The organism is Desulfosarcina cetonica JCM 12296, from assembly GCF_001311845.1.
Lineage (GTDB): Bacteria > Desulfobacterota > Desulfobacteria > Desulfobacterales > Desulfosarcinaceae > Desulfosarcina > Desulfosarcina cetonica.
Window position 1 is genome coordinate 1 of sequence record NZ_BBCC01000008.1, and the last position, 56,472, is coordinate 56,472.

Genomic DNA, 56,472 nt, shown 5'->3' on the forward strand with positions numbered 1-56,472 from the left:
CCACCATGAGATATTCTCATCTGGCGCCCGATATTAAGCGAAATGCGGTCAATAAACTGGTGGAGACCTTGGGTTCTGTCAATAATGCCAAAGTGGTCAATTTGAACGATAAGAAATGATCTGTTTTCGGGGATAGAGCGACGGCTCGAAAAGCCGGTTTCCTGGACCGGCCCTCCCCGGATCAAATACCAGGAGCGCATCAGGAACGCGATAATGCCCAAAAGATCCAAACCAAAGTGGGGGTGGAATGCAAGTGGTTCTTTAAATCCAGGATTAATCTTTGACGAAGATAAAGGGAAGATATGCGAAGTTCTTAAAATTGACGCTGTTTCAGACGAAATTTGTTATCGACTGACAGAAGCAATACACCATTTTCAAATCCACCAATCATGGGACCTTGATGCCCCTCGCGTCTCCCAAATCAAGACGGCATTGGAACAGCTGAAGCACCAACTTGAGTTGATATTGAAGGAGGCGCGCAGAAATCGCCGACGTGAATATTCAAGGCGGTTGGTAAAGACTTTGCAAAAGATAGATCGAAAGACCGCCAATCAAATTTCAATGGTTGAATTCCCATCCAATCTTAACTTGTTCGACCTTTCTGAAACCGCCATTTCCGAAATTGAGCAATGGGAAATTGACGGTTGTAGCCTCAAAAACATCCCAGCAACCCTGACGCAACTTAAATTTTGCATTGACAAAGCGAATCAAAAACTCATGCCTGATTCTGGCGGGCGCCCACAAGAGCGGGGTGCCTTGAGAGGGTTTATAAGATATCTATCTTCGATTTACACAGAAGCTACGGGGCGAAAAGCTGGAATATCCCGCAGCCCAATGTTTGGAGAGCCTTCCGGCCCGTTCTTCAGGTTTGTTAAACACATGATGACAATGTTAAATATCGAGCCTCTCACCCCCCAGACGCTTGCATCTCAAATCCAAAAAGCCCTCCATTCTTAATCCTTTTTCGAAATCAACATCACCTTGTTTTAAAACTTCAACCCCCTTTTCTGCCAAAAAAAGGGGGTGGTTTTTTACATTTTTTTCGGGCAACAAAAAAAATTGGTATCTACTATCCCAGTGGATAAACAGAGAACTATTGGGAGATATAGATGAACGAGACGCAAACTACCGAGGATCAATTACGAACTGCCTTCGAGCGAATGGCCGCTAATTGGCCGTCTGAAGTCGTTGCCCGTACCAGTATTGAGAAATTTTCAGGTGAGATGGTGTCGTCAAAGGCGATGGCGAATTATGACTCTCTGGGTGAAGGTCCTGAAGGCCGAATTAAAATCGGCCGCAAGACTGGATACCTCAAGGAGCCCCTCATCCAGTGGTTGATGGCCAGGTCAAAGCTGGTCAACCCCGAGATTGTCCGATGATCGCCCGCGCCTTATCAAGACTCGCGGCATGGTCCTCATGGTGGCCGATCGTGGCTTTATACCTTCCAGGTATGATCTTGTTGGCTGATGGGGGTTGGTGATGATGGCAACTGCCCGCGCCGACAACGGCGATATCCAAGATACAGCGACAGCCCTAAAGGCCGCCTTACCTGATCCACGGCAGTACATCCAGGTCGCGGAGACAAAGCACGGCGGTGAGGTGGCCGGCCCCTGTCCGAAGTGTGGTGGGACCGACCGTTTTTTTATCCGCCAGGACGATTCTTTTATGTGCCGCCATTGCGGGGCCAAGGGTGGTGACCGGATCGACTTTTTTCAATGGATTGAAGGCGCTGATTTTAACGAACTGGTCCAGAAATATCTCAGCGGTGACGGCCACCAAAAGCCCAAACAGGAACCAGCCCGAGCGATCCCCGCAAATCTTAAGGCTACATACCGCTACACCGACGAGTCGGGAGCCGAGTTGTTCCAGGTTTGGCGGTACGAAGAGCCAGGCCGCGAGAAGACCTTTCGCCAAGGGACCAGGACACCCAGCGGCGAATTCAGGTTTGGGATCAAGGGCATCCGCCGGGTCCTCTACCGCCTCACCGAAGTGAGCAAGGCCGGCACCATTATTCTCACAGAAGGCGAAAAGGACGCGGACCGCCTGGCAGAGATAGGACTCACTGCCACCACCTCCCCCATGGGGCCAGTAATTGGAAAAACGAATATGCCGCGACTCTACGCGGTAAGAACATCGCCATCTTCCCCGACAATGACTCGGCCGGCCAGAAATATCTGGACTCAGTACTGTCGTCATTAAAAGGTGTAGCGCGCTCTGTAACGGTCGTCCGGGTGCCAGTCGGGAAGGATGTTACAGACTGGATTCAATCCGGCGCCACAAAGGATGATATCCAGCACGCCATCGATGTGGCTGTTGAATATCGATGGGGCGAAGCAAACCATGCTGAGGTGGTCGCCGACTGGCCAGATCCTGAACCGCTGACATCTACCATTGATCCGCAAACATACCCGGTTGATGCGCTGCCAGGCTTGATCCGCGAAGCGGTGGAAGAGGTTCAATTATTTGTCCAAGCCCCCTTAACCCTGGTGGCATCTAGCGCACTGTCGGCGGTATCGCTCGCCTGCCAAGGCCTGGCTGACGTCGAACGTGCTGCGGGCTTGTCTGGCCCATCATCGCTATTTCTCCTTTCGATTGCCGAATCCGGCGAGAGAAAAAGCCAAATCGACAAGCACTTTTTCTCGGGCATCGCCGAATACGTTGAACACCAGATTGAATTGGCCAGTCCACTACAGGCCGAACACGCTGCAAAAATGGCAGTATGGGAAGCAAAGCGGTCGGCTATTCTTGATCAGATCAAGAAAGATACCAAGGCAGGAAAGAGCACGGGCGAGTTTGAGGCTAAACTTGAAAAACACCAGAAAAATGAACCAAATCCGCCACGAGTGCCGCGCCTGATCATAAAGGACGATACACCAGAACGTCTCGCACAATCATTATCGGAGGTGTGGCCGTCGGCCGGCGTCATATCGTCAGAAGGCGGCGTATCCCTTGGCGGTTCCGGTATGGGCCAGGATTCTTTGATAAGGAACCTATCCCAGCTCAACGTTCTATGGGATGGCGGCACAATCGACATGGGACGCAAGACAAGCGGTTCTGTTCGAGTATCGGGAGCGCGCTTGTCGATGGGCATCCAGATCCAGGAGGCGACGTTACGGGCGTTTTTTGACTCCACCAGGGGACTTGCCCGGGGAACCGGTTTTCTCGCCCGGTTCTTGATGGCATGGCCAACTTCGACCATGGGGACACGCATGTTTCGTGAACCACCCGCCTCATGGCCAGCACTAAACAGGTTCAACGGTCGCATCATCGGCCTGCTGGAGTCGCCCTTGCCGTGGGACACCGGCGGCGCCTTTGCCATCCGACCTACCATGTTAACATTGTCAATAGATGCAAAAGCCGCCTGGGTAGCATATCACGACGGCATTGAGCGCGAACTTAGAACAGGCGGAGAGCTGGCAGACATCCGAGATGTATCAGCCAAAAGCGCTGACAATGCGGCACGATTGGCGGCATTGTTCCACCTATTTAATAGAGATGGCGGTGAAATATCCGCTGATGACATGACCAGAGGTTCACGGATCGCGGGGTGGCACCTCTCCGAATCGATGAGGTTTTTTAACGAAATCTGCTTACCCGAGGGGATGGCAAACGCGGAAAAGCTGGACGCGTGGCTTCATGAGCATTGCAGGTCTAAAAAGATACAGGAGGTGTCAACACGAGACATCCAGCGGCTCGGACCGTATGCCCTGCGCGATACTGACAGGTTGGCGGGTGCCGTCAGGGAATTGGAAAATCTTGGACGGGCCAGGCTGGCCACGGTGGGCAAGAAAAAGGTGGTGCGGGTCAATCCAAAACTTATCACGGAGGCGTCCAAATGATTCTTGAATCCCTCATTAAGTACGGACCTGTCGCAGGTGTCGCAACTGTCGCAGTCGCAAACAATAAAACAGCTAAAAATAAATCTGTCGCAAGCGAAGCACAGTCGCTTAGGTTCAAAAATAGAGAAAAAGTTAATATATATAATAAAAACAATAATATATGTTTTTCTAGCGGCACTCTGAAAAATAAATTTAACGGCGCTGCGACTGCGACACCTGCGACACCTGCGACACTTCCCAGCGCCTGCCCCTTGGTAGACGGCGGCATTTGTCCCCCCGGCTGCCGGTTCGAAACCAAGCTTATGGTCCGTATGCTCGAAAACGGCACCCTGCCTGATCCGAAAATCGGCTGCCCGCTCCGGGGCGCATGCGGATTGTTCAGCGAATGGCCCCGAGCAGACCGCCAACCGTTACCACTGCAATGTCTCGGTCACGATTGTCAACACGTTGCCAGGGACCCCGAAACGGCGGCTCTGCGCTGCGAGAAAGCCGATGCCGAAGTCATCGGTATGGCCGAGTGCCCCATGGGTAGATGGTCACGAGGCCTTCCAAAATCAGCGAGACAGACAAGCACGCCATATGGTGATCCTGGCGATTGTGAGTGTTGCTCGGCCTGCGACAAGACCACGATGATGTGCCACCACACGGCCTTTTTCGAACATAAGGCCGGCCGTGGAGTGCCGTGTGCGCAGATCCGGGCGAACTGCCCACGGATGGGTGAGAGATGACTACCGATAGAATTCGAATCCAATACGGCAACGGTGAAAATCCCATCGATGCGCTTCACCGTGCCATACAGCGCTATGGCCGGGAAAACGCATTTATTCTGGTGCCGACAAGTTTATGGCGGCGACTGAGCAACAATCAACCCAAACGAGGTAAAGATGAAAGAAAGAGAATTTGACCAGGCATTCAGACAAGCAGCAGTGGACATGTTTCACACCGAACTCCAAAACGCAGAGCGGTCCGCCGATGGAATAGAAGTTATTGAGAATACCTTCCCGGGATTGGCCTTCCAGGTTTGGGCCAGCCACGTGGAGCGTATGACACTGGCTGTTGTCCCGGTTATCGACCACATCCCTTCTGACCTATTGCGGCGATATCACACCATGATGAAGCGGTATTTGGATGTTATCGAAGAGGCCGCTGTCATGGCGGAGAGTGCGGGTGTCAACTAAGAATGGTATTTTACTTCCAAAACGAGCATTTGAAACGCCCAAGTCAACCGCAAAATGACCTTACAAAACCTAATACTAAAGTTAACTTAATTGGTTGATTTTTGTGGTTGACATAAACCGCAACAGTTTGAACTAACTATAAATTAATGGAAGTTGACTCGAACTTAATTTTAGCAACACCATTTAATGAAGGAGAAGTAAATTGAATCTCACTGAATTTGATATGCAAATACTGCTCAAGGCATTGGAAAACCGTGCCGGGCATGGCCGCGATAACGTCTTGCCCAAATGGCGATGTATCGCAATTCAACGGTTTGACCAAACGCCGGCCGAGATTGAAACGGTTAACGCACCGGAAGTGGCGACACCGGCCTTCGGGTTGTCAACCATGATGACGATGGTCAGTGCGGCAGACATCCACAATCGGGCATCGAGCGCCCGTGCGAATTTGGCTACACGGTTGGAAGCGGCGAGAGCCAAAGACCCGGATTTCGGAAGTTCACGGCAGGTTGACCCGGAGATGTTTATCCGCCTGGGGTTCGTCTGGGTGGGCTCCCGTCCCAAGCTTTCCAAGGCCGATTCTGAAGAAGTCGCAAAGGACTGGCGGAACAAAGGGTTTGAGGTTTTCGTTCATTGCCAAACTGGAGATGGTGCGGATCTGTATGAACTTCAGGCCGTCAACCTGATCCCAAAATTCGCCAAAAAAGCCCAGCTTGACCACCTGCCCAGCGATAGCAACCGGGGAATCGTTTTTGGCACCATCGAGGCCGCCATCCCCGACGAGAAGATTGCTGCAGAGGCCTGGAAGGAGGTCGACACGGCGTTCCAAACCTTGGAATCAGAAGGTCTCGTCGTGAGGGTGCAAGGCGTCAATATGGGCGCCAGGTGGCAAGGAATTTCCCTCTCGCACGAAGGACTGGCCGTGGCCAAAGACATGAAGTTTCGGCTGCGCCAGCAGTCCGCCGATGATGCGAAACCGAAAGGTGTGGGGCCGTTTCACGTATGTTGCCCGAACTGCAAGCAGGTGTTTATGAAAACCACGGATATGTATACTGAGGACTCCCCCGTACATGGGTATATGTTGGAGTTTTTGCCGCAGTACAAAAAGCTCAAATGGTCCCTGCCTTTCATGCCTTCGGCCATCGGCCAGAACATAACCTGCCCGGGCTGCTCCTGTGTATTGACCGGAACGAATAATCGTTTCCTGGACGGCATTCTGACCGATCCGAACGAGGAAGAGAAGGCCGATATTCAACCGGATGAGTCAACCGGTGGTAAAATCGATGATGAGGCGTTGTTGAAGATGGTTGACGAAGGCAAACCTCAAACCGAGATTGCCCGATTCTTTCAAGTCAGTAAGCAAGCGGTAAATAAAAAGCTCAAAGCCCTGCGAGAGGCGGTTTAAAGACGATTCAGGGGCAAGTGGCAGGCGATGTTTTGCCTGCCACATCACCCGCTGAAGGTTAACAATAGATAACGCGAGGAATCGAATATGACCGACTTCAAGAACGTCAAACACGCTTGGGCAATCGTCCAAAGCTTTGAGAAGCTACCGGATGACGACCCCACCCTGATGCTCGATGAGAACATTGGTACCAACCTATTATGAGCAGGCAGATGGCACATTTGTCAAACGGGGGCCTGGATGCCCGCCGGCGATGTGAACCATGCCACAACGCATGAAGAGACGGCCCTCCCCCGGGGGCCGTTTTCATTTCCGGGCCGGCCGGTGACCACCTCGCTGAAGGTGGCTGAATATTTTGGGAAGCGGCATGACAATGTGATTCAGTCTATCCAAACACTTGATTGTTCAGATGAATTTGGTGCCCTGAATTTTCAGGAGACCTCATATGTGGACAAATCGAACCGCCAAAAGCCCATGTACGAAATGACCCGAGACGGTTGGGCGTTTCTGGTTATGGGTTTCACCGGTAAAAAAGCTGCCAGGTCAAAACCGAAATTGCGCACTTTTGCGCACTTCCTACGCGCGCGCAAGAACAGGGTTGCAGGGAGGTTGCAGGGTGCAACGCACGCGCGAGAACATCCATGTTTTCGAGTGAGTGTGGCCCGCCTGGCGATCCGTGGTGGGGGCCAATAGGTTGATTGAAAGATTGCAGCCCCGAACCAGCTCAACCTGACCGGGGCTGCTTGGTGATGAAGGTGGCTGTGAATTTGTTGCTGCTATGGAGGTTGAGGGCACAACAGTGGGGCAACAACCAGCCAGACGCTTGGACGGCGTTGCATTCCTTTAGAAGGCAAGGCCCTATGCAGTCAATAGGCACCACCGAAAACCGCAAAAAGCTGATGGAATATCGCAAATTTCTCCATCATCAACGAATCCGGCTCTATTTCCTCATTCTGCGATCCCGCAAAAAACTACCGAAAAAACGCAAAAATATCCATGTTTTCAAGCTGGTGTGGCCTTGACAGAATTGGCCCGCATATGCGATGTGAATAGTGCAACTGTAAGTCCAGTTGCCCGGGGTGACAGCCGGAAAACTCCAAGGCGCATGAGCGCTGAATGTCCGTTTGGATATGGCGCTTTTCGTTTTTCGCCGTATAGTGCCCTATGGGCGGCGTATGCGCGGGGGCTTTGTGCCCGTCGGTATCCTTGGAGGCCGGTCTGTCAACCGAGCATATGCCGCCCTTTTTGTTTGACAGCGAATCGGGCGGCCTCTTTCAACCTACTCCAAGGAGAACCGCCATGAAAAAAGAACCCCACCACCCCCACGGCCCCAACCGAAAAGAAAGTCCCCGGCCAACTGTCTGCCGCTGACCAAGAGCTTGCCAAAGCAATGATCGAGTTGTTGACCGACCTTGGCAGCGATGGCAACGATTCAATGGAGGGCCTTTTTGCGAGAGAGCGCCTTTATTTTGATGGTATAAGTTACCTCTCGGATAGATTTGACGCCATTTCCGATGAACTCAAAGAAGCTTTGGAAGGAGGTGCCGCATGAAAAAAAGAAACTTGGTTGATTGCTCCTATATGATGGCATGGATAGCTCTCGTCATTGAAGAGCTCCCAAACTTCAGTCGCAAAGAGCTATCAGATGTGGAGGCAAAAGGCTGGTCAATGATTTTAGAGGACATCGCCGACCGAATCACCGCATGCAAATCCAGCAAAGAGGAAGGGGGTGTCGCATGAAATTCATCGATGATCGAAGCCCCACCGAATTAATCCAGAGTGCTCAAGAGTACAACACCAGAATCCAGGCCATGCTGGTGCAATTGAAACATGTTTTCGACGGGTTGGAAGATGCTGACAGGTACGAGCTCTATGCCATTAACCTGCTTTGCGAGCGTGGCGTTGAAGAGTGCGCTTTGGATGCTTCCGGTGTCCAGGACGATCTCGACAAGGCCCTCATGGCGATGAAAGGCGGTGCCCATGCCTGAAAAGCAAAATGAGCATTCTGCATCAGATCGACTTGTCACCGAGATGAACAAGATCAATGCATTGATGGACCTATTCGCATCAGCCGCGATTCACGACGATGGAGCCAAGTTCTCTCTATCCGGTACAATCGGCATGCGTGAGATCCTGGATACCGTCAGCAACGAACTCAACGATATTTCCTGGGAAGTTGACGCCATGGAAAGAAAATTGGGGGTGCGCGATGATGCAAGAGAGGAATCTTAAAGAGTGCGCCGACATGCTCCGGGGTATCGCCTACCTGTTTTGCGAGAAGGTTGCCACGGCGCCGGACCCACCCAAGAATTCCGAGGCGAATGGTTGGGGATCATGATCCATGATATTGCCGACCGGATTGAGGATATCGGCGGCGAGAAACGGTAACCAATGGCGGCCACCTGGAAACGGGTGGCCGTTTCATTTCACGGTCCGATTTCAGGTTTTTTCAGGAGACGGCGGTCCTGTTTCCCAGAGTCACCGAATCAGTGACTTTAACCGATCTCCCGCCACATGGGTAGGGAATAGTAGGCAAAATTGCTGAAAAATGCTGAAATTCAGGTTGAAAATGGTCTCCATGCGCGCGGAGACAATGTGCCTCGTGGGTGGGCAACAGTAGGCAAAAGGCGCTCACACGCAATAGGACCCTCCAACCTTGGATAGTCCTCCCCGTGGATTGTGACCACCAATCCAAAGTTGGATTCGTTAATCATGGTGACATCGACATCCTGTAGACCGCCAGGGGTGTGTTTAGTGAACACCCACACGCAAGAGCAAAAGAGGTGCCCTCAAATTTGAGGGGATCTCCATGGGATTGTAATCGCCTCAAAGTTGAGGGCGTTGATTGTCCATGGCGTAAAATAGTTGCGCGATATTGTACCTCCTTAACGTATCGGTAAACGGGAGGATGAGGCGATAAGTCAATAGATTCTTAAACCGCTAGGAGCTGGTATTCCAGATTTTCCTACTTGTTCATTATTTGTATTAATAGCTGAGTTGTCGATAACTTTTTGACCTTCTTCCATGGTAATTAAATTGTGCTCTAGAAGTACATCTAATATTCCTAAATATAATGATAAAATATTGTAGCCTCCATAAAGAACGCCCTCGGAGTTTCTTGAATTTTCTATAATTTCATTGCTTTCATCCTGGGTGATTATTTTTTTGGATATCATTGCAGTAAGAAAAAGATCTGAAAGATATACAATTCGGTTTGATATAATTCCGTCATTTTTTAAATCTGATATCTCATCTTTTATTCTTATATTGAAATCGTCATCCAATATTTTCTTTTTTTCCATTAAGGCAATTAAATTTTTTGAAAATAATAGAACATCGTACCCAGCAAATCCATTTGATATTTTGTCGTTATAACTTGTATTTTCATCAGCATAGGTTATTGGCGGTGTTAAAATGGAAAATATTTTGGAGAGTATTTTTTGGGTTTTATACCAATTAGTTTTATTACTGGCAACGCACAAATCGTAGTCGTTTTTATTTGTTATGTATTTAGTCAGGGTAAATACATATTTAACGCCTGAATCTTTCGGGAAGTTTTCTATGGTTTCAAAAAAATAAGAATTGTTTTTTTTGGTTTTTGGATTCCATACTTCCATCATGTTAGGATTGTAATTTTTTTCAATCGTTATGATCTCTATATTATTACCGAAAGAAATTTGACAGTGAAGTTTTTCTTCTTCCTTTTCTCCAATATTAGTAATAGAGATAGCTAAGTTTGGTGAGGGAATCGAAGCGGGAGATTGAATTTTAAATTTTCCAGCGTAAACGTTAACTGTAGCTCTTGGGCTGTTGTATTCATCTAATATAGATATGTCCGGTTTTTCCGGTGGATTTGCCACTAGTATGGCACTCACCACTGAGACAATAATCGGAAGGACCAAACTACAAAACATACGATCTAAAATACCATATAATTTATTTTTGGTCCTTTGAGAATCTTCCATTTAAACGCATCAGAATAAAGGGATTAGGAATTTTACAGTTACGATAGATGCAACAGCTGGAATGATTACTGAGAACAAGACACCTTTTATCGCTTTTTTTAACATTTTTCAAGAACTCCATGAAATTAGGTTTTTTTATACGCCAGTGTATACAAATGTATATTTATTCCTACTAATCAACCAGAATTCGCCTATATTTTAGGCTATCACCACAGAACAGCAATTATTGCGCCATGATCATTAATAAATTGTGCGGATTACAAAAATTGCACAGTGCGTTACGTTTTTTGCACCTCTAAAAAAACTATTTGATATTAATGTATATTAACATCAAATAGTTATATATTTTACTTTGCGCAAGACAAATATCTGAAGCAAGTATGTTGCCATACCCTATGCCGGATGTAGGAAATAGGACGACATTCGAAGAGCATCTGAGGATTTCCCCTTCTTTTTCGATCATGAAGGTCGGTTGACAATCCAGATGCAAACTGATCAGAAGGCAGGCGATATGCTTGACTACTTGGACCATTGACCGTACCTATAAAACGGGACGGGATAAATAGTTGTAGAGATTGTTTTCTTGTTGGCAATTTTTTGACGGTGGGGGGGCAAAAAGGTAGATTTTTGAGCTGAGTGCGGGGACTGTCCTGTGTGGACCAAGAAAAAGGGCTCAGCGGGTGATTTCGCTAAGCCCTTATTTTGTTTGGCTCCCCAGTACGGACTCGAACTGTGGACCCCGAAGGATAATACACCTGGAAACGGATCTGATCAGTGAGGGACAGCGCCCCTCACACTGACTATATCGGATGGTCCGGATCCGAATTTGGGCGGCAACCCCTGGCCGGTTACCGGTTCCCCGGGGCAAGATGATAATCCGGTAATGTTTCGGTCATCCCCCGGCAAGGTGCGGGGGATATATCAAGGCGCAACACGGAACATTCCCCACCGTGTTACTTCCTCTTTCTCCCGGCCGGGCTGCCTTTGGTGGTCCGGCTCTTCATTTTAGATAGTGCAAGCTGCAACCACCGTCCATCAAGATGTGGAATTCTGCAAAACGTTGGACTATGGTTGGACAAAAAAGGTTTTTAAAAAATAAAAGGCTAACCGATCGTCGGTTAACCCCCTTGTCTTTATTGGTGCCCCCGGCGTGAATCGAACACGCGGCACATGGATTAGGAATCCATTGCTCTATCCACTGAGCTACGGGGGCTAAGTTTAATTATCGCATTTGGTTGGGACGTTTTTTCGGACTGCTTTTTTTCGTAAAATCATGGATTGTGCCCGTAACTTTTCCAGGGGATTTTTCCTGTTGCCGGGCAGCCGCCCTCGGATCGGGGTCGTTAACGATTTTATATCGGTCAAATACCGATCTTGCCTGACGCCCCGAAACCAGCATTGCCACTTCTCAGGCACACCGGAACGAACCATGTTTCTCACTGCAATCCGCCTGAAATCGTGGAAGTGTCTTAAGCCAATCTTTGCGTCTTTGCAAGCTTTTTCACAGGCTTTATCGAACCCTTTTATCCCATCTTTTCGGGGTCTATTGAGGAAAACAGAGGCGCGTAGCCCCCCTTTCTAAAGAAAAGGGTTCAGCTAGTCGAGTCGCTCTTTTATCCTTCGGACAGCGTAGCCCGTTTGCGCATGGGATGACTAGGTTAAAACCGAGAGGAGATGGCCAAAATAAAAAAGGGGCAACCCTGATAAGGTTACCCCTTTTTTATTTGTTTTGGTGGGCCGTGAAGGAATCGAACCTTCAACCTACTGATTAAGAGTAAGTTCGCCATATAGTAACTACCCGAGAATATACAAATAAATACGATGCTAAGAGACAAGCTTGTCATCAGTCTGCCAAAAATATATTGGTTATTATTCAAGCAAATCAACGGCTGTCCTTTTCTTATTGATGGCAACGTGTGTGTAAACCTGAGTTGTGGCAATATCTTCATGGCCCAATAATTCCTGGATCGTTCTCAGGTCCGCGTCAGCTTCGAGCATGTGGGTTGCAAAGCTATGCCTCAAGATATGCGGCGTCACCTTTTTCAATATACCGGCTTTTTCAATCGCGTTCCATAATGGCCGGCGAATGTCTGTCAATTGCTTGCCGGTTCGCAGTGAAGGAAATGCCAGGGTTTCATCCCACGGGACTTTCGTTTTTGGATTCGAAATAAGATCGTCCATCAAAGAAAAATGTCTTTTCATCGCTTCGGATAAAGTTTGTGTCATCGGCACCGTTCTGGTCTTGTCACCCTTACCGATTACAGTTATCGAACAGCCTGTAAAATCAACATTATATCGTTTCAACGTCATCACTTCATTGGCCCTTAATCCAGCGTGGTACAAACAAAGAAACATGGCTTGTCGATGTGGACCGGCATTGTGAAAAATAGCCATACATTCTGACTTTGTTAGGACTTTGGGCGGTTTTCTCTTATAAGGGAGCTTTGACATCTTGATAGGCATAGTCTGGCAGTACCCGTTTTGATATGCCCACTTCCAGAAACCGGAAAAATAGATCAACTCAAGGTTGATGGCCCTGTGCTTTTTGCCAATATCGTTGACCCTTTTTCTCTTGTAAGCTTCAATCGTTGATGTGTACACGAAATCAAAGTGCATTTTGCGGAACATGGACATTATAGGGCCACGAAGGATCCTATCTTTTTCCTCCCACGTTTTATGAGCTTTGTGCAGCTTTTCATATTCAAGGTGGGCATTGACCAGATCACCAATATTGTTGTAGGATTTTTTTTGCCTACCGTCTTCCTGATCACACTGGCGCTTTAAATAAGTATATGCTTTTTCAGCTTCAGCCTTTGAACCATAAAAGACCATACGGGTGCGGTTGCCTACACCACGGCTTACATCCAACTGATATTTATCTGTCCCTATTTCACGCACGGCCATTCGATTTTTTAACACGGGTAAGTTGTTTATGTAAACGTCTGGATATCTCTTGTTCAATATCCCGGTCTGACCGTTGAGGAGTGGCCCCGACTCCCAAATGGTCCATCAGCGCCGATAGTTGCTTTTTGATGGCCTCAAGGTCTTTCTTTATCTGTACTGTTTCAGTCAAGCCAGCCTCAATCTGGTGGATTGAAGATTAGCGCACGAACTCTCTTTCAAGTTCATCAATGACACCCATTTTTTTTCCTGAATTGTTTTTATTTAATGAAAAATGAAAAGCTGCCATTGTAATAAGATTAGGACAAATTTGTTTGTAACCCATTGATTTTACATGCCTGTTGGATATGCAACGAATTTATAATTTCAGTGGGTTAGCATCAGAACAAATTTCCCGTTGTAATAGGATTTGATTCCATTTCCGTATTAATGTAATTTAAGCGTAGACCCATCCAGGATTTCAGCATCATTGAAAACATTTAACGCTGAGACCATATTAAGAGTCGATTTACGTTAAGCAGTTACATTAGTTATCAAATTGGGAGCCTACATCTGTATTCCTGGCGAAAATTAAAATCGTGATGTAAATCAGTTGAGTATGAGGCGCTGCAGTTTCTATTTCAGAGGGGGATCAGGCTCAATTGTAGGATTGTAAACCATTGTTACATAGAAAAAGAAATGATTGTCAAGAAAAAAATTCATAATAGATGAAAAAATACATGGTTGACATCAATTTTTATGAAGTCCTTGAACGTATCGAAAGGGAGATGGAAGGTTATTCCCGAACTGAATGGGCGAATAAAGTGGGCGTGAGGATCAACGTGGTGTCCAATATTCACGGTGCCAACGCCAGGCAAAATCCTTCATTAAATTACATATTGGCTGTATCTGTGGCGACCCGGAAACCGATGGACTATTTTCTATGGGGACGAGCTTCCTACATTTCATCTGAATTGCCTGATAAGATAGTAAAAGAGGATGAAAAGTTATACTCGAATCTCGACACCACCGAAGATATGATTGATTCGGCGACTCAAGACCCGGAGATGGGCAAACGGGTGCGCTATTGGCGTGAAGATATGGGTTTCAGTGTAGCAGAAGTTTCAAAACGTTCCGGCTTACCTGTCGATCTAATCAAAAGCATCGAGGCTGGCAATAACACAAGTACGGATGTGATCGTAAAACTGGCCAATACCTTGCGGTGTTCAATCGATTTTTTACTGGGGTGCGGTGGTTCCTCCGTTGCTCACTATCCAATTGTAAGCAGGAAGTAGGGCCGGGCAGCAAAACTCAATTCGCAGTATATTTTCATATAACAATGGCTTAAGTGGCCGATCACGACGAATTTGTCCTAATGGCCTTTCGCCCAAAAGGCAGCCCCAACTTGTTCATACGGCTACGAAGGGTGTTGGGATGGATGTTTAACTGTGCGGCCGCACCATCCTTTCCCTGGATTTTGCCGTTAGTCGATTGAAGGACGGCTTCGATGTGTCGACACATGACCTCATCAAGGGTGTGAGCGGCCGGCTGGATTTTTCATCTAAAAGCGCCCGAACTTCTATATCCGATCGTTCCCCTGCCAGATCATCGAAACGCAGGGGGAGATTTTCATCGCGGCTTTGATGCCTGATCAAGGCGCGCTCTACCATGTTTTCCAACTCCCTGACATTTCCCGGCCATGCATAGGCGGTCAGACGTTCCATGCGCCGGGGGCCAACACCGGGTGCTCCGACAGGCCGAACGCCTTGAGTTTGCGGTCGATGAAGTGATGGACCAATGAGGGGATGTCGGACTTACGCTGGCGCAGGGGCGGGATGTGAATGGGAAAGACATTGAGACGGAACCACAAGTCTTCCCGGAACCGGCCTTCCTTGACCATCTCGGCCAGGTTGCGATGCGTGGCCGCGACGATGCGGACATCCACTTCGATGGGTTCCACCCCGCCGACCCTTTCAACGAGCCTGTCCTGAAGCACGCGTAGCCCGTCCTGAAGCACGCGTAGACGATATGGTTGAACGCCAGCCAGACGACCACCAATAGAAAAGCCTGCCAAACCTTGAAAACGTGGGTTATAGTCAGCGTTCATGAGAAAACCCAACTACAGAGCCAAAATCAAGGAGGCAGGCCGTGAGCAAGATAGTAAAATATGTTGGTTTGGATGTCCACAAAGATTCGATCACCATTGCCATCGCCGATGAAGGCCGTGACGGAAACGTCCGGGTTTATGGGAAAATCAACAACGACATGGGGCAGATAGATCAAGTTATGCGAAAGCTGATCTCAACAAACGGCGAACTGCGGTGTGTCTATGAAGCCGGCCCTTGCGGATACCCAATATACAGGCATCTAACGCGCCAGGGCATTGATTGCGTGGTCGTAGCCCCGGCGCTGATCCCCAGGAAAGCGGGTGATCGGGTTAAAAATGATCGCGTGATGCGACCAACCTGGCGACACTCCACCGTTCAGGCGAACTGACATCGGTGTATGTTCCCGATGAGACGGATGAAGCTGCGGGACCTGGTTCGAACGCGAAAGGATATCACCATCGCCCTGCGTAAGGCCAAACAACAGATCAATGCGTTTGTGTTGCGCCAAGGGTTCAGCTATCCGGGCAAATCCAAATGGAGTAAAGCCCATTTAAATTGGCTGAAGGAGTTGAAAATGCCGCATCCGGCCCAGCAGATCGCCATTACCGAGTATCTGGACGCCATGGAAAACCATGAAGCCCGCGTCAAACGCCTCGAAAAAGCGATTGTGGCATCCTGCCAGACCTGGCGTCTTTTGCCGGTTGTCGACGCCCCGCAGGCGCTCCGGGGAATTTGCATGGTCAGCGCGGTAACCCTGGTCGCTGAACTGGGCGATTTGACACGCTTCGACAAGCCCACACAACTGATGGCTTACATGGGGCTGGTCCCGTCGGAACATTCAAGTGGCCCCACTGTCAAAAGGGGGCCTATTACCAAAACCGGCAATACCCATGTCCGCAGAACATTGATCGAATCGGCGCAAGCCTATCGGCTGCCGGCCCGGAAAAGCATCACGATCCGAAAACGCCAGGACGGCTTACCCGAAGATGTTTGTGAGATCGCCTGGAATGCGCAGCTGCGATTATGCCACCGCTACCGCAGGCTAATGGCAAGGGGCAAAAGCCACAACCTTGTCGTTACGGCGATCGCACGTGAACTGGCCGGGTTCATCTGGGCCATCGCCCGGATCGTTCCCATGGCGACGTGAGTCATTGTGATGTTAATGGACGCCGCTGAATCGGGCTGGACTATAGCGTGGAAACCCAGGCCTATCAAGGCCAAGCCCTAAAGGTGCTCGCTACGCTCGCAGCCTTGACAGCCCTGACTTTCCACGCTGGACGGAACTTAGCGACGGCGAGAGAAGCGCGACTGTCGCTCCGGCTCAAGAAGCTGGAAAATTACTTCTCGGTGCAATCCTCAAAAAGAAGAAAAAGGGACCTGCGTAATCAAAAAACCAAGATAACCATCGAGCGTTTGGATAGGGGCGCGGTCGCGGTTTGGAGAACCCTCGTCGCTCCTATCGGAATAGGTCCTTGCGGCTGAAACTCCAGCTTGTAGACCGAGGCAGCTCCACGACGAAGCTTAGGCGTCAAGCAAAAATAACTTGAACAATCATGCCCATCCGACTACGATGGATATATGACAGACATGCCCACGATAGAGAAGAAATTTCAAGCGTTGTCTTCACGGTTGGACGAGGCTGCCTTGCGCGCCTGGGCGGCAGCGGAAGCCCGTAGCCTTGGGCGTGGTGGTGTCAGTTTGGTCGCCAAGGCGACAGGCTTGTCGCGCACGACGATTTATGCCGGTCTTGCCGAATTGCAGGCTACCACTGTGCCTCCGGGGAAGACGCGTGGCGAGCGGAAGCGAATCCGAGCGACTGGCGGCGGACGAAAGAAGCTGGTCGACAAGGATGCCGCTCTGATGGAGGCGCTTGACACCTTGGTGAATCCAGTTACACGCGGTGACCCGATGTCGCCTCTCCGGTGGACCTGCAAGAGTACCCACCGACTGGCCGAAGAGCTCAATCGAAAAGGACATCGAATCGGTCAACGCACGGTGTGCAACCTGTTGCGACAAGCTGGATTCAGCCTGCAATCGACACGAAAGACCCGTGAGGGCATACAGCATGAAGACCGGGATGCGCAGTTTTCCTATATTTCCCAAACGGTTGCCGGGTACCAGGCGGCAGGTGATCCGGTCATTTCTGTCGATACCAAGAAAAAGGAGTTGATCGGCGATTTCAAGAATGCTGGCCGTGAATGGCAGCCTCAGGGCGAACCGGAACCAGTCAGGTTCATGACTTCATTGATCGCGAACTGGGTAAAGTGGCGCCATATGGCGTTTACGATGTCACGGCCAACAACGGATGGGTCAGCGTGGGTATTGACCACGATACCGCAGAGTTTGCAGTGGAAAGCATTCGGCGATGGTGGCGGGAGATGGGATCGCCGGCCTACCCCGATGCTCGGCGTCTTTTGATTACCGCCGACTGCGGTGGCAGTAACGGGAACCGCGTGCGGCTGTGGCGCCGCGAGTTGCAGAAACTGGCGGACGAGTTGGGGTTGCCAGTCCAAGTGTGTCATTTTCCTCCCGGCACCAGCAAGTGGAACAAGATTGAGCACCGCATGTTTTGTCATATCACAGCCAACTGGCGCGGTCGCCCACTTCTCAGTCGTCAGGTCGTTGTGAATCTCATCGGCAACACGGTAACCAGGACCGGTTTGAGCATCAAGGCCGCTATCGATGAAAACACTTACGCAAAAGGCATTAAGGTTTCCGATGAGGAACTTGCCACCTTCGCCATAGAGCGGGACAATTTTCATAGGGAATGGAATTACCGATTACTCCCTCGAAATACTCATGGCTGATTTAAAATGTTCAATTTATTTTTGCTCGATGCCTTAGTCCGGCGGTATCCAACCCGCGAATATCAGAGTGCTCAACCGTCGTTATTGCGGACCCCGCCTCTATCCAAACGCTTGATGAAAATCATCGACCCAATTTTTTTGGAATGGATAAGTTTTTCTATTGACAACTGTTCAACCATATCAGGAGCCGGACCTGGGCCGCGGGGGGCAATTCACCGACTTCATCCAGAAAAAGGGTGCCGCCGTGGGCGCGCTCGAAACGCCCCCGCTTGCTGCGGATGGCGCCCGTAAAGGCCCCCTTTTCGTGGCCGAAAAGTTCACTGTCAAGCAGGTTTTCGGCAAAGGCACCGCAATTCACCTTCACCAATGGGCCGTCCCGGCGGGGCGAGGTGGTGTGGATCGCATTGGCGATGACCTCCTTTCCCACGCCGGTTTCGCCGGTGAGCATGATATGGCTGGAAAGGGGCGCCACCTGGTGGACCATTTCCATCACACGCCGTAACCCATACCGGGCGCCAACAATTTCATCCCCTGAAAGATTACGCAATTCCTGCTGCAGGTAGCGGTTGTCATCGGCCAAGAGATCCTTGAGCCGCAGGAGTTCGCGGTGCCGGAGAACATTGGCCATGGCCACGGCGAAGGGGTCGTGGAGCAATCCCATCAGCCGGATGTGATCGTCGGTGAAGGCATTCTCATCCGTTGAAAAGACGATGACCACGCCAAGCTTTTCCTCATCCAGTTTAAGATGCAGAACAATTTGCGGGAAAGGGGTGATTCCCAGTGCTTGGCTGAATTCATGGGCGATGAGGTCTTTTTCCGCTTGCCGGTACAGGTAAACGCCTTGCTCCATTTTCGCAAGAAGCGATTGAGCCTCTTCAGACAGGTAGATGGGGGTGTCCCATGGGGCCGTCGAGACGGTTGCTGACAAGGCGAGAATCCGAACCGCCCCTTTCTCCGGCTCATAGGTGCTTAGCATGAGACCCTCCAGGGGGATGTAGGCGCTGAGGTAGCCGGCACATTCCCGCACGACCTTGTCGGTGTCCAGGCTGCCGCAAATTTTCATGGTGGCCTGGTGAAAAAAGGTAAGCGTTCACGGGGCGAGTGTCTGAAGCGGGGATTAGATCCAGTTCACATCAACAGAGATGCCTGCAAAGTAACATTCCAGGCATTCGACCAGAAACGGGAATGTGGCTTTACCTCTCAGTCGGCAGGTTTCTTTTACAGACAGGATTCGTTCGACCCAGCGGTTGCCTTTGTCGCTTTGCGTTCCCAGGCTGCACTTGCGCCATAGCACGCCAAAGCGAAGGGAGCGTTCGGCACGGTTATTGGTGGGCTCGACGCCTTCGTGTTCGAGAAATGTCCACAGTGCATCCAGCTCCCGCACCATTTGCCGGGCCAGGCGGCCGGCATCGTCACAGTCGTCCTCAAAAAGGCTGAGGGTCAGCAATAACCCTACAACGATACTTAATATGATTTAAGATTGAAATCTTTCTTTTGGTCTACCATACTAAGAAACAACACTTAAAAAAGGAGGCAGGCCATGTTACCCACCATTCGATGCGACGAATATCTTTACCCGGTTCCAAAGTTTGATCTTGGCAAGGGCGATATCAAAGATTTTAATAATGAATTAAAAGGATTTCACGAGCAGTTTGCCGATTGTTTCCAGCGCAGTGAATCCAGGGATCACTTTTTTAACTACATGTCCGGACAATTCAGTCCAATTGAGCGGAAATTCATCGAACCCATCGCTTTGGCTGTGGAAGATGGCAATGTAAGATCGATGCAACGCTTTGTTAGTGATGCTCCATGGGCAGAGAATAAAATGGCTACCAAGTATCGTAGTTTTGTTAACGACGATCTTGGCAGTCCAGACGGCGCCATGCTTTTCGATGAGAGCGGCTTCGTTAAAAAGGGCGATGACTCGATCGGGGTTGCCAAACAATACTGCGGGACCATCGGCAAGGTGGATAATTGCCAGGTCGGCGTCTTCGCAAGCTATGTTTCCGAATACGGCTACGCGTTGATCGACAAACGCTTGTTTATCCCGGAGAAGTGGTTTGCCGACGATTATTCCGGCCGGCGAAAAAAGTGTAAACTGCCTGAAGACGCGACGTTTAAGACAAAACCGCAGTTGGCTGCTGAAATGCTCATCAGTCTCAATAGCGAGAACATATTGCCGTTCAAGTATGTTCTGGCCGACTCGGTATATGGGGAAAGTCCTGAGTTTATCGCAGCGGTTGAATCCATGATAGATATAACCTATCTCGTGTCGGTTGCAAAAGATACCCTCTGCTGGCTCAAACGGCCGATGACGATAAACAAAGAGTACCGCTGGGGTGGCAAGACACGCACCAAAACCATGTTGATCGACCCGGATAGTAAACCAGTAACCATTGAGGAGCTGGCAAAAAATATAAACGATTATTTTTGGTATCGCCGCAAGGTGTCTGAAGGAACCAAAGGACCTATCGTTTATGAGTTTACCCGCCGGAGGATTGTCCTTTCAAATGCCGGGCTACCGCAAAAAACTGTCTGGCTGCTGATCCGGCGGAACCTTGGCGATGATCCGCAATACAGCTTTTCCATCAGCAACGCCTCGTCGAGCACGAGGTTGAAAACGCTTGTATGGTTAAGCGGACTACGCTGGGCGATCGAGCAGTGTTTCGAGGAAACCAAAACCGAATTGGGCATGGACCACTATGAGGTGCGCAAGTTCCCAGGATGGCACCACCACATACTCACGTGCATGCTGGCTCATTTTTTCCTCTGGCACCTGAAGATCAGGCTGGGAAAAAAAAGCACCGTCTATTACGCTGTCGAAGCTTAGAACCCTTATCGAAGTCATTTTACCGATGAAACGTCGCACATTTGAAAACCTACTTGAGAAGATCCTTTGGATTCAGGATCGGAACCATCGCGCTTATTTGTCGCATAGGAAAAAACGCCTACGTGAGCTTGGCGAATATGACCAAGTTGCGTTGTAGGGTTAAGCGACGCAAAAAAGCTGCCGAGCGGTCATTCCGATTAGCTGCATAGCAGTTTCAAATGTTTGGAAAAGCAAAAGCCAATAGGCGAAGTGTTTTCAAATTTTGCTCAAACCAAAAAAATATCGAGGAGATTTACTTTTTAAGCGAAGTAATTCGCGATCACAAAATGAATCATAATTACTTCTGTCTGAAAATTTACTAGAAAAAGGGGTTTTCGGCCAGGCACTATATATTCCCCGGGAATCATGTGTCGTAGTATCGCCTGTGATTTTCTCATAGGGGGGCAAAACTGACCTTTCATTGGGAAGAAGAGATTGATGAGCAAAATTGACGTGAGGGGAGATAAGCGCGTCGTCCGGTCTGCCTGTCGAATGTGCCATGGCGTATGTCAGGTGCTTGTCCATCTGGACGGCGATCGGGTCGTAAAAGTGACCGGTGACCCGGACAGCCCCGTCAGTCGGGGATACCTATGCCCCAAGGGTGCGGCCTCGCCCGAACTGCTTTACCATCCGGACCGGATCACCTATCCGCTCCGTCGGGTGGGAAAGCGTGGGGAAAACAAGTGGGAACGCATTTTGTGGGAAACCGCCCTTGATGAAATGGCCGAACGATTTGCGCGCATAAAGGCCGAAAGCGGTTCCGAATATGTAGCCATCGGGCAGGGCACCGGCCGGCCCCTCATCGAATTTACCCTGCGGTTTGCCAACGCCTTCGGCACCCCGAATTTCGTGGCGCCCAGTCATGTGCGTTATGCTCCCAGGGTCGCGGCGAGCAAGATTACGCTGGGACAGCTTCCGGTGACCGACGTATACGGATTCGGCGGTCAAGATACGGCCGGGATGATGATTTGGGGATGCAATATTACCCAATCCGGCTCGGCCGACGGCATGTGCGGCGGCATGATTCAACGCGCCCTGAAGAAGGTCAAAAAACTGATTGTCGTCGACCCCAGGCGGACCCGGCCGGCAAAACAGGCGACCCATTGGCTCCAGCTTCGGCCGGGTACCGATGATCCACGTCATTGTCAGGGAAGAACTGATCGATCACGATTTTGTCTGCAATCATACGGTCGGATACGAACAACTGGCCGCGCATGTTAGTCCCTTTACGCCTGAATGGGCCGAGGGGATCTGCCGTGTTCCTGCGGGGCAGATCGAGGCGGCTGCCAGAACCTATGCCACCACATCGCCTTTTTGCATGCTTTGGGGCAGCGCCACGGACGCCAGTGCGACCAGTTACCAGACCGCCCGCAGTCTTTTGATATTGCGCGCCATTACCGGCAATATCGATTGCCCGGGGGGGATGTGCTCTGGGTCCCTCCGGAAGGCGTCCATCAGAAATCCGTATTCATGAACCCGGATCAGGAAGGGGCGCAGTTCCTTGCCCCGGAAAAAAGAGGCCGGGCGGTTACATGCGGACGATTTCCCCTTGAAAAGGCCGTGCATCCGCCGACCTTCTGGAAGTCGGTCGTGACCGGTGACCCCTACAAGGTCCGAGGCATGTGGATCGCCGCATGCAACCCGCTGCTATCCCAGACCCACCCGCTGGTCACCGAAAAGGCCCTGCGGGATCATCTGGAGTTTACCGTTGTTTCCGATTTCTTCATGACGCCCACCGCAGCCCTGGCCGACATGGTATTACCGGCTGCCATGTGGCTCGAAACAGACGACGTCGTGAATCTTCACAAGATCTGGTGCGTACTGGCGAGAAAAGCGGTCGCCCGGGTCGGTGAGGTTCGCGATAACCGGGAAGTGATCCTTGAGCTGGCAAAGCGCCTTGGTATGGACGCTGCCTTTCCCTGGAAGGATTATCACGATTACCTTCAATGGGTGTTGAAAGAGAGCGGGATGACGTTTGACGCGTTCTGCTGCTACGTCCCAGTTTAGTTGACTCTGTTTGTCTCAACATATTTGACCTTCCTTCATTCCCACAATAATTGAATCAGATTGCTCTCATGTTCATTGATCGGATAGTCAACCCATCCAATGAGATCTGTTTTTCAATCGCTCCACCGCATCGACGAAGCTGCAGTGGGTAACGGCGATGACCATATCAATCGGATTGAAGTTTTTCTCGCAGTCAAAACATCGTGCCAGGTTGGTTTTCGGATTTGTCGCCGTATGAAAGCGATCACACAAGGGACAGCGAAAGCGCAGCAGTGTATCATCGGGGCGGACATCCAATCGCAGCATATCGACAATGACCGTGTCGATCGAGATACGGTTTCTGAGCGTTCTCAACAGGCTTGAAGCGTAGTGGTTAGCCATGTTTCCTCCTATGGCAGATGGAATTCACTCATGGTTTCGTTGACCAAGGCGTCGTTGATTTTTTCAGGTTGCGCGATGCGGCGTGGATCAGACAGGCGGTAGCGACGTTGTTGATTTGGCGGGGGACGCCGCCGGTGTAGTCATGGATCAGGTTTTTGGCCTCGGTTTCGAAGATCTTGGTGTTTCCACCGGCCAAGGTCATGCGGTTGTCGATATACGCGCCGGATTGTCCCTTGGAGAGCGCATGCAGGGCAAAGTGCATGTTGATGCGATGAGCCAGATCGGTATGCGAGGCGCGTTTGAGGATATCCCTGATGCTGTCCTGGCCGCATAAGACGATTTTGAGCGATATCTGTTCATCGATGGAGGAGATCAACAGGCGCAGGTCGGTCAGGGTTTGGGGATCAATCAGATGGGCCTCATCGATGATCAACAGGGTGCATTTTTCGTTTTGTTTGATGCGGTCAAGGATCTGCAGCAGCATGCGGTCCTTTCCCATTTTGGGTTTTTCGCCGAGTTTGGTGACCATGAGCCTGAGAAAGGCATTGGCCTGGATGGGTGTGAGATGAAGGTAAATCGGATGATACCGGTTGTGCGGCAACTCATGGATGAAGAGCCTCAATAGAGAAGATTTGCCCAGTCCGGTCTGACCGATGATTAAGGCCAGGGCGCCTTGTTGTTCAAAGAATTTAAGCCGTGCCAGGGCCTGTTCGATTCTGGGATCGCGCTGCAGCCATTCAATGGGTGGCTTTTCGGCAAACGGATGGGCCGTTAAAGAAAAATGGGTCAAAAACATTAGCGGTCTCCTTTGATGAGTTGTTTGAGTTCGGCGATGATGTAGGGCACGCTGGGTTGTCTTGCGTTTTCAAAGGCGTTTTTAACCATCTGCCGGTCGATGGCTGAACTTTGGTTATAGACCTTCTTGAGCGCTTCCAGGTCGCCGGAGCAAAGCGCGGTCAAGCCGGCTTTAAATCCGAGAAGCTGAGCCACGGTGCTGGCGAATTGGTGAAACGGCCACCGGCGGTGTTCGACGATGTTGCGATAATCGATACCGCCGGCTTTTTCCGCCAGTTCTTGTCTGTGCTGCTGGATCAGAAGGTCGGTGTAGTTATGCTTGGGTTTTCCCCTGCATGGGTCCGGGGCAGCCGGCAGACCGGTTTGGCGCTGATGCAGTAATCCGGTGCCCAGATACTGCCCATCCAGGGAATGGATCTGGACCTTATCCCAGGTTGAAAACGGATCGAAGCGGACCTCTACCCGGTCTCCGCGCAGTTTGGGATCCACCCGGTAGAAGCGTTTATTGATCTGGACATCGGAAAAGGTCCGATTGACGGTGCGCGGGATGGCTTGCATGAACGATTCGATCACGCGACTCATGTCAACCTGGCGGATGATGGTCAGGCCCTGTCGATAGCGGTCTTCAGGCGATTGTCCGGTCTCGCTGTGGATGTCTTTGTGGTAAGCGACGGACAGCCAGGCGGACAGCGCGCGGTTGAGTTGCTCCAGGGTGAGCAAATCTCCGGCGCGGACCTCGGCCTCGAACTGATGTTGGGCGGTTTGGAAGAATCGTTTATGCGGACATCCGCATAAACGATTTAATGCTGACTTCACGATTATGCGGAGTTGTTAACATCACACTTTGGTGGGATGTACTACAATGCAGCACGGAACTCCGCATAATCAAAGGCCCTCCAAGAATGAAAGCAAGCGATCAGAGGGGCGGTATTTCCCAGGTTTTGTGAATGGTGTATTGAGTTTATCGAGCGCTCGTTGTTTCATTGTCAGATCTGCTTCAACATAGTGATGTGCGGTAGCCGGGCTTTCATGACCGAGCCAAAGGGCAACGACTGTGATATCTACACTGGCCTGTAGCAAATGCATCGCCGTGGTATGTCGGAAGGTATGCGGTGATATACGCCGATTGTAAAGTGACGGTTGCTCTTTCGAGGCTTGTCGCACAGCAAGTTTCAGCCGTTTTTCCACCCCGGAACGGGACATGATTTGGCCGAACCGATTAGGGAAAAGAGGAGCTGTTTGGGCGGAATCAACCTCCTTGAGCCATCGTTTGATCACCCGTGCGGTACGTTTCCAAAGCGGCATGGTGCGGTGTTTGCGGCCCTTGCCTTGAAGATGGACGGAAGGACTCTGCTCCAAGCGCACATCCCCAACTTTCAGGTTGGTGATTTCGGATACGCGTGCTCCCGTATTGTACAGTGTGGCAAACAAGCAATGGTCTCGCCGACCGCTCCATCGTTGCGGGTCGGGCACATTGATAATCGCTTCGACCTCTTTCCGGGAAAGGAACTCCACAGCAGAACGATCGAAGCGCTTGGTGGGAACAGCCAACACGGATTGGACAACACCAAGACAGGTGGGCACTCGTCCTGCTGCATAACGCATAAAGGACCGTACAGCAGCCAGCCGAGTGTTGCGGGTACGAATGCCGGCTCCGCGAACCTTTTCCAAGTGGTCAAGGAAGGCCAGGACCAGTTCTGCATCAAGGTCGGCAAGCTTCAGGTTGCTGGGCTGTATCCCCAGACGCGCTTGTGCAAACCGAAGCAAAAGGCGAAACGTATCGCGGTAACTGGCGACTGTCTGTGCACTGAGACCGCGCTCGGCCATCATATGTTGGCAGAAGAAGTCCTGCAGTAAACCAGGGAAGTCTGGTTGTATTCGAGTCGTTTTCATCTGTCACAATCCTTTTAATCTTGAAGCGTTTTCAAAACGTTCAGCTACGATAGCCAACAGTTCAGGTACGGCTGTCAGGTACCAGTAGGTATCGCTGACTTTCACGTGACCCAAATAGGTTGCCAAAGCCACGATTTTTGCGTGCACATCTGCATTTTGCTGGTACCAGCAGAGAAGCCTGCGGACGGCAAATGTGTGGCGTAAATCATGGATCCGAGGTGGGCCCTTTAAATCGCTACCGTGCCAACCGAGCTTCTCGCGCAACGCTTTGAAAGTCATAAACGTTGAGTGATACTTCTGCGGCGTCGCATGTTCTGTGAGGAAGAATGAAGTCAGGGCACAATGAGGGTGCCGGTTGCCCCGGTGTTGAATATAGCTCCGTAATGCCGCCGTTGAAGAAGGATGAAGAGGAACGAGCCGGGACTTTTTGAACTTGCCGGCACGTACCGTCAGAAGGTCGTCTTCGAGATCCACATCCTGCAGATTCAATCCCAAAGCTTCGGAAATGCGTAGACCCGTGCTGGCCAAGAGGCCGAAGAGCGTGACGAAAGTATGGGGTCGCAAGCCGTTCTGAGGACCAAGTTCCGATGCTGCTTTAAGCAGCGCCGCTATTTCGTCGTCTGTATAGATATGTGGCGTTGGCCGTGGATGATAAGAAGGTCCCAGCAGTCCCTTTACAGGGATTTCGGTTTGTGGATCAAACAGAGCCCGATGGTTGGCCAGACGCCGAACCATGTCCAATCTCCTTGCATGATAGACTCTGCTTCCCTTGGTGGGAAGCGTGGCCCACTTTACTGCAAGATCGGTTGTGATAGGGCCATGATGTCCGATTTTATCTGCAAATTGTCCAAATCGGCGCAGCTCTTCTCCCTCAATTTTGAGCTGATAGCCGAGCTGGCGTCGATAGTCCAAATATTGCTGGACGATTTCAGTGATGGGTGTTTTCGATTTCATCAGTATGCCTCCGGCCAAGGTAGTGCGACCTCGCGCAGGCGTGGCAGGTCCACTTTTATGTAGGTCATGCTGGTATCAATGTGGCGGTGTCTGAGTACATCAGCGATTGCTTTGATGTTGACACCTTTGCGGACCATGCGCGCACCAAGGGTATGGCGCAACACGTGTGCTCCTTTGGCAGAGAGATCAAGGTCAGTGCGCTTAAATGCCCTGCGTACGGCGGCAGATACGGCGCTGCTGTTCAGACTGGATCCGATTGAAGACGCGTGCTTAACAAAAACTCGGCGCACGTCGGTTTGCGGCCGCCCATTGCACAAATAATCCGCTATGGCCTTGCCAACGTCCTCTACTATTGGCAACTCATCGAAACGACGCGCCTTGTTCGTCGGTATTCGTAGGATGGCCGAACGCCAATCGATATCGTCGAGGGAAAGCCGAGCAACCTCCCCGGCTCGGAGCCCAAGATCCACCATACATTTGATCATCGCATAGTCGCGACATCCCACAGGTCTTGAGCGGTCAATGCAGCAAAGCAGATATGCGAGTTGCTTATCGGACAAACTGGCAGGTATCGCGGACAGCCGGTAGGAAGGGATGGTAGGAACGGCGCTAACGAGCAGTTCATTGCAACGCCCTGTGACACACAAAAACCGCAAGAAGCTTCTGATCGCAGTTGCCGCAAGCTGGGTGGTCTTGGGTTTGTAACGAGTGGCTCGTTCGGTTACAAACGCAATGACATCTGTGACTACCAACATGCCCAGGTCTGGGTTCGATCTGCCAAACCGTTCTTGAAGAAACGTCCTGGCGTGGCTTTTATAGCGCAGTTGTGTTCCTTCAGATGCTCCGCAGCAGTCACATAAATACCCGCCAAATTCGTCAATTAATTTGCTAATGGTGAATCCGCGCTCCTCTCTCATCGTTCCTCCCTTCTGCCGACATCGGCGTAGGATTTGCGTAAAAGAGGAGCATATATTATGTGGAGTTATCTACGCATCCCTGATCACATAACGCTCACTCCTGCAACGGGATTTGCGATTCTGTTCCCAACAACTCCGCATAATCGTGAAGTCAGCATTAAATCGTTCGATCAGGCCGCCGGGCGCCGGGTCCCGAGGAGGCCGGTGAAGCAGTCGGGTGTTCAAGCGATAACAGGCCGCCTTGAGCCCGTTGGCGTGGTACACCTTGGCATTGTCCAGATACAGTTCCAGCGATGCGCCGTGATTGGACCATGCCCGGATCAGTGAATCGATGAGCACATCCAGGTTCTGCCTGAAGTAATAGCGGGCCTCGACCACAAAGCGGCTGTGGCAGTCGATGAAGGCGGACAGGCAGGTGGGCACGACGTCGTTTTTTCGGTGACGTAGGGCCCTTCCTCGAAGTCACCGACCCATAGATCATGGGTGTGCTGCCGGGTCCAGCGTTTGCGGACCTTCAATTTAGTAATGCCCAGCTTGATGCGTGTCGCGCCGGCGGCTTTCAGGTGACGGTAAAGCGTGGAGCGGGGAACGGTGGTCGCATACGTGGTTTGTAGAAAGCGGTTGATGGCTCCGTGGCTGCGGTAGGGCTGCTCTTTTTTTAGATCGATGGCCTTTGCGATGATCTCGGGACCGACACCGCGGGGCTTTCCCCGATCGCTGCGCGTTTGTCGCTCAAGGCCGTCGAATCCTTCTTGCCGATACCGGTTCAGCTTGCGCCGCAGCGTGGATAGCGAGGGTGTTTTGATTTCTCCGTCAGGGAAACGAAGCGGCTCTTGGGCCAGCGCTTTGAGAAACCGGTTCGTCGCATTCTCGTCGATCTCTCCGAAAATTACCGGATTTAAGAGATCGCACCAGAAGATGGCCCATTTTTCTTGTTCTTTGTCCATTGCATCACCTCCTTTGATGGTTCTCGGAGGTGACTCTACCTCAGGTGAACGCGCAGCGTATTGCCAGGTTGGTGAAAACCGACAGGGTGAAGGTGGCCTTGAAAAAAGCCTCGACAGCGATCAACCGCAAGCAACCGAGCAGTTGCTTTTTGCGGGACGGACGTTTGAATTTGCCGGTCGCAATCTTCAATTGGGCCAAATCGCGGTATGCCCGTGTGGCCGGGTCTTCCTGGCCGATCAGGTTCAATGCCGTTTGCGTGGTGTGGAGCAACCCCGACAGCGTCCTCACCCACCGGTGCACCGTTGATGGTGCAAGGCTTTTTTCTCCACCAGGATATCCCGCGACACTGAACTGCTCCATGTCCATGACCGCCTGTTGATAGGTGATGGTATCGGATGCGAAATAGTTTTCGGTAAATCCCATGATCGATTGACGGGTATAGACATAATGGTTGACAGTTAAGCCCGAGCAATCCGGGACGTTGATACGAGCTACCCGCGAAAATTCATCATGCCTCCGACGAGCATTTGTGGGCCCATTCTCGGCCATGATGAATTTCGCTGGCTTCCGCGACGAGCCTGGATAAAAAAACCTGCCATCCTTGCAAACGTGGATTATGTTAGGCGCTCTACACACACCAACACAGAGCCAAAACCAAGGAGGCAGGTTATGAAGAATCCATGCCTATCCGGATGTTGCACACACGCTTATTCAACTGCGTCTATCTCCAGAATGTTTCCACGCACCCTTGTAGAGCTCAGCGTAGGTGTAGGTCGGTGAATCCACTCTCGCTGCAATTTTTAACACACTATCGAAAGCTACCAATGGCCAAAAACGTCGGTTGAATCGGAACACGAATTCGTTGAGGTACCCTTGCAAGTGTTTATGACTGACTCCATGATGCGTTCCCAGAAGCCATGCATCCAAATTCCCGAAGACTATGTGTATCATTGGGAGATGCTGGTCCATCTTAGCATGATCACCTTGGACGGCTACTGGTTTGTGTTTGTAGCCTAATTTTTCTAAATTCTCATAACCTGTCCATCCATCCGTTCGCACCTCTGTTCCCGGTTGTATGTTTTCTAAAACAAAAGACTCCATTACTTCTTGCGTTCGGTTTGGAATGATATGGAGTCGCAATCGGCCTGCGATGACGTTACGCCCATGCCCACCACGATGTTGAGGGCGCTGGCCGGACGGCAAGTTTGGATCGGGACCGGGAGCCTTCTTTCGCGGACGGATTTCGACTATACCGGCCACCAGTGTTTTGTGGTGCCGCCCGCGACCTTCACCTTGCGTGGCACCACCGACGAATGTCTCATCCACTTCAACTGGCCACTCACCGCCAATTGAATCACGTCCTGGCCGAACCATTGCGGCACGCAATTTGTGCAGCATGCTGAACGCAGTCTCATAACGTTTGATCCCAAGCATCTTTTGAAATTGGAGCGCAGACATTCCGGGCGTCAGGGATGTAACAAGGAAAGCGCCCCAAAACCAAGTGCAAAGAGACACCTTACTATTCTGCATAATTGTACCAGCAGTCAGCCGCGTGTCTCGTCTACAGCTCCGGCATCGGAGCATATCTGGCCGTCCTTCGAAACGGAATGCTTCCCCTGTCCAGCCGCAGTAGGGACATAAAAAACTATCAGGAAAGCGTGCTGAGTATAGGTAGTCTGAGCAAGTATCCTCGTTGGGAAATATCTGCTGAAATTCCGGTAGAGACTTCGGTGTGGTCAAATTATCTCCGTGTCTTCGGGTTCAACGACGACACCGGTGTTTGATATTCTGTGTGGCTTTCTGCCGCCGCCTACGTGGATATTACCCCAGAAACCGGGTTGTGTGCAACATCCGGATAGGCATGGAAGAATCATAGCATATTTATCGGTATGGACGTCCATAAAAATTCCATTGATATCGCCATCGCTGAGCAAGGTCGCGATGGTCAGGTACGACACTATGGTAAAATCAACGGCACCCTCGATGCCCTGGATAAAATTGTTCGAAAGCTGATCAGCACTGACCAACAACTGCACTTTGTCTATGAAGCCGGTCCCTGTGGCTATGAAATCCATCGCCATCTTACCGCTCAAGGATTGGATTGCGCGGTTGTGGCTCCATCTATGATTCCCAAGCCGGTCGGCCGTCAAATCAAAAATGACCGCCGAGATGCCCTGATGCTTGCTCGCTTGCATCGTGCCGGGGAACTAACTGCAGTTTACATTCCCCGTGCCGAAGATGAGGCGATGAGAGATCTGACCCGTGCAGGGAAGATGCCAAAAACGACGAAAAGAGAAGCAAACAACGCCTGCTGTCTTTTCTTTTGCGTAGCGGTAACCGCTACACGGGCGGCTCACCGTGGAGTATTGCCCATATGCGCTGGCTGTCTGATATAAAGATGCCTCATCGTTCCCAGCAGGTAGTCCTGCAAGAGTATATTGATACTGTTAATCAGTGCGGTAGACGCGTGCAACGCCTAACCGAACAAATTCACCAGTTGCTGCCCGAATGGCAGCTGTTTCGCATCGTTCAAGCACTTCAGAGCATGCGTGGCGTCTCGACGATTGTAGCGGTCACAACCGTTGCCGAGGTTGGCGATCTGAAACGGTTCCATACACCGGCAGAGCTAATGAGCTACCTGGGCCTGGTTCCGTCCGAGCATTCCAGCGGCCAAAAGACCAAACGTGGTTCGATCACCAAGGCTGGGAATGGACATGTACGTCGTGTTCTGACCGAGGCGGCCTGGGCCTACCGACTGCCTGCCCGGGTCAGCCGGGCCTTGCTCAAACGTCAAGAGGATCTGCCGGAATCCATCTGCGAAATTGCATGGAAGGCCCAACTCAGGCTCTGTTCCCGTTACCGGCGCCTATGGAACAAAGGGAAAACCAAGCAGGTTGTTGTAACGGCCATCGCCCGGGAACTATGTGGGTTCATCTGGGCCATCGCAAATGAGGTTGAAGTGCCGGCAAACGCCTGAGCCCAACAAATATCAAAGAGCAACGGGTAACAAGGAAGATCTATCGAACCAATCGAACAACGATTCCAAGGCAGCCACAGGGGCGCAACCACGGCCAGGAGAACCCTCGAAAACACTACTGGATAAGCCGTATAGCCGAATTCCCGCAAATAGACCGAGGCAGCTCCACGACGAAGCTATGTCATGCGGTACCCAACCCGCGAATATCAGAATGATCAACCGTCGTAACACCGGTTCCGCCTCTTTGGGTGCCTTGGAATAAACCCAGGCAAGGACCACTGAAAAACAGTTGGCAGGGAGTTCTTTTTCCTCTTGACAACTGTCAACCATATCAGTGTTTATGCGGGAGGGCAAAATCTGGATAAAAGGATACCGTTTTCCCGCAGGCCGGGCAGCGAAAACGCACCAACGGTGCATATTCGGATTGTACCGTCATATCGACGATGATCAGGAAACGGCGTTCCCGATAGGCGTGGATCTTAAAGTAGCAGGCGGCAAGACCGCATTGGGTGCAGTCGGGTAAGCGATGGGGTTTGATTTGGTCCTTTTCGATGAGCTCCAGATATGCTGTAATGTCCTCACGTGTCGCTGTTGGCGGCATATGGGGTATCCTTTTTTGGTGTTTGGGGGTTGTGGTGACCTTCCCATTTACCAAAGGGGATACCCCATTTCAATTGGCGGGGTAGCCTGGACTATCGTCCGAATTCAAAAAACCGAACTGAACTGGCGGGGTATCAAGACCTTGCGGGATAGCTGTCGGGCGGGGTTGCTGGGTATATCATTTTGGGACTCCCAGGATCAGATATTCTGAGAGGTAGCATTCTGCCAAAAGGGCATGCTTCAAGGAAACATGCGTTACTACAAATATAAAGAGAACGGCTTTGATACCCCGTCCGGCAAATTCGAGATCTACAGCGGCATATCCAAAGAGTTAGGATTGTCACCCCTTCCGGAATACCGTGAGCCGGCCCTTTCCCCCGTCTCCTCACCGGACACATTCAAGGCGTATCCCCTGATATTGACGACCGGGGTCCGCAGCAAGGCCTATTTTGTCAGCGAAGGCCGACAAATCAAATCCCTGCGTAAAATAAACCCGGACCCCTGGTGGAAATCCATCCCGAGACCGCCCGATCTTTGGGCATCCGGGAAGGGGACTGGGTCTGGATCGAGACATCCGAGAATCGGATCCGGATGCGGGCCAAACTGTTCGACGGGATCGCTCCCGATGTGGTCAGCGCCCAGCATGCCTGGTGGTTTCCCGAAGAAGGTCCCCCGGAATATGGATGGAAACGATCGAATGTCAATCTTCTTCTGGGTGACCGGGCCTGGGTTGATCCTGAAACCGGGTCCGAATGTCTGCGCAGTTCCCTCTGCAAGGTTTACAAATAAATCCGCGAGACCTCAAAATTTACCTTTCCCTGGCGAAAGTTGTCAACTGCTGTGATAGACAATCGAGTTGAACGGTGGCCGGACACACCGGAAATAGAATGGCCTGCCAAACTTGAAAGCGTGGGTTATAGTAAGCCTTCCTAAAAACGCTAACTGTAAAGCCGTTTCGTTCAGACCAGAGACTCTGAAGCGGCATTGATCATTGCCTTGACGTGACGCGGATTTTCCCCGCGATGCAGGGAGCAGCTCGCCATGAGAACGAAACCGTCCGGACCCGCTGCCTGAATACAAGCCTTTGCTGCGCTTCGAACCCGTTGGGGAGGACCGGGCTTCAGGATTGTGAGAATATCGACGTTGCCAAGGATGGTCAACTGATCGCCCCATCGCTGCTTGGCCGTATAGAGATCACACTCCTCCGAGAACTGTAAGCCCTCGATGCTGGCGGCGATGCATTCGTCTACCAAAGGAGCGAATCGCTCGCTGGTAAAATCTCCATGGGGATGAAAAACGACCGGCAAATCGAGTGCATGGGCAGTGTCGACCAGGCGCGCCAGATATGGCAATGTAAAGGATTGAAACAGTTTCGGCCCGACAATCCCTGGATTGTCGGCCGCCGAGGCCAAGAACACGAAATCGGCGCCGGCGCGTGCCAGATGCTCCATATGAAGGATCGAAACCCCGGTGGCGAAATCGAGCAGCTGGTAGGCATATTCCGGATCGCTTATAAGGTCGGTCATCAGCGCCTGAGTGCCTCGCAAGATAGCCGCTTTGGTGAGGGGGCCTTCGACGTTGGCGGCCAGGGCCGCATTTTCACCGACCGTTTCCCGCACCCTTTTGAATGCCTCGAGATATCCGGGCAGGCGCCCATCCCGGTCCATACGCGGGATTTCGGCGGATCTCAGACAGGAGCGATCGGCAAAAGCCGGTTTTCGCACGAAGGGTACGCCTTTGGCCGGAAAATCGACCACGCCGCCCAGGGCTTCCGTGTCGAGCCCCAGGTCGTGAATACTGCCGACCAGCGCGTCCTGCCCCAGGTAACGCCACAGGGAAAGCACACATTCGGCCGAAAGCGGACCATTGTAAGTTCCTCCCGGCCCCCCGGCGCATACTTCCCGTGTATCGGCGTCGAGCATGTCCATTCCCAAGGTCAGATCTCGCGGAAACACGGGCGGACGGTCCACTGGTTGGCGCGCCAGAGCCGCCAGGATACGTTGCCGACCGTTCATGGCGCAAAACCCGCGATCGCTGCCCGCCCGTGGCTCAGATCGGCAGCGTCGATGAAGAAGGCGTCCAGTATTTTGCTCAATTTCGGCGATTCCCGGAGCTTGCCGCTTTGGGTCAGGAAGGCGGCCGTTTGAGCCAAACTGGTTTCGACCTTGCTATCCAACACCACCTGCCAGGAGAGTCGCTTCAACACCTCAAACTCTCTTTCTGAGGCAACGCCGGTAACCCGTCCAATAGTTTCGGCAGCCTTTTCTGGCCGATCGCGCATGAACCGGATCGCCTAGTCAGTGGCCCGCAACATGGCAATCACGACATCGGGTCGGGATTCGACCATTTTTCGGTTCACCAACATCATTAACGGATAATTGTTGCCTAAACCGGAAAGGGTGGCCAACGTATAAGCGCCGGGAACCCTTCGCAGGATATTTCCTGGCCAGGGTTTGCTACCGGCGGCGGCGTCAATCTGGCCCGTGGACATGGCATCGGGCATGTCCACGGGCCGTAGGGGAATAATTCGGACACGGTCCGGATCCACACCGTATTTGTGAAGATAAAGCAGCAATGCACCATGCGTGCTGCTGCCATGTTGAACCGCAATCCGCTTTCCGACCCAATCGATAGCAGACGTTAGCGTAATACCGGATCTGACCACGATACTATGCATATTTTCCCCGCCACCGTATGAGGCGACGATATATACCGGGCTACCAGAAGTGACGGCCATCAATGCCGGAACATCCCCCATGACAGCCACATCGACCGCTCCGGTGATCAAGGCTTCTGCATTCTGACTGCCGGCCAGCAAAATCTTGAAATCGATCTTAACGCCGGCATTTTTGAAATATCCAAGTTCGACCGCCAATATCTGGGGCGCGTAGTGAATTTTGCGGCCATAGGCCAGCCTTACGGGTTCGGTATCCACGGCCATTACCGGCTGATGGAGCATAAGCAGGCTTAGCGGTGCGACCAAGCAAACTCCCCGGATGATACGCCTGAATTGGGTGCTTAACATGCTTCCTGCCTTGTTTTGTATGGGTATGGATGTTCCTTTGAAATACATATCGGTATCGGGGACGAGGCCGCTGAGGGCAGCTGATCCAGATGGCCGCGCAGTTCATGCACGAGCCGTTGAAGGTCCGCCCCCTCACGGTCCCTGGGGCGTTCCAGGTTTACGATGATGCGTGCCGTAATTCCCAATGGGGCATGGGCCATGATGTAGATCGTGTCGGCCAGGTAAGCTGCCTCCAGAGGGTTGTGGGTTACGAAAAGCACCGGACAGTTGCCCCGGACCTTGAGCAGTTCGTCCTGCAGCCGCTCTCGGGTGGGAGGGTCCAATGCACTGAACGGTTCATCCATCAACATGACCTTCGGGTTCACCACCAGTACCCGTGCCAAAGCCACTCGTTGCTTCATGCCGCCCGATAGCGTATGCGGCAGCGCTGCTTCCTGATCCGCCAGCCCCACCATGGAAAGGGCCGTCATGGCCAGGCGATGACGCTCTCCGCGGCTTAGTCCCATACTGGTCAGACCGAATTCCACATTCTGTCTGACAGTCAGCCAGGAAAACAGGACCGGTTCCTGAAACACAACGCCACGGTCCAGTCCGGGATCGGATATCGGATTACCGTCGAACCATACGCGGCCGCGGGTCGGACGGGTAAACCCGGCGAGGAGATTGATCGTGGTGCTTTTACCGCAACCGCTAGGTCCCAGCAAACAGGCGAACTCGCCGGTCTTTACCGCCAGGCTGACATCGGAAAGCGCCACCGTGTTCGGCCGGTTTCCGGATCGTGATATGCCTTGCGGATATTTTCCAGACGGATCATGGTGTCATATCCTTGAAGGAGAGCCCTCGCCTGGCCAATGCTCGCCGTTCCAATGTGCCGAGTAGCAGATGTTCGAAGGCCAGTCCGAAGAAACAGATGATCATGATGCAGACAAATGCGGCTGCGTAATCCATGCTCCAACGGGACTGGATGATGGTGTAGCCCAGGCCGGTTCCGGTGCCTACGACCATTTCCGCCGCTACGACCACCCGCCAGCTGTTCCCCAGCCCGACGCGCAGGCCTGTGATAATTTGCGGCAGGGATGCCGGTAAAAGCAAGCGCCAAAGAAAATGGATCCGTTTTGATCCCAACATGCGCGCTGCGCGGATAGTGTTGAAATCCACCCGCTGAACCCCGTCGTTGACGTTCATGACGATGGGCGCGAAGGCGGTGACCCACAGATCATGAACGCCGTGGTTCGCTCTCCGACACCGAACAGCAGTAAGGCCACGGGTATCCATGCCAGGCCGGGAACCAGCTGAAGCACATAGACTCCCGGGCGGGTGATCCGGGACAAGATACGGTTCCGGCCCATGGCTATTCCGAAGGCGATGCCGGTCAACGTGGCCACCACGAAGCCGGAGCTCCATCTGAGCAGGCTGCCAAAGGTGTGACGGAAAAGGGAGTGGTCCAATATCGTCGCGCCAGCCAGAAGGCTCCCCAATCGTATGGCAGTTGACAATGGGGTCGGAAAGGGAACGCCGCGGACATGGGTAGCCACTAGGGCAACGGCCTGCCAGACGGATAGAATCAAAAGGATCGGAGACACCCCAAGAATGAGTTGTCGCCATGGACGGAAGAAGCGATCCATTGTTATCACGCAGTACAATTGGATGGCAGCATAGGGGCACACTCCATTTCTGTTTGTATCGCATGACGATGCTTGATGCCCTATATACACGCGCCTCTTTTCCATGTCAGCCTGGCTTTCACGGGGGCTGGCACCGACTTACGGGAAAAAGAGGTTGTAATACGGCGATCAAGGATGCTACGTGAGGTTCATGGGTGCAATGGGTGCGAGGGATAGTCCCCCCCCATGTTGCCTAATTAGCAACCTTTACGATTGCCCCTTCATCGCAGATGAATACACAGGCACCACATGCGACGCAAATTCCTTGGTCAATTTCATATTTTTGTCCTTCTTCTTTTATTGCCGTGATTTGACACTCATCGGCACATCTACCGCAAAGGCTACAGTCATCCGTTATCTCGTAAAGCACTGTATGTCTCCTAATAAATATTATAGCGTGTTCCGTAATACTTGATGCTAAAATGAGAAGCTACATACCTGCCAAAACTACTATATACTGTGATCCGCGAGAACTTTAAGCGCTATAAGTAATATCATGATTTCCGGTACATGCTATAGTTACTATAATATTCCAGTAGATCATTAACCGCTAAAGCTTTATTTGCCAAATGAAAATCCATAGTTGGCCAAATTGGGTTGCACTTTTTTACAAATCGCCCATTCCGAATGGACTAATTCATGTTCACTGTAATGCTCCATCGGGGGCCTGCCTGACTTAATGCTCTGCAATATAGCTTCCCCTGCAGCTTTTCCTGAAACAAGAGCCCCGGTGATGCCGTCAAGCGCCCTGACAAAACCGGCAGACTCGCCAACGAGAAGAACATTCTCCTTGCCAAGCAAATAATTCTCTCTATACGGCATATCGTTCATAACTATTCCGCGGCTCATTATTTTCTTTCCTATTTTTAATCCATGATTATTTTTTAAAAAACTAACAAATCTTTTTAGTGCATTTATAGCGGTCTCTTCTTTACTATTGGAGACATTGAGATGAATGTTACCACCTTTATGGATGAGACTTCCAAAAGATATTGGATCAATAATCCAATACATCCATTCAGGGTCCAGATCAATTTTCCCTTCATAATGCTCTTCATAAAGCGCCACCCAATTTAATGTTTTATCAAACTCAGGAAAGAGTGATCTTCTCACTCTGGATATGGGGCCATCCGCTCCGATCAGATACTTTGTTTTGATTCTCATATAGTTACCATCATGTTTAACTCGCACTGAAATATCACGCCCGTCCTTTTTGTAGTCAATTAACAAACAATTGTCTGCCATCAGAGCTCGGCTTTCCTTACAGAGCCAGAAATCAAAACCAACACGATCAATACTTAAACCGAACTCCCGGTTGGGGAGGGTGTCCCCCAAATCAAGACCGGGACAATCAATGACCTGGGCTTGTGGGTCACATGTCGACATATACCGACTCCCCTTTATTTCCTTCGGTTCAGTAAAAAGTTGTTTCGGAATATCGTCATAATTTTCCGAAAGAAATTTCCGGGCGCTTGGCAGGATGATACCACCGCACATCTTATCTCTTGGAAGAGAACATTTTTCTATGATTACTACATCTAAACCCGAGCCAATGAGCGTTTTAGCTGCCGATGCACCAGCAGGTCCAGAACCCACTACAACAACGTCATAACTTTTTTTCATTTCTTTTGTGATTAAAGTATTATTGTCTATCGTTCTATTTTTTTCTTTCATATTATTTCCTTGCCCTCTGTGTGCGGATCTTTACTGTCGGATGATATTCCGTATCGATTTTCCAATTTCACTTTTGAGTACTCGAAGCCGATATTTCGGACACCATGCGATGTGGTATTTGCATTCCCATACAGCACGTGCTAATTTATTGAAGTTAATGATTGAACACCTCCTCCGCTCGGTATGAGCTACGCACCAAAGGACCTGAGGCGACTTCCTTAAATCCATATGATTTTCCCATACGGTGCCATTGCGCAAACTCATCCGGAGAAAGATAACGCGACACCGGAAGGTGTTTTTTTGAAGGTGCAAGGTACTGCCCCATGGTGAGGTACTCACAACCGGTTTTACGAAGGTCTTTCAACGTTGAGGCGATTTCTTCCGGCAGTTCTCCTAAACCGAGCATGATACCTGATTTTACAGCTAATCCTTGGTCCGCCGCCCTGGCCAGAAGGCCTAAAGACCTCTTATAATTGGCCTGAGGTCTCACCATCGGATATAATCGCGGGACCGTTTCTATGTTGTGATTAAACATATCAGGCTTTGCCGCTAAAACGGTATCAACGGCCAACACAATCCCCATGAAGTCGGGGACAAGGATTTCAATGCGGGTATGGGGACATCGTCGACGAATGGCACGGATGGTATCGGCAAAATGCTTTGCCCCCCCATCAGGGAGATCGTCCCGTGTTACCGATGTGACCACCGCATAGTGCAGGCCGAGCGCGGCAACGGCGCTGGCAACACGTTCGGGCTCTAAAGGGTCAACGGGAGGCGGTGTTCCCTTGTCGACCGCGCAGAATCGACAACCCCGTGTACAGTGGTTGCCCAAAATCATGAATGTGGCGGTCCCTTTGCCGTAGCATTCTCCCATGTTGGGACAATGGGCGCTTTGGCAAACCGTACTGAGATTCAAGCCGTTAAGAAGCGCCTTCATTTCCCGGCAGCGATCCGCATCCGGACTGGGGACGGTGAGCCAGCGGGGATGCCTTCTTTCATGAACTTCCTCGAAATCGAACCGTTTTTTGAAGTGCGCCACAAACCGCGTTTCTATCCGGGAAAGGTCGAGGGTCAAGCCCAACTCTTGCTTCATAGACGTCATTTGCTGGCCAGGCATACCGCAAGGGATGATACACTTAAACCCGGCAAGATCATTGTTAACGTTCAGGGCGATCCCGTGGTAGGTGACCCATTTTTTCATGGCGACGCCGATACTGGCAATTTTTTTATCATTCACCCAAACGCCCGGTGATTCTTGCTTGATGATGGGCGACAAACCATGGTCGCGGAGCAGGTCCGTGACGACACCGAGGAGGGTGGAAACATACCAGTGCACATCTTTTTTCGTTAGCTTGAGGATGGGGTAGGCGACCAGTTGACCGGGGTTATGAAAGGTCGTTTTACCGCCCCGATCACTCAGCTGGCAGGAAATCTTTTGTTGATGAAGCGTTTTTCGGGATACCGTCAGATCGTTTTCAGCGCCTGACCGACCCATCGTGATGACGGACGGGTGTTCCGTCAGCAGCAGACGATCAGGCGTAATTCCGGCAACGCGTTGCGCGACCATTTCTTTTTGTGTGGCCAAGGCGCGGAATATTCTTTGCGGCCTAAGCGAATGATCTCAAGCGAGGATAAAGCCTCCCCCATATCGCGACCCGTAGAAGCCGGCATATCGTTTGTTTTCAAGTATGATTTTGTAATCACTCGCTAATTCAATCCACTTGCCGATAAACGGTTTAGCAAAGCGTGTTTAAATGTGAATAGCCTCTCCAGACGTACCTCGCATCACTTCCATCAAGATTTCAGACAGGCTTGGATGCGCGTGAACCATGCGGGCGATATCATCCGGCAGAAGTTCTGCGGATTTGGCCAGCAGAAGCTCATGGATCAGTTCGGTCGCATCGTGGCCGATAATGTGGCAGCCTAAAATTTCACGCGACGTCGGATCCGTGAGAACCTTGACCAAACCCTCGCCTTTATCGATGGCAACGGCCTTTCCAATGGCGGAATAGGGGAATACGGTTTTCTTGTATTGAATGCCGTTGGCCTTTGCCTGAGATTCGCGTAGGCCGAAACTGGCCACTTGCGGTTCGCAATAAATGGCCGATGGAATGGCATCCACATCAATTTTTTTCTCCGTCCCATGCCCGGCGATATACTCAATCGCAATTTCAGCCTCTTTTGATGCAACATGGGCAAGCAGGGGCGTGGCCACCACATCACCGATGGCAAACACATGGCTCACGGCGGTTTGATAATACGCGCCAACCGGTATGTATCCCTTTTCAGTCTCGATTCCGATCTTTTCAAGACCGATATCTTCGGTGTTCGGGCGCCTGCCAAAGACGCACAAAACTTTTTCCGCTTCGACAACCTGTTGTTTCCCATTCCCATCCGCTAAGGTCACGGCGATATCTTTCCCGGATTTATCCATTGAAACCGCTTTGTGGCCGGTCAGCACGTCGATGCCGGATTTTGTAAATGCTTTTTTCAGTTGCGCGGCGATCTCATCATCCTCGAAGGGAAGCACTTGATCGACCATTTCCACCAATGTTACTTTTATGCCGAAAGTGTTCATCACGTAGGAAAATTCGCACCCGATGGCACCGGCGCCCAGGATAATCAAACTTTTGGGAAGCGTTTGCATGGCGAGGATATCGTTTGAGGAAAGTACCCGTTGATGGTCGAATTCAAATCCGGGGACCGCTGACGGACGCGAACCCGTGGCGATGATGATATTCTTCCCATATATCGTCCGGCCGTCGGAAAGGCCGATCTTGCCGACATTTTCGATCCGCGCCTCTCCCTTTATGAGTTCAACCTTATTTTTTTTTAGTAAAAACTCAATTCCTTTATTCAATCGCTGCGTGACGCTTCTCGATTTTTTTGGACGATGCCATAATCAAATCCATCCGGGTTGACCTCGACGCCCATGTCCTCCAATGCTTTTATTTCAGCAAATGTTTGGGCCTGGTGGATAAGATTTTTTGAAGGGATGCAGCCCCAATTCAAGCACACGCCGCCGCATTTATCCTTTTCAACCACACATGTTTTCAGGCCCAATTGGCTTGCCCGAATAGCGCCCACATAACCACCGGGGCCCGCCCCGATAATGACAAGATCATAAGTGCTTGGGGTTGACATAGTTTCCCTCTTTCTTGGCAACTCACTTTTTATATGAGGATCATCTGGGGTTCGGTCGCCATTTGGGTCAATTTGTCCATAAACTGACCGGGCGGTATTCCATCCATGATGCGGTGGTCGAAAGACAGGGACATCGGCATGATCGATCCGATAACAATTTCCCGATTTTTGACGACAGGGCGATCGACAATCGTTCCCGTGCCCAGCACCACGGCTTCTCCCGGGCTCATGATGGGGGTTTGGATTTGCCAACCGGCGGAGGAGAGTGCACCGGTATTCGTAAGGGTGAATGTACCGCCGCTTATTTCGTCCATGGCCAATGTGTTGCTTCTTGCCTTTTCCATCAAGGCGATTCTTGCTTTGGCGATGTCACCGAGAGACATTTGTTCCGTATTTTTAATCACCGGCACAACGAGCCCGGATTCAGTCTCACTTCTTTTCACGGCAACGGCAAAACCGATATTGATGTCTTTCCAGATTTTAATTTCATTGCCAACAATGCTGGAATTCATAATCGGAATTGCCTTGAGGCATCTAGAAACCATCAAGACAAAAAGGTCCGTGTAGGTTACTTTAAACCCCAATGTGCCAGCTTGATTCGAATAATAGCTTCTAAATTCCATAAGATCCGTCACATCGAGTTCAAACATGACGGTAACGCGTGCCGAAGACGAGAGGCTGTGGTGCAGATTGTCGGCAATGCTTTTGCGCATGCCGGAGAAGGGGATGGTTTCCAGGACGCGTTTCCCTGCGCCGCGTTCGCCACTCGCAGCAGCCGGCGGCACGGCGGTTTGAGGTGCCTTGGCGGTGGCATCAGACGCTTTTTGCCGGACCGCCTCAATATCGCGCTTGATGATTCTTCCACCGGGCCCGGATCCTTTCACCGTCGAGATGACCACGCCATGCGCTTTCGCAAGATTCCTGGCCAGCGGGGAGATTCTGATCCGTTCGGATCCGCCTTGATCGCCGGCGGTCAACTCGCTGGCGGGCGCCGCGTTTTCCGCTTCAGGGCTGGCAGCCGCTGACTCGGCCTCATCCAGCATCTCAATCGGTACGGTCCCTTGTTCGGCCAAAAATTTTGCCGGGTCCTTTTTGATCGCGTCATATTCGTCCTTGGTTTCCGCAACGGCACCGACCACGGTTCCACAGAGATATTCCTCGCCGGCCTTGCCGAATACGGCTAAAATTCCTGCTGACGGAGCAACCAATTCATGGGCGACCTTTTCTGTCTCGAGAATCAAGACGACCTGATCTTGTTGAACTTGATCGCCATCCTCCGCCACCCATTCGGATATTGTCCCTTTTTCCATTGTCATGCCGAGTTTCGGTATGAAAAGGTTATTGATCACGGTAACCTCACTTTCATGATGACCTAGTAACAGACGGATTGAATGGCAGCGACGACTTGTTCCACTTGAGGAATGCAGTACTTTTCCATCTCCGCACCGGCAACGGGCATATTGGCGGAGCATACCCTGGCGACGGGCGCATCCAGATAATCAAAGGCTAATTCCATAATTTGTTGCCCGATTTCCGCTGCCACGCCACAACGTTGCGTATCTTCGTCCACCACCACGACGCGGTTGGTTTTCTTTATTGATTCGATGATCGTATCCATATCCAAGGGTTCAAGGGAGCGCGGATCGATGACTTCAACACTGATTTTGCCCTCTAATTGCTTTGCCGCTTCAAGGGCGTGGTGAACCATGTACAGCGTGGCGACAACGGTAACATCCGTTCCCTCGCGTTTGATATCAGCCTGACCCAGCGGGATGAGATATTCATCTTCGGGTATTTCCTGCTTAAGCCCCATCAGTTTCTTATGAAAAAAGTAACAGACCGGATTGTTGTCGCGGATAGCCGTTTTCATCAACCCTTTGGCATCATACGGGGTGCTGGGCAAGACAAGCTTCAGGCCGGGATTGTTGAGAACCATCGCGGACGGGACATGGGAATGTTCGGGACCGGTACCAAAACCACCGCCGGCAACACCTAAAAAAACACATGGCGCATTGACCTTGCCGGCATGGGCAAAATTTTGTTGAGCGGCTTTCAACAAAATTTCATCGGCGGCGCAGTAAATAAAATCGGCAAAATTCAAATCACAAACCGGGCGATAACCGGCGCATGCAGCACCCACCGTTGCACCGGCGATCGCCAGTTCGCTCAATGGGGCATCCATGACCCTTTCCGGTCCGAACCGTTGGATAAGTTCCCTCGTCGCCATGAATGGTGCTTCCTGAACGTTCTCACCAATGATGAATACCGTTTCATCCCGTTCCATTTCCTCGGCAAGTGCTTCCGCGATAGCCTGCCAATAGTTAATTTCTTTCATGTTGTCGTCCCCTTGTTTAAGGTGCGTAAACGAGTGTGTTCAGAATAGAAGGATCGGGATATGGGCTTTCAAGCGCGAACTTCTCTGTTTCCTTGGCTTTTTCGTCAGCTTCCAGTTCGATCTCATCAATAAGGTTTTTTGTCAAAATTTTCTCCTTTACGAGTTTCTTTTGACAAAGAACAAGGGGATCTCTCTTCTTCCATTCGGCGATCTCTTCTTCGGACCTGGGTAGATAATGGCAAACATCGGGCCTTCCCTCGGAATGCGGTCGAAAGCGATAGGTCTTGCATTCAAGCATTGATGGTCCATCGCCTTTGCGCGCAAGATCGACCGCTTCTTCAGCAGCCTCGCGGACGGCAAAGACATCCATGCCGTCGATAACTTTTCCTGGCATATTGTAACTTTTGGCCATATCGGCGATGTTTTTGAGCGCAAAGCTGTCGCAGCATGGGGTGAACCAAGCCATGAGATTGTTTTCGACCACCCAGACGACGGGAAGTTTCCAGCAGGATGCCAGATTCATGGCTTCATGGGCCTGGCCGCGCTGGACGCTTCCGTCGCCGACAAAGCACATGCATACCTGGCCAGTTCCGTTTTTTTTAGCGGCCAAGGCAAAGCCGGCCGACAAAACAAATGCCGAGCCGATGGTTCCCCCCTGTGCAAATATGCCGTTTTCCTTGTCAACAATATGAACTCCGGTAATTCCGCCGCCCCATCCGGTCGCCTTGCCCAGGTGCTCGCTGACCGAAGGTTTGGGATCCATGCCTTTTCCGACCACATAGGGGATGCCGTGTCCTCGCAGATGCGGATACAAATAGTCGTCTTTATGCAATACCGAGCAAGCCCCGACACCGATGGCTTCGTGTCCCTGAGCGCTGTGATAGAATGTCCGCAATTTACCTTCGGAAGCCATCCGGACATTGAGTTCATCATGTTTTCGGGTGTGAACAAGCTTCCGATATAATTCTATTTTGTCTGTATTCGTCAAATTTGACATAGTGATAACTCCCTAATATTACGGACTCGCCTCCGTTTTAGCGAGGGGCACAGACCATCAGCTCTTCGCATGGCCATTGGGTGATGACTTTGTTGCCGGTTTCAGTAACAATGATTTGTTGTTCGATTCTGGCTCCATCCCCGCCTTCACCGCAAAAGGTCTCCAGCGCAAAGTGCATGCCCGGCTCTAGTACGGTGGGATAGTCATTGAAAAGACGGCTGATGATCGGTTTCTCATGGATACTCACGCCGATGCCGTGTCCCACGCACAGACCCATCGCCGAAAGTTCGTCGCTAAATCCCAACTCTTTTGCCGTCGGCCATGTGTTGGCCACATCGGTTGTCGTCGCGCCCGGTCGGACAGCCTCAATGGAGGCCTGTAACCAGTCATAGGCTTTCTGGAAGAGATCCTTTTGCCGTTGCGTTGCCTTGGTCGTGGCAAAGGTGCGATAGTAGCACGTGCCATAACCGAGATAATGGCCCATGATGTCGATGAAAACGAGTTCTCCCGGTCTGATCATGCGGTCGGAATAGTCATGCGGATGGGGATTGCTTCTTGGACCTGACACACAGTTTACGCCCGTAACCCGATCGCATCCATGGCTCAGGAGCCATCCGTAGATGTCGGCCACAATGTCGGATTCTCTAATCCCGGGACGGATCCGTTCGGAGACATATTGATAGCAACCATCGGCGATGGATGCGGCGGTCTCGATAATCGCCAGTTCTTCCGGACATTTGATAATACGGGCATCCCACATTACATCCCAGCCGTTGACGATGTTCAGCCCGGCGCCTTTGAGTCCTTCGAGGATGTACATGTCCATCATATCGATACCGATGGGCATGTCGGCGACCTTAGCCTCCTGCAAGGCAATCTTTATGTTCGAGGCGGTGGCGTTGACGGCGTTATCGACACAACCGGGGCCGGTGGCGCCACGATTCCATGGACTGCTAGGACGCACATGATCTTGCGGTAACCAGGGAGCGAGAATATTCTTGACCTTTACTGCTGATCCCAACTCAAAAAGGTAGGGATCCCCCTCGCGGGGTACGATACACCAACGAATATACTTGTCTCGCGCCCACTCTCCAAGTGCCGTACTAGATGCGTATCTGACATTGTCCGGATCAAACAGCACGACGGCGCCCATATCTTTTTTCGCCAACTGCTCCTGAATCCGAGTGACCTTGTATTTCCTCATTTTGGCAAAGTCTATTCTTTGCTCAACATCGGATTGCATTGTCCCGAGCGTCATTTTATGTCTCCTTTTCCCTTATTTCAGAGTCCTACGTCCATAAAGTCGATGTTGTCTTTGCCGTAGGCATCCTTGCTGTAGGTCTCCGTTCCGGCTTTCATCATCTGAACACTTTGTTCAATCAGTCTTCTGGGGATGGCGGACATTCTGCCGCCGTCTACTGGTATTTCCACACCGGTAATGTATTCCGCGTCGGAAGAGGCCAGAAAAAGAGCGGCTTTGGCGACATCCAGCGGTGTGGCCATGCGGTTCATGGGAACCTGTTTGGCAAAATTTTCCCACATTTCAGGGGGATGATGCCGAAACATATCCGTCTTGACAAAGCCGGGGACAATGCAGTTCACTCGAATTTCGGGACTTAGCCAACCCGCGAGAACGCGGTAGAGCGCAGTTACCGCGTTTTTAGCGGTTACATAATGGGGATCCACGGGTGTCGCCGTGCCCGCGGAACTTGTCGAGGTAAAAATGAGACAAGCGTTACCGCTTTTTCTCAAATGGGGAATCGCTAACTTCGAAAGAAAAAAAGGGCCCTTGATGACACTGTTGTAGGTCATGTCCCATACTTCTTCGGTCACATCTTCAAGGTTGGGACAGACATAATGCATGGCGGCATTATGGTAGAGGATATCGAGCTTGCCGAACTTATCGATACAACCATCCACAAGCTTTGGCAGATCTTCCATTTTGCCGATATTGGCTTGAATGGCAATGGCACTGCTGCCGAGCTCTTCAATCTTTTGGACGACCTGATCCGCGGCTTTTTTGTTGCCATGGTAGTTGATGACGACATTTGCGCCATGTTCGGCGAAAAGAAGTGCCGCTGCCCGTCCCATTCCACGGGACGATCCGGTAATGATCGCCACCTTGTCTCTTAGTTTTTGATCAACATGCTTTGCCCAAGCCATTATTTTTCTCCTATAAAGGGTTTAAAAGGAGGCCGTATTAATTTCGGAGGAGGAAGAAAAAAATGGACGAAATTAATAGACGGCCCCCCGATCTTCATTGATTGTCGACTGTCAGCGCCTTTTAAAATCTCGGATTCGTGTCATCTTGCAGATGATTTCCGTCTACCACTTTATACACTTTGCAGGGGATGGCCGTATGTGGCCAGGTGCCGAACACGGGATCACACAATTCCGGATCATCCTCTGTCAGCACATTTGTGCTCGATTCCCAGATACCATGCAGGTAGGGTTCTTCACCGGGCATTTCCGGATACCAGAAGTGGTGGGTGGTCTTGACACAGTTTTCAGCAAGGCCAAAAGTCAATCGCGCCCGTTGTTTGATTCGTCTTGCGGGTTTCGATCCACACCCAATCCCCGTCGGTGATCGGCGGGTCCATCAGCCTGGCCGTGTCGTAATGGATGTCCATAATCGGCTCTGGGCACATTTTTCGCAGCGAGGGGACTTCATAGAATTGAGAGTGGTAATTCGGTAAATGGCGGTCAATGCCGATTAGGGTCAACGGATACTCTTTATAGAGTTCCGGAACATTATGGGGGCTTAGTGCCGGCTCTACAAAACTCGGGAGAGGATCATAGCCCAGTTCCTCGAACATAACCGACCAGATTTCGGTCTTAGCCGTCGGTGTGGCAAAGCCGTTTCTAATCTTGTATTGTTCAACCACCGGCGACGGGTAGTCAAAGCCGACTGTTTCAGCAAATTCGGCGATATCTTTACAGTCATATTCCTTCAACAACCCTTGTGCCCGCCAGTTGTAGCATTCCGTGAGGTCTTTCCATTTCCAGTCGTCACCAAAACCGAGCCTTTCGGCAAGTCCTTTGAATACATCATAATCGGAACGGCGCTCGAACTCCGGTTTCATGACGGCATCAGACATATGAATGAAATTAAAGATGTCACAGGGCGTGGAAGGACCGATCTCCGGTCTTTCGAACCAGTCCGACATCGGCAACACATAGTCACCCATCACCGCGCTGCTTGTCATGTTAAATTCGAGGCTAACGATCAGATCCAGCTTTTTCATGGCCTCGTAAACCCGCTTGGTGTTGCCGTATTTGATCATCGGATTGCTGCCATTAATGATCATGGCGCGGGTACGATCGGGCTTTTCATCAATGAGATCCTGCCACATGGAGACATGGGGATGCCCCTGGTTGGAGTACATCGCATTGGAAGCGACCCCCCACTGTTTTTTCTCGTACTTGGCTTTCAGATCATAGCCCACCCAAGTCAAAGCGCGGAAACTGTTCCAACCCGGCTGTCCCTTTTTTTCTTCTTCCGAGAAAGCCTCATCAGGCTTGAGTTCCATCTCGTAAATGCTGACCAGCTTTTTATTATCATAGCATCCGGTCAGCATTTCAGTGCGATCCATGTTGCCCACAATAGCCTTGATGATGTGACTGACACGGAAAACGCTTGCGGATCCGGGGGCGAAGGCATCATAACAATGTCCCGACACCAGAAAAAGTCCGGGTGTGTTGACCGCATAAGTTTCACATGCCTTGACGATCTTGTTAGCCGGTATGCTTGTCACTTCGGCCGCTTTTTCAGGCGTCCACTCCTCGGCGCGTTCCGTAAGGAGCGTCCAGGCGGTTTTGCACTGCACGGTTTCCCCACTTTTGAGCGAGATAGCGTATTCGCCTGTCAAAGCTTTCTCAACACCGTCTTCCATGTACTGGCGAGCTTCGGCATTCCAGATTGCCGGTGCTTTTGTTTTTATATTCCACACCACAAAAGCATCCCGGGGTACGCTATCGACAACATCTTCCGCCCTCAGGATTTTTCCCGTGTCGGTTCGAACGAGAAAGGGGCCGTTGGTCCAGTCATAAACAAATTCCTTATCGAACCATTCATTTTCGATGATCAGTTTCAACCAGCACATCCAAAGGGCGATATCGGTGCCGGGCCGTATTTGAAGAAAATGCGTCGCAAGGGTTGCCGGTGCGGTGACCCGGGGGTCGACCACGATCAGTTCGACACCCGCCTGTGCGGCATACTTGAGCATATTGTACATCTGCGGGATGGTTTCATGAACATTGCCGACAATAACCATTGACTTGGGAACAATCTCCGGATTGGGAAACGCACTGTTCGGCCATCCGAAGGTTGCCTCTGAAGTAATAAACTGAACGCCGTAACAGATCTGTTCATTGCCGATCTTATTCATTGTTCTAAATCCGGTCATCCAGCGGAATGGCACCCAGTTGTTATCGGAGTGATGGGCCGTGCCCGTGGCGAGGCAGACGCTATGGGGGCCATAGGTGTCTTTCAGACCCTGAAGTTTTTCCGCAATCTCGTCAAGGGCCTGATCCCAGGAGATACGCTTCCATTTGTTTTCCCCACGTTTACCGGCACGTTTAAGCGGATAATTGATACGTTTATCACCATAGTGATATTCGATACTTGCTTTGCCGTTGTCCGCTAGAAATCCTCTGGTACAGACATCGACACAAATTTTTTCTCTGTCGGGGGTCACCTTTACCAGCTTTCCGTCTTCGATGTGCGCTTTTACGAAACAAGCTGTATGGGCACATCCATAACATGTTGTTGTTTTAACTTCCGTTTTACCCATTGGGACCTCCTGTATTTCCGTTAAAGAAAAACCCTTGCATTTATTTTTTAAAATGACAGCGACGGGTGGAGAGCGTCGGCGGTTAATGGAAAATTGTACGAATTGGTGCGGATTTTATATTAAACGTTCAAAAAGGTGCCACCGAATGGTGAATTAATACGATTGCATTCATTTTGTTGTCAAGTATTTTTTTCATACCCAAGATATTTGTGTGATTGATGATCGATAGCTTCTCTCATAGATAAAGGCGCAGGCTCATGGTGGTTGGTGAAGAAGATAAAAAACAATAAATATAAAATAGTTATCAATGTGACAGGTATAAAATAAGGGTTGACAAAGGAATCAATAGTGACGTGTTTGACATTGTCCAATACTTCTAATGATCAAAAAAAGCTTGACAAGCGAAGCAAACATTCTGCATAAAATCACTAAAAGGTGCCACCGAAAGGTGAAATAAAATTAGTCAAGCGCGCAGAGCACGGGGTTGTGATGGGATGTCACTCATCACAACCCTTCTTGGGCGCGCAGTCGTTTCTGTTGAATCCTATTTTTTTTATTTACATGGTTAACTTTTAAGAGGGGGGACTTATGGATACATTCGGTATCCCAAATGGATATGTGGACGAAGAGGGTGTGAAATGGGTAAAGAGCCGATGCTTTTTTTGCAGTATCAATTGCGCCATTCTGGTTGGCGTGAAGGACGATAAAATCGTCAAGATGCGTCCCAATGAAGAACATGGGACATTGCTCTGTGAACGCATCGGCGAAAATGGAGAAAGGGCGATTAAGTTTCACTACCATCCCAAGCGTGTGAACTATGCATTGAAACGGGCCGGCGAGCGAGGCGAAAACAAGTGGGAACAGATTCCCTACGACCAGGCGTTGGATGAGATCGCTGAAAAATTGGAAAAATTGAAAAAAGAGTACGGGCCTGAAACGCTGGGTGTAATTGAGGGCACGTATCGGTCGGATCATTTATGGGCCAGGAGTCGATTTACCAATCTTTGGGGAAATCCAGGCACATTGGCCGATCCGGGCACGGTTTGCTGGTGTTGGATGTTTACCGTCAACATGGCGGTGGTGGGAAACCAAATCGAAACAACCCTAACCCCTGGTGTTGAGAATTCAAAATGTCTCGTTGTCTGGGGATGCAGGATAAATGAGCGGTTTTCACCCAAAGGATACGTCAACCGGGTACTGAAGGCTTGTACCGAGGATGAGGAGACCCGTGTTATCGTGGTTGACCCGGTGATGATCGATGCGGTCAGAAACGCGGATGTTTACCTGCAGGTCCGGCCGGGTACGGACCTGGCGATGATGTTGGGATGGTGTAATGTCATTCTCTCCGAAGGGCTGTACCATAAAGATATGTTGGCGCAATGGTCAAACGGTCCATTCCTCGTTCGAATGGATAATGGAAAATTGCTGCGTGAGACGGACATTGCAAAAAGCCCTTGGGAAAACGAACAGCGGCAAGTAAAGGGGACAGGGAAAACTTTGTCGCATGGGATACCAAAAAAGGGCGACCGGCCATATGGTTATCGGCCCAGAACAAATACCGCATTGAGGGCGTCGAAAATGCGCTGGAAGGTGAATATGAAGTAGAGTTGTTGAATGGGGAAATCGTTACCTGCAGAACCGCGTTTTCTTTGCTGATGGAACGGATTTCCGAATATACGCCGCAAAAGGTCAGCGAAATAACCGGCGTACCGGCCTATAAAATTCAGGAAGCGGCCCGCATTTATGCGACCCATGGGCCAAGCACGATCGGTTGGGGTGTCGGATCGTGCGACCAGTCCGGGTGGAATGCCAGCTATGCCGGTCTGGCAAAAACCTTGCTCCGATGTTTTTCAAGCAATGTGGATGTTCCTGGCGGTGACTACCTGCCCGAAGTCGGGCCGATCATTGACGGCAAAATGCCCATCCGAGAAAGTGAATTGGAAATGGCGCATACCGTCAGTCCTGAAGCCAGAGCCAAGTTTCTCGGTAATGACCGCTTCCGCATGATGAGCTGGAAGGGGTTCGAGTTGATCGATAAAAGTTACCAGGAAACATATGGTATTCCCCGACCTCAGGTGCATCAATTGCTGACTACCGCGCCGTTATTGTGGAATGCGATTCTCGACTCCGATCCCTACCCCGTTCGGGCCTGCATTTGCTGGGCTGCCAACCCCATGATGTGGGCGCCGAATACCAAGCGGGTCTATAAGGCATTGAAGGCTCTGGACTTGCTGGTTGTACTGGACTACTGGAAGACGCCGACGGCCGCATTGGCTGACTATGTTCTTCCGGCTGCGGACTGGATGGAGCGTCCCATGTGCACGACTTTCGAAGACTCCTTCGATTTCCTGATGGGAGGAGATCGTGCGGTGAAACCTGAAGGCGAACGTCGCATGGACTACGATTTTTTCCGTGGGCTGGGCATTCGCACCGGGCAGGAGGAGTATTGGCCGCATGAGACCTTCGAGGAAAACATGGCATACCGACTTGGGCGTGCGGGCGTGAGCTACGAAGAGTTTGTTGAATCCGGATTGCTCGTCGGCGATCTTCGGTTTGAAAAACATAAACTCATCCGGGACGACGGTCAACTGCGTGGTTTTGCGACACCTTCACGTCGCATAGAGATTTATCCAAGTATCTTTGAAGAGTTGGATTATGATCCCCTGCCAAGCTATAAAGAACTTCCGGAAACACCGCTTAGCAATCCGGAATTGGCCAAGGAATACCCTATTGTTCTGAGTACCGGGGGTCGGTTCGTTCCCATGTTTCACTCCGAACACCGTGTCCCGGGAACAGGAACACGGGAAATGCATCCATGGCCGATTTTCCAAATGCACTTTGAAACCGCCAGAGAGTTGGGCATCCGGGACGGTGACTGGTGCTGGATCGAAACGCCTCGCGGAAGGATTCGGCAAAAGGCAAAATTGGGATTTGAAATGCGACCGGGAACGATTATCGCGCAACCGAGCTGGTGGTATCCGGAGTTGCCCGTCGAAGAGCCATGGCTTTGCGGTGCTTTTATCTCCAATGCGAATGTGTTGACGGATGACAATCCGGATACACTGGACCCCATGTGCGGCAACTGGGTGAATCGCGGATTGCTGTGCAAGGTCTATCGCTGTGAGGAACCGGAGTACCTGGCGGATCGGCTGCCGCCCGAATTCTTCCATGAAAATAAATCAGGATTTCCCAAGGCATAGTCGCTTAGATGTGAGAAAACTATCCGGTCAAATCATTTCCTCTGACTTGGCCGGATAGAAGACGGAATAGGAGTAAGCAAAACAGCAGTCCTGTCATCGTTTGTGGAGGATGAAAGCTTGTTCGTAAGAGTTACAAAGTATCGTTATAGACTGCGGGTGGCGACGCGGCTATGCACTAAATGCTTTGAGTGTTTAAAGATATGCAGTACTGGCGCATTAGGTGTGTCTGAGCAAGGGTTCCCTCAAATTAGAAAGACAGGGCGTTGCACGGGCTGTTGGAAATGCGAAAATATATGTAAAACCCGTGCCATTAAAATTACCTTCGAATCCAGTATTTAATGCTTGGCGTCCCAAAAAAGCAAAACATCTTCCATGCATGAAGGATCCTTGATCGATCATTATTATTCCTTTTCCAGAGCGTATGACAAAAGACTTGACAAAGCGCCATCTTTGTTTGTAAATGTGATACCAAAAGGTGCCACCAATAGGTGCAAAAAATAAAGGGGGAAATCTTATGTGCTTCAGACCGACCGTTGCTGTTAAAAAGACCGTAAAATGTCCTAAATGCGGGGAAGTCAATCCGTTGCCCCTTTCGATTGATTCATCAATGAAGGATATCATGGAAAACGAGAGCGGCAAGGCCATCATCGAGAATCACTGCGCGGCTGTTTTGGCCGATCCACGGTTTAAAACGGCTTTGGGCATGACGCTTAAACAGATCAGGCCCATGTCCGGGGGGAAGGTCACGCCAGATATGATTCAGGCGGTTGGGAATGAATTGGCAGAACTGCCGAAACCGAAGTGCATCTCTTGTGGCGAGGAGATCTCACTAACCAAAGGCGCCGCCGGGCCAGCGGGTCCAAAAGGACCATCCGGACCTTCAGGCCCTAAATAAAGCTGATTTGATCTGCCAAGATAGAACCGGGAGCGAGTATATGGAATACGTATTTCTCGGTACTGGTGCCGGAAACGGTGTGCCGGAATTCTACTGCAACTGCGACGTCTGCCGTGAAGCGCAATCCAGACCCGAATGTCGTCGAACAAGGTCTGCTATCGCAGTCATCGGAGACGAGAATATACTAATCGATGCTCCTCCCGAACTTTCATCACAGCTGATACGCGAAAAAATTACCCACATTGATTATTTATTCATAACCCATTCTCACCATGATCATAGCGCCGGCCTTGGTGACCTTGAAATCTACACTCGCTTTCATCGAAAAGAAAAACTGCCTGTTTTCATGAGTAGGAATACACTGGTGGAACTCCAAAAGAGTTACCCATCGCTGGATGCGTGGATGGGGGTGACGCTGATTGAACCCGGGGACGTCACGGAACTGCCGGATATCACCGTCACGGCCGTCGAAGTGGCCCATTGCAGTGGAGCCCTGGGGTTTATTTTGGGTCGAGAAGGCAATCGCGTTGCTTACTTGCCTGATACGGGTCCGCTGATCGATCGAACCCAAGAGGCGTTGTTGGGTATTGAAACACTGATAATGGACGCAACATTTTGGGGTGAAAATTGGTATCCGGAAAGCCACCGTTCTGTTGATGAAACCATCAGAACGGCACAGTCGCTTAATGTGGGCACGCTCTATCTAACACACCTTTCCATGCACTATAGTGTGCCGGTAACCTGCAAGGAAATCGAGAAATTGATTGAACGGTACGGTGGGCAGGTGAAATTGGCCTATGACGGAACACGGTTTAACTTGGAAAGGGTTGCGCGTGGATACACGCAAACGCCAACCCTGGCTGTAAAGCGTGCAATGACTGACGCGATTCACATATAACAAGTGAGCATGTAAGGATGAATCAGATATCTACAAGCGAGATTATCAATCAGGTTCGGGGAACGAAATCCGTCCCAGGGGTATGCATCATTTGTCCCTGGCATTGTCCCACAGAGGTTTTTGTTCGCGATAACAAGGTGGTTTATGTCCGAGGAAACGAGAATGCGCCGAATAAGACCACACGTTGCGTCAAAGGTGTCTCCAGCATTCATCTGAGTCGTGACCCGGATCGCTTCTTCATCCCATGAAAAAAGATAAAAACGGCAATTTTAAGATGATCTCCTGGGATGACGCCTTCTCATTCATTGCTGAAAAGCTACTTGAGATCAAAGAGAAATACGGACCGGAAGCGGTCGGATATTTATGGCATCTTGACTCCAACGAGATGTTTAGCCAGCAGTTATTCACGCAGCTTTACGGCACACCCAACTGGTCGGGCCACGGCGCGGCCTGCGATCAAAGCCGGCGGTTAGCCGGCCTGATGACCTACGGCCATCCCCTGCCAACCAAAGACTACGAGAACAGCCGATTTATCATGCTGTGGGGAGAAGATCCGCTAGGTCCCAATCAAAGCCTGCACGAAAATCGAGAGCTCGTGGAAGTCCTTAAAAAAGGTGCCAAGCTGGTGGTTGTGGATCCTTATCGGAGTCGAACAGCGGAAAAAGCACATGTATGGTTGCCGATCAACCCAGGCACCGATGGCGCCCTCGCGCTGGCCATGACCCACAGAATCATCGAGACCGGCGCATATGATGCGGATTTTTGCGAGAACTACATCTACGGCTTCGAGGCCTATGCCGAGCATATCAAGTCGAATGGCTACACACCGCAATGGGCCGAGCCAATCACAGGTATTGATGCGAAGACCATTATTGACCTGGCGGATGAGTTTGCGCGCACAAAACCGGCGGTGGCGGATGGGCTAAAGGGAATCGTTAACTATACCAACGGATTTCAGGCCCTGCGAGCGATATTCAGCTTAAACGCGATCACCGGCAACGTGGACGGACCGGGATGCCTTATCTTGAAAGAGGCCGGTCCCCTGGCTCCGCCCCTGGTGATTCCCGAGGAAGCGGTGGCGGTGCCGCAGCGGCCGATTATCAGCGCCGAGATGGGCTATCCGCTGGCGCCCGATATCCCCAGCCAACTGTTTCCCAAGGCCGTCCTGGAAGAAGATCCCTACCCGTTGAAAGCGCTCTTTTTTCACATCGTCAACCCGGCCATGGCTGATCCGAACACGGCGCTTTTCAAGAAAATGATGGCCGCCCTGGAACTTTCCGTAACCATCGACGTCTACCTGAGCGAAACCGCTCAACTCAGTGAT

The 56,472-nt window shown here is 51.0% G+C and carries 61 protein-coding genes, 2 tRNA genes and 3 pseudogenes (1 of these 66 only partly in view); 27 read left to right on the forward strand and 39 right to left on the reverse strand.

Annotation, left to right across the window (positions count from 1 at the left end):
* The first annotated feature begins 213 nt into the window (after positions 1-213).
* The 4 genes from JCM12296_RS02940 to JCM12296_RS02955 all read left to right on the forward strand — a co-directional run bounded on the left by JCM12296_RS02940 (position 214) and on the right by JCM12296_RS02955 (position 3,839).
* A complete protein-coding gene (locus JCM12296_RS02940) occupies positions 214-957 on the forward strand; it encodes a hypothetical protein (protein WP_054689614.1) in 744 nt (247 codons plus the stop codon).
* Positions 958-1,109: 152 nt separating this feature from the next.
* Positions 1,110-1,379: a hypothetical protein gene (locus JCM12296_RS02945; protein ID WP_054689619.1), complete on the forward strand. Its 270-nt coding sequence runs from the start codon at positions 1,110-1,112 to the stop codon at positions 1,377-1,379.
* A 100-nt stretch (positions 1,380-1,479) separates the two neighbouring features.
* Positions 1,480-2,199, forward strand: a complete 720-nt coding sequence (locus tag JCM12296_RS37785; protein WP_054689623.1) for a hypothetical protein — start codon at positions 1,480-1,482, stop codon at positions 2,197-2,199.
* A 32-nt stretch (positions 2,200-2,231) separates the two neighbouring features.
* On the forward strand, positions 2,232-3,839 hold the full coding sequence (locus JCM12296_RS02955) for a YfjI family protein (protein ID WP_054689627.1): 1,608 nt from the start codon (positions 2,232-2,234) through the stop codon (positions 3,837-3,839).
* Here JCM12296_RS02955 and JCM12296_RS37790 read toward each other — a convergent pair.
* Positions 3,820-4,107: a hypothetical protein gene (locus tag JCM12296_RS37790; protein WP_157067327.1), complete on the reverse strand. Its 288-nt coding sequence runs from the start codon at positions 4,105-4,107 to the stop codon at positions 3,820-3,822. The two genes, JCM12296_RS02955 and JCM12296_RS37790, sit on opposite strands and share 20 nt — an antisense overlap.
* Positions 4,108-4,723: 616 nt before the next feature.
* Between JCM12296_RS37790 and JCM12296_RS02965 the strand changes: the two genes are divergently transcribed.
* The 8 genes from JCM12296_RS02965 (at position 4,724) to JCM12296_RS02990 (ending at position 8,654) form a co-directional block, all read left to right on the forward strand.
* Positions 4,724-5,017, forward strand: a complete 294-nt coding sequence (locus JCM12296_RS02965; protein WP_054689632.1) for a hypothetical protein — start codon at positions 4,724-4,726, stop codon at positions 5,015-5,017.
* A gap of 388 nt (positions 5,018-5,405) precedes the next feature.
* Positions 5,406-6,422 carry a helix-turn-helix domain-containing protein gene (locus tag JCM12296_RS02970; RefSeq protein WP_157067328.1) on the forward strand — a complete coding sequence of 339 codons (1,017 nt, stop codon included), beginning with the start codon at positions 5,406-5,408 and terminating at the stop codon, positions 6,420-6,422.
* Positions 6,423-6,662: 240 nt separating this feature from the next.
* On the forward strand, positions 6,663-7,115 hold the full coding sequence (locus tag JCM12296_RS02975) for a Rha family transcriptional regulator (protein WP_054689642.1): 453 nt from the start codon (positions 6,663-6,665) through the stop codon (positions 7,113-7,115).
* A gap of 5 nt (positions 7,116-7,120) precedes the next feature.
* Complete coding sequence (locus JCM12296_RS37795; protein ID WP_157067329.1) at positions 7,121-7,444, forward strand: hypothetical protein; 324 nt, start codon at positions 7,121-7,123, stop codon at positions 7,442-7,444.
* A 368-nt stretch (positions 7,445-7,812) separates the two neighbouring features.
* The gene (locus JCM12296_RS37800; RefSeq protein WP_157067330.1) at positions 7,813-7,974 is read left to right on the forward strand and encodes a hypothetical protein; all 162 of its coding nucleotides are present in this window, start codon (positions 7,813-7,815) and stop codon (positions 7,972-7,974) included.
* Positions 7,971-8,162, forward strand: coding sequence for a hypothetical protein (locus tag JCM12296_RS02980; protein WP_054689644.1), 192 nt, complete (start codon positions 7,971-7,973; stop codon positions 8,160-8,162). The genes JCM12296_RS37800 and JCM12296_RS02980 overlap by 4 nt, the downstream gene beginning before the upstream one ends.
* Entirely contained in the window at positions 8,159-8,410 is a 252-nt protein-coding gene (locus JCM12296_RS02985; RefSeq protein ID WP_054689646.1) for a hypothetical protein, read from the forward strand. The genes JCM12296_RS02980 and JCM12296_RS02985 overlap by 4 nt, the downstream gene beginning before the upstream one ends.
* Positions 8,403-8,654 carry a hypothetical protein gene (locus JCM12296_RS02990; RefSeq protein ID WP_054689648.1) on the forward strand — a complete coding sequence of 84 codons (252 nt, stop codon included), beginning with the start codon at positions 8,403-8,405 and terminating at the stop codon, positions 8,652-8,654. Before JCM12296_RS02985 ends, JCM12296_RS02990 begins: the two co-directional genes overlap by 8 nt.
* A gap of 689 nt (positions 8,655-9,343) precedes the next feature.
* Here the strand turns inward: JCM12296_RS02990 and JCM12296_RS02995 are convergent.
* The 4 genes from JCM12296_RS02995 to JCM12296_RS46980 all read right to left on the reverse strand — a co-directional run bounded on the left by JCM12296_RS02995 (position 9,344) and on the right by JCM12296_RS46980 (position 13,291).
* Complete coding sequence (locus tag JCM12296_RS02995; RefSeq protein WP_157067331.1) at positions 9,344-10,387, reverse strand: hypothetical protein; 1,044 nt, start codon at positions 10,385-10,387, stop codon at positions 9,344-9,346.
* Positions 10,388-11,524: 1,137 nt separating this feature from the next.
* Positions 11,525-11,600, reverse strand: a tRNA-Arg gene (locus JCM12296_RS03000).
* Between the two features lie 517 nt (positions 11,601-12,117).
* Positions 12,118-12,187 (reverse strand) — tRNA-Ser (locus JCM12296_RS03005).
* Positions 12,188-12,256: 69 nt separating this feature from the next.
* Positions 12,257-13,291 (reverse strand): tyrosine-type recombinase/integrase, encoded by a 1,035-nt coding sequence (locus JCM12296_RS46980; protein ID WP_281491911.1) that lies wholly within the window; start codon positions 13,289-13,291, stop codon positions 12,257-12,259.
* A gap of 704 nt (positions 13,292-13,995) precedes the next feature.
* Here JCM12296_RS46980 and JCM12296_RS03015 point away from each other — a divergent pair.
* Positions 13,996-14,562, forward strand: a complete 567-nt coding sequence (locus tag JCM12296_RS03015; RefSeq protein WP_054689658.1) for a helix-turn-helix domain-containing protein — start codon at positions 13,996-13,998, stop codon at positions 14,560-14,562.
* Positions 14,563-14,623: 61 nt separating this feature from the next.
* On the opposite strand, the gene JCM12296_RS41260 is transcribed toward JCM12296_RS03015, so the two are convergent.
* The 3 genes from JCM12296_RS41260 to JCM12296_RS43330 are packed head-to-tail and all read right to left on the reverse strand — an operon-like array spanning position 14,624 to position 15,263.
* Positions 14,624-14,788 (reverse strand): helix-turn-helix domain-containing protein, encoded by a 165-nt coding sequence (locus tag JCM12296_RS41260; RefSeq protein ID WP_083455762.1) that lies wholly within the window; start codon positions 14,786-14,788, stop codon positions 14,624-14,626.
* On the reverse strand, positions 14,710-14,991 hold the full coding sequence (locus JCM12296_RS51285; RefSeq protein ID WP_479690850.1) for an AAA-type ATPase lid domain-containing protein: 282 nt from the start codon (positions 14,989-14,991) through the stop codon (positions 14,710-14,712). Before JCM12296_RS51285 ends, JCM12296_RS41260 begins: the two co-directional genes overlap by 79 nt.
* Positions 14,979-15,263, reverse strand: a complete 285-nt coding sequence (locus JCM12296_RS43330; protein ID WP_054689662.1) for a sigma 54-interacting transcriptional regulator — start codon at positions 15,261-15,263, stop codon at positions 14,979-14,981. The genes JCM12296_RS51285 and JCM12296_RS43330 overlap by 13 nt, the downstream gene beginning before the upstream one ends.
* A 152-nt stretch (positions 15,264-15,415) precedes the next feature.
* Here JCM12296_RS43330 and JCM12296_RS03025 point away from each other — a divergent pair.
* Together JCM12296_RS03025 and JCM12296_RS03035 are read left to right on the forward strand one after the other, a co-directional pair.
* A pseudogene (locus JCM12296_RS03025) lies at positions 15,416-16,522 on the forward strand (IS110 family RNA-guided transposase).
* Positions 16,523-16,962: 440 nt separating this feature from the next.
* Positions 16,963-18,182, forward strand: a pseudogene (locus tag JCM12296_RS03035) (ISAzo13 family transposase).
* A gap of 157 nt (positions 18,183-18,339) precedes the next feature.
* Here JCM12296_RS03035 and JCM12296_RS03040 read toward each other — a convergent pair.
* Both JCM12296_RS03040 and JCM12296_RS03045 read right to left on the reverse strand, forming a co-directional pair.
* The gene (locus JCM12296_RS03040; RefSeq protein WP_054689667.1) at positions 18,340-19,245 is read right to left on the reverse strand and encodes a sigma 54-interacting transcriptional regulator; all 906 of its coding nucleotides are present in this window, start codon (positions 19,243-19,245) and stop codon (positions 18,340-18,342) included.
* Positions 19,246-19,299: 54 nt separating this feature from the next.
* Complete coding sequence (locus tag JCM12296_RS03045; RefSeq protein ID WP_054689669.1) at positions 19,300-19,629, reverse strand: IS66 family transposase; 330 nt, start codon at positions 19,627-19,629, stop codon at positions 19,300-19,302.
* Positions 19,630-19,722: 93 nt separating this feature from the next.
* Here JCM12296_RS03045 and JCM12296_RS03050 point away from each other — a divergent pair, with 93 nt between their 5' ends.
* The 3 genes from JCM12296_RS03050 (at position 19,723) to JCM12296_RS03060 (ending at position 23,058) form a co-directional block, all read left to right on the forward strand.
* Complete coding sequence (locus JCM12296_RS03050) at positions 19,723-21,012, forward strand: IS701 family transposase (RefSeq protein WP_054689671.1); 1,290 nt, start codon at positions 19,723-19,725, stop codon at positions 21,010-21,012.
* Positions 21,013-21,489: 477 nt separating this feature from the next.
* Positions 21,490-22,272 (forward strand): molybdopterin-dependent oxidoreductase, encoded by a 783-nt coding sequence (locus JCM12296_RS03055; protein ID WP_083455763.1) that lies wholly within the window; start codon positions 21,490-21,492, stop codon positions 22,270-22,272.
* Positions 22,273-22,476: 204 nt separating this feature from the next.
* A complete protein-coding gene (locus tag JCM12296_RS03060) occupies positions 22,477-23,058 on the forward strand; it encodes a molybdopterin-dependent oxidoreductase (RefSeq protein ID WP_246803945.1) in 582 nt (193 codons plus the stop codon).
* Positions 23,059-23,145: 87 nt separating this feature from the next.
* On the opposite strand, the gene JCM12296_RS03065 is transcribed toward JCM12296_RS03060, so the two are convergent.
* The 10 genes from JCM12296_RS03065 to JCM12296_RS03110 all read right to left on the reverse strand — a co-directional run bounded on the left by JCM12296_RS03065 (position 23,146) and on the right by JCM12296_RS03110 (position 30,686).
* The gene (locus JCM12296_RS03065; protein WP_054689678.1) at positions 23,146-23,439 is read right to left on the reverse strand and encodes a CHC2 zinc finger domain-containing protein; all 294 of its coding nucleotides are present in this window, start codon (positions 23,437-23,439) and stop codon (positions 23,146-23,148) included.
* Between the two features lie 28 nt (positions 23,440-23,467).
* Positions 23,468-24,235 (reverse strand): ExeA family protein, encoded by a 768-nt coding sequence (locus JCM12296_RS03070; RefSeq protein ID WP_054689680.1) that lies wholly within the window; start codon positions 24,233-24,235, stop codon positions 23,468-23,470.
* Positions 24,235-25,050, reverse strand: a complete 816-nt coding sequence (locus JCM12296_RS03075; protein WP_157067333.1) for a Mu transposase C-terminal domain-containing protein — start codon at positions 25,048-25,050, stop codon at positions 24,235-24,237. The genes JCM12296_RS03070 and JCM12296_RS03075 overlap by 1 nt, the downstream gene beginning before the upstream one ends.
* Positions 25,051-25,119: 69 nt before the next feature.
* Positions 25,120-26,127, reverse strand: coding sequence for a tyrosine-type recombinase/integrase (locus JCM12296_RS35795; protein ID WP_083455765.1), 1,008 nt, complete (start codon positions 26,125-26,127; stop codon positions 25,120-25,122).
* A 3-nt stretch (positions 26,128-26,130) separates the two neighbouring features.
* Positions 26,131-27,081 carry a tyrosine-type recombinase/integrase gene (locus JCM12296_RS03085; protein WP_054689691.1) on the reverse strand — a complete coding sequence of 317 codons (951 nt, stop codon included), beginning with the start codon at positions 27,079-27,081 and terminating at the stop codon, positions 26,131-26,133.
* Positions 27,081-27,998: a site-specific integrase gene (locus JCM12296_RS03090; RefSeq protein ID WP_054689695.1), complete on the reverse strand. Its 918-nt coding sequence runs from the start codon at positions 27,996-27,998 to the stop codon at positions 27,081-27,083. Before JCM12296_RS03090 ends, JCM12296_RS03085 begins: the two co-directional genes overlap by 1 nt.
* A gap of 69 nt (positions 27,999-28,067) precedes the next feature.
* Complete coding sequence (locus JCM12296_RS03095; protein WP_054689700.1) at positions 28,068-28,337, reverse strand: hypothetical protein; 270 nt, start codon at positions 28,335-28,337, stop codon at positions 28,068-28,070.
* Positions 28,319-28,945: a helix-turn-helix domain-containing protein gene (locus tag JCM12296_RS37805; protein WP_054689703.1), complete on the reverse strand. Its 627-nt coding sequence runs from the start codon at positions 28,943-28,945 to the stop codon at positions 28,319-28,321. The genes JCM12296_RS03095 and JCM12296_RS37805 overlap by 19 nt, the downstream gene beginning before the upstream one ends.
* Before the next feature lie 40 nt (positions 28,946-28,985).
* Positions 28,986-29,369 carry a hypothetical protein gene (locus JCM12296_RS03105; protein ID WP_054689705.1) on the reverse strand — a complete coding sequence of 128 codons (384 nt, stop codon included), beginning with the start codon at positions 29,367-29,369 and terminating at the stop codon, positions 28,986-28,988.
* A 288-nt stretch (positions 29,370-29,657) separates the two neighbouring features.
* Positions 29,658-30,686, reverse strand: coding sequence for an IS1595 family transposase (locus JCM12296_RS03110; RefSeq protein ID WP_054689708.1), 1,029 nt, complete (start codon positions 30,684-30,686; stop codon positions 29,658-29,660).
* 149 nt (positions 30,687-30,835) lie between these two features.
* Between JCM12296_RS03110 and JCM12296_RS03115 the strand changes: the two are divergent.
* A pseudogene (locus tag JCM12296_RS03115) lies at positions 30,836-31,923 on the forward strand (IS110 family RNA-guided transposase).
* Between the two features lie 331 nt (positions 31,924-32,254).
* Here the strand turns inward: JCM12296_RS03115 and JCM12296_RS03120 are convergent.
* On the reverse strand, positions 32,255-32,524 hold the full coding sequence (locus JCM12296_RS03120) for a hypothetical protein (protein WP_054689712.1): 270 nt from the start codon (positions 32,522-32,524) through the stop codon (positions 32,255-32,257).
* 500 nt (positions 32,525-33,024) lie between these two features.
* Between JCM12296_RS03120 and JCM12296_RS03125 the strand changes: the two genes are divergently transcribed.
* Positions 33,025-33,312, forward strand: a complete 288-nt coding sequence (locus JCM12296_RS03125; protein ID WP_083455767.1) for a molybdopterin dinucleotide binding domain-containing protein — start codon at positions 33,025-33,027, stop codon at positions 33,310-33,312.
* A gap of 170 nt (positions 33,313-33,482) precedes the next feature.
* Here the strand turns inward: JCM12296_RS03125 and JCM12296_RS03130 are convergent, their stop codons facing one another.
* From JCM12296_RS03130 to JCM12296_RS03200, 18 genes are all read right to left on the reverse strand, one after another.
* Positions 33,483-34,538 (reverse strand): uroporphyrinogen decarboxylase family protein, encoded by a 1,056-nt coding sequence (locus tag JCM12296_RS03130; RefSeq protein ID WP_054689718.1) that lies wholly within the window; start codon positions 34,536-34,538, stop codon positions 33,483-33,485.
* Positions 34,535-34,804 (reverse strand): hypothetical protein, encoded by a 270-nt coding sequence (locus JCM12296_RS03135; RefSeq protein WP_157067334.1) that lies wholly within the window; start codon positions 34,802-34,804, stop codon positions 34,535-34,537. Before JCM12296_RS03135 ends, JCM12296_RS03130 begins: the two co-directional genes overlap by 4 nt.
* Positions 34,805-34,816: 12 nt before the next feature.
* On the reverse strand, positions 34,817-35,506 hold the full coding sequence (locus JCM12296_RS03140) for an ABC transporter substrate-binding protein (RefSeq protein ID WP_172683745.1): 690 nt from the start codon (positions 35,504-35,506) through the stop codon (positions 34,817-34,819).
* A 35-nt stretch (positions 35,507-35,541) separates the two neighbouring features.
* The gene (locus tag JCM12296_RS03145) at positions 35,542-36,303 is read right to left on the reverse strand and encodes an ABC transporter ATP-binding protein (protein ID WP_054689727.1); all 762 of its coding nucleotides are present in this window, start codon (positions 36,301-36,303) and stop codon (positions 35,542-35,544) included.
* Between the two features lie 55 nt (positions 36,304-36,358).
* A complete protein-coding gene (locus tag JCM12296_RS41270) occupies positions 36,359-36,733 on the reverse strand; it encodes an ABC transporter permease (RefSeq protein ID WP_213183927.1) in 375 nt (124 codons plus the stop codon).
* Positions 36,730-37,083 carry an ABC transporter permease gene (locus JCM12296_RS41275; RefSeq protein ID WP_218187946.1) on the reverse strand — a complete coding sequence of 118 codons (354 nt, stop codon included), beginning with the start codon at positions 37,081-37,083 and terminating at the stop codon, positions 36,730-36,732. The genes JCM12296_RS41270 and JCM12296_RS41275 overlap by 4 nt, the downstream gene beginning before the upstream one ends.
* A gap of 322 nt (positions 37,084-37,405) precedes the next feature.
* Positions 37,406-37,582, reverse strand: coding sequence for a 4Fe-4S binding protein (locus tag JCM12296_RS50065; protein WP_083455770.1), 177 nt, complete (start codon positions 37,580-37,582; stop codon positions 37,406-37,408).
* 188 nt (positions 37,583-37,770) lie between these two features.
* Positions 37,771-38,886, reverse strand: coding sequence for an NAD(P)/FAD-dependent oxidoreductase (locus JCM12296_RS03155; RefSeq protein WP_054689730.1), 1,116 nt, complete (start codon positions 38,884-38,886; stop codon positions 37,771-37,773).
* Between the two features lie 30 nt (positions 38,887-38,916).
* Entirely contained in the window at positions 38,917-39,150 is a 234-nt protein-coding gene (locus tag JCM12296_RS50070) for a transposase (protein ID WP_083455771.1), read from the reverse strand.
* Complete coding sequence (gene lipA / locus JCM12296_RS35810) at positions 39,041-40,471, reverse strand: lipoyl synthase (protein ID WP_246803946.1); 1,431 nt, start codon at positions 40,469-40,471, stop codon at positions 39,041-39,043. Before lipA ends, JCM12296_RS50070 begins: the two co-directional genes overlap by 110 nt.
* A gap of 165 nt (positions 40,472-40,636) precedes the next feature.
* Positions 40,637-41,746, reverse strand: a complete 1,110-nt coding sequence (locus JCM12296_RS46985; protein WP_218187947.1) for a dihydrolipoyl dehydrogenase family protein — start codon at positions 41,744-41,746, stop codon at positions 40,637-40,639.
* Positions 41,743-42,030 (reverse strand): FAD-dependent oxidoreductase, encoded by a 288-nt coding sequence (locus tag JCM12296_RS46990; protein WP_218187948.1) that lies wholly within the window; start codon positions 42,028-42,030, stop codon positions 41,743-41,745. Before JCM12296_RS46990 ends, JCM12296_RS46985 begins: the two co-directional genes overlap by 4 nt.
* A 29-nt stretch (positions 42,031-42,059) precedes the next feature.
* A complete protein-coding gene (locus tag JCM12296_RS03170; protein WP_083455772.1) occupies positions 42,060-43,502 on the reverse strand; it encodes a dihydrolipoamide acetyltransferase family protein in 1,443 nt (480 codons plus the stop codon).
* Entirely contained in the window at positions 43,403-44,365 is a 963-nt protein-coding gene (locus tag JCM12296_RS03175; protein WP_054689735.1) for an alpha-ketoacid dehydrogenase subunit beta, read from the reverse strand. The genes JCM12296_RS03170 and JCM12296_RS03175 overlap by 100 nt, the downstream gene beginning before the upstream one ends.
* A 16-nt stretch (positions 44,366-44,381) precedes the next feature.
* Positions 44,382-45,362: a thiamine pyrophosphate-dependent dehydrogenase E1 component subunit alpha gene (locus JCM12296_RS03180; RefSeq protein WP_054689737.1), complete on the reverse strand. Its 981-nt coding sequence runs from the start codon at positions 45,360-45,362 to the stop codon at positions 44,382-44,384.
* A 37-nt stretch (positions 45,363-45,399) separates the two neighbouring features.
* Positions 45,400-46,620: a M24 family metallopeptidase gene (locus JCM12296_RS03185; RefSeq protein WP_083455773.1), complete on the reverse strand. Its 1,221-nt coding sequence runs from the start codon at positions 46,618-46,620 to the stop codon at positions 45,400-45,402.
* 23 nt (positions 46,621-46,643) lie between these two features.
* Positions 46,644-47,525 carry an SDR family NAD(P)-dependent oxidoreductase gene (locus JCM12296_RS03190; RefSeq protein ID WP_054689743.1) on the reverse strand — a complete coding sequence of 294 codons (882 nt, stop codon included), beginning with the start codon at positions 47,523-47,525 and terminating at the stop codon, positions 46,644-46,646.
* 344 nt (positions 47,526-47,869) lie between these two features.
* A complete protein-coding gene (locus JCM12296_RS03200) occupies positions 47,870-50,155 on the reverse strand; it encodes a molybdopterin-containing oxidoreductase family protein (protein ID WP_054689749.1) in 2,286 nt (761 codons plus the stop codon).
* Positions 50,156-50,773: 618 nt separating this feature from the next.
* On the opposite strand from JCM12296_RS03200, the gene JCM12296_RS40945 reads away from it, so the two are divergent.
* From JCM12296_RS40945 to JCM12296_RS03225, 7 genes are all read left to right on the forward strand, one after another.
* Positions 50,774-51,760 carry a molybdopterin-dependent oxidoreductase gene (locus JCM12296_RS40945; protein ID WP_174897328.1) on the forward strand — a complete coding sequence of 329 codons (987 nt, stop codon included), beginning with the start codon at positions 50,774-50,776 and terminating at the stop codon, positions 51,758-51,760.
* A gap of 230 nt (positions 51,761-51,990) precedes the next feature.
* On the forward strand, positions 51,991-53,355 hold the full coding sequence (locus tag JCM12296_RS41285) for a molybdopterin dinucleotide binding domain-containing protein (RefSeq protein WP_340147733.1): 1,365 nt from the start codon (positions 51,991-51,993) through the stop codon (positions 53,353-53,355).
* A 222-nt stretch (positions 53,356-53,577) separates the two neighbouring features.
* Positions 53,578-53,694 (forward strand): 4Fe-4S binding protein, encoded by a 117-nt coding sequence (locus JCM12296_RS50075; RefSeq protein ID WP_172683748.1) that lies wholly within the window; start codon positions 53,578-53,580, stop codon positions 53,692-53,694.
* Between the two features lie 280 nt (positions 53,695-53,974).
* Complete coding sequence (locus JCM12296_RS03215) at positions 53,975-54,250, forward strand: hypothetical protein (RefSeq protein WP_157067336.1); 276 nt, start codon at positions 53,975-53,977, stop codon at positions 54,248-54,250.
* Positions 54,251-54,290: 40 nt separating this feature from the next.
* On the forward strand, positions 54,291-55,148 hold the full coding sequence (locus JCM12296_RS03220; protein ID WP_157067337.1) for an MBL fold metallo-hydrolase: 858 nt from the start codon (positions 54,291-54,293) through the stop codon (positions 55,146-55,148).
* A gap of 17 nt (positions 55,149-55,165) precedes the next feature.
* A complete protein-coding gene (locus tag JCM12296_RS50080; RefSeq protein WP_083455774.1) occupies positions 55,166-55,396 on the forward strand; it encodes a hypothetical protein in 231 nt (76 codons plus the stop codon).
* Positions 55,393-56,472: the 5' portion of a molybdopterin-containing oxidoreductase family protein gene (locus tag JCM12296_RS03225; protein WP_054689760.1), read on the forward strand. The gene runs 786 nt beyond the window's last position; only the first 1,080 of its 1,866 coding nucleotides appear in the window; it begins with the start codon at positions 55,393-55,395; its stop codon lies off the right edge, out of view. Before JCM12296_RS50080 ends, JCM12296_RS03225 begins: the two co-directional genes overlap by 4 nt.

Bases quoted from the DNA above. Each gene is read 5' to 3' on its own strand.
- JCM12296_RS50080 (WP_083455774.1), top strand. From the start codon at position 55,166: ATGAATCAGATATCTACAAGCGAGATTATCAATCAGGTTCGGGGAACG.
- JCM12296_RS41270 (WP_213183927.1), bottom strand. From the start codon at position 36,733: ATGAACGTCAACGACGGGGTTCAGCGGGTGGATTTCAACACTATCCGC.
- JCM12296_RS03200 (WP_054689749.1), bottom strand. From the start codon at position 50,155: ATGGGTAAAACGGAAGTTAAAACAACAACATGTTATGGATGTGCCCAT.
- JCM12296_RS51285 (WP_479690850.1), bottom strand. From the start codon at position 14,991: ATGGAACGTCTGACCGCCTATGCATGGCCGGGAAATGTCAGGGAGTTG.
- JCM12296_RS02980 (WP_054689644.1), top strand. From the start codon at position 7,971: ATGAAAAAAAGAAACTTGGTTGATTGCTCCTATATGATGGCATGGATA.
- JCM12296_RS03180 (WP_054689737.1), bottom strand. From the start codon at position 45,362: ATGTCAAATTTGACGAATACAGACAAAATAGAATTATATCGGAAGCTT.
- JCM12296_RS03120 (WP_054689712.1), bottom strand. From the start codon at position 32,524: ATGCCGCCAACAGCGACACGTGAGGACATTACAGCATATCTGGAGCTC.
- JCM12296_RS03090 (WP_054689695.1), bottom strand. From the start codon at position 27,998: ATGAGAGAGGAGCGCGGATTCACCATTAGCAAATTAATTGACGAATTT.
- JCM12296_RS03065 (WP_054689678.1), bottom strand. From the start codon at position 23,439: ATGGCTAACCACTACGCTTCAAGCCTGTTGAGAACGCTCAGAAACCGT.
- JCM12296_RS02990 (WP_054689648.1), top strand. From the start codon at position 8,403: ATGCCTGAAAAGCAAAATGAGCATTCTGCATCAGATCGACTTGTCACC.
- JCM12296_RS03130 (WP_054689718.1), bottom strand. From the start codon at position 34,538: ATGAACGGTCGGCAACGTATCCTGGCGGCTCTGGCGCGCCAACCAGTG.
- JCM12296_RS02945 (WP_054689619.1), top strand. From the start codon at position 1,110: ATGAACGAGACGCAAACTACCGAGGATCAATTACGAACTGCCTTCGAG.
- JCM12296_RS46990 (WP_218187948.1), bottom strand. From the start codon at position 42,030: ATGTCAACCCCAAGCACTTATGATCTTGTCATTATCGGGGCGGGCCCC.
- JCM12296_RS37790 (WP_157067327.1), bottom strand. From the start codon at position 4,107: ATGCCGCCGTCTACCAAGGGGCAGGCGCTGGGAAGTGTCGCAGGTGTC.
- JCM12296_RS03175 (WP_054689735.1), bottom strand. From the start codon at position 44,365: ATGAAAGAAATTAACTATTGGCAGGCTATCGCGGAAGCACTTGCCGAG.
- JCM12296_RS35795 (WP_083455765.1), bottom strand. From the start codon at position 26,127: ATGAAAACGACTCGAATACAACCAGACTTCCCTGGTTTACTGCAGGAC.
- JCM12296_RS03170 (WP_083455772.1), bottom strand. From the start codon at position 43,502: ATGCTCCGCCAATATGCCCGTTGCCGGTGCGGAGATGGAAAAGTACTG.
- JCM12296_RS03135 (WP_157067334.1), bottom strand. From the start codon at position 34,804: ATGCGCGATCGGCCAGAAAAGGCTGCCGAAACTATTGGACGGGTTACC.
- JCM12296_RS03085 (WP_054689691.1), bottom strand. From the start codon at position 27,081: ATGAAATCGAAAACACCCATCACTGAAATCGTCCAGCAATATTTGGAC.
- JCM12296_RS37800 (WP_157067330.1), top strand. From the start codon at position 7,813: ATGATCGAGTTGTTGACCGACCTTGGCAGCGATGGCAACGATTCAATG.
- JCM12296_RS03070 (WP_054689680.1), bottom strand. From the start codon at position 24,235: ATGTTTTTGACCCATTTTTCTTTAACGGCCCATCCGTTTGCCGAAAAG.
- JCM12296_RS46980 (WP_281491911.1), bottom strand. From the start codon at position 13,291: ATGGCCGTGCGTGAAATAGGGACAGATAAATATCAGTTGGATGTAAGC.
- JCM12296_RS03055 (WP_083455763.1), top strand. From the start codon at position 21,490: ATGAGCAAAATTGACGTGAGGGGAGATAAGCGCGTCGTCCGGTCTGCC.
- JCM12296_RS50070 (WP_083455771.1), bottom strand. From the start codon at position 39,150: ATGAGTTTGCGCAATGGCACCGTATGGGAAAATCATATGGATTTAAGG.
- JCM12296_RS02975 (WP_054689642.1), top strand. From the start codon at position 6,663: ATGCCCGCCGGCGATGTGAACCATGCCACAACGCATGAAGAGACGGCC.
- JCM12296_RS03190 (WP_054689743.1), bottom strand. From the start codon at position 47,525: ATGGCTTGGGCAAAGCATGTTGATCAAAAACTAAGAGACAAGGTGGCG.
- JCM12296_RS37805 (WP_054689703.1), bottom strand. From the start codon at position 28,945: ATGGACAAAGAACAAGAAAAATGGGCCATCTTCTGGTGCGATCTCTTA.
- JCM12296_RS03215 (WP_157067336.1), top strand. From the start codon at position 53,975: ATGGAAAACGAGAGCGGCAAGGCCATCATCGAGAATCACTGCGCGGCT.
- JCM12296_RS03105 (WP_054689705.1), bottom strand. From the start codon at position 29,369: ATGGGATTTACCGAAAACTATTTCGCATCCGATACCATCACCTATCAA.
- JCM12296_RS03050 (WP_054689671.1), top strand. From the start codon at position 19,723: ATGTTACCCACCATTCGATGCGACGAATATCTTTACCCGGTTCCAAAG.
- JCM12296_RS03155 (WP_054689730.1), bottom strand. From the start codon at position 38,886: ATGAAAGAAAAAAATAGAACGATAGACAATAATACTTTAATCACAAAA.
- JCM12296_RS03015 (WP_054689658.1), top strand. From the start codon at position 13,996: ATGAAAAAATACATGGTTGACATCAATTTTTATGAAGTCCTTGAACGT.
- JCM12296_RS02940 (WP_054689614.1), top strand. From the start codon at position 214: ATGCCCAAAAGATCCAAACCAAAGTGGGGGTGGAATGCAAGTGGTTCT.
- JCM12296_RS02970 (WP_157067328.1), top strand. From the start codon at position 5,406: ATGATGACGATGGTCAGTGCGGCAGACATCCACAATCGGGCATCGAGC.
- JCM12296_RS41260 (WP_083455762.1), bottom strand. From the start codon at position 14,788: ATGTGTCGACACATCGAAGCCGTCCTTCAATCGACTAACGGCAAAATC.
- JCM12296_RS03185 (WP_083455773.1), bottom strand. From the start codon at position 46,620: ATGACGCTCGGGACAATGCAATCCGATGTTGAGCAAAGAATAGACTTT.
- JCM12296_RS02995 (WP_157067331.1), bottom strand. From the start codon at position 10,387: ATGGAAGATTCTCAAAGGACCAAAAATAAATTATATGGTATTTTAGAT.
- JCM12296_RS37785 (WP_054689623.1), top strand. From the start codon at position 1,480: ATGATGGCAACTGCCCGCGCCGACAACGGCGATATCCAAGATACAGCG.
- JCM12296_RS03220 (WP_157067337.1), top strand. From the start codon at position 54,291: ATGGAATACGTATTTCTCGGTACTGGTGCCGGAAACGGTGTGCCGGAA.
- JCM12296_RS02985 (WP_054689646.1), top strand. From the start codon at position 8,159: ATGAAATTCATCGATGATCGAAGCCCCACCGAATTAATCCAGAGTGCT.
- JCM12296_RS03040 (WP_054689667.1), bottom strand. From the start codon at position 19,245: ATGAAAATTTGCGGCAGCCTGGACACCGACAAGGTCGTGCGGGAATGT.
- JCM12296_RS02965 (WP_054689632.1), top strand. From the start codon at position 4,724: ATGAAAGAAAGAGAATTTGACCAGGCATTCAGACAAGCAGCAGTGGAC.